Source organism: Gluconobacter sp. P1C6_b, from assembly GCF_018811945.1.
GTDB lineage: Bacteria > Pseudomonadota > Alphaproteobacteria > Acetobacterales > Acetobacteraceae > Gluconobacter.
In genome coordinates this window covers 1-44156 of record NZ_JACRVU010000022.1, presented here as the reverse complement: position 1 = coordinate 44156, position 44156 = coordinate 1, and the positions used below count along the sequence as shown (strand labels likewise).

Below are 44156 nucleotides of genomic sequence, written 5' to 3'. Positions count from 1 at the left end.
GCGCACCTGCACGACATGCTGCATTCCGAGTTGGACGAGAAACGCCAGGAGGCAGCCGAGGTGATCCGCTCGCTGATCGAGGCGATCATCCTCACGCCATCCGACAAGGGCCTCCAGATCGACGTTCGTGGCGATCTCGCCGGCATTCTGACGATGGCGTCGGGCAGTGGACAAACGAAAACCCCAGCCCGTTTCGGGGCTGGGGTTCGTGATGCGTTGGCATTGCAAGTTCAGATGGTTGCGGGGGCACACAACCAATGTAGCCTGCACCTTGTGAGCGGTTTCGTGAAGAAGCTCACTGCATGACATTGTCGATTGACAAACCGTTGTTTTTATCAAAATTTTGTTTTGACAGCGGCCTCTGTAGCCTATTCCGCAGCAATACCCGAATACGGAGGTTACATAATGTCCCATTATGCGCTCCCACGCCAATACGCTTACGTTCAGAAAGCGCCTGCCGCCATGTCGCAAAAGCTCACTCGCTTGGTGATCCAGGAAATTCGACTCCTCTATCTGGAGGCCCCACCCCAGGTTCTGATCACACATATCCTCCGATGATCCGTCTTCCGTCGAACCCATCAAGCAGGGGGCGCCTCATACATATTTAAATAAATAATAATTAAATTATTACAAAATACTTACAAAAATAATTTTGATAATTTATATTATTTTTAAGTGTTTCAAAGGATTTCATAGAAATATATTTTCTATAATTATTTTATATAGATGTAATAATTTAGGTATGCTCATTAAAACTTGTTTTCCTCTTAAAAAACCCAAAATTACGCATGATATTATGCGATATTTATTTCTCAGCACTCGAAATTTAACCGTCAGAAGGAATCGTTCCAACCATACTTTATTATTTTGACATCAGATCGTTCTGCAATATAGTCTCTACACACAATGTAACGATACTCTATCAGTGCCGGTGGAGAGTCGGGTTTGTCCGGTCAGGACGGAGACGCATAGGGTGGATCAATGGCGGTCCACTGGCCCTAAATGGGCGATGACGCATCCCTGTTTGATGTGTCGTCTGGAAATGTATTGTGGACAGGGGTTTCCTGAAAGCCGGGCACGCACCAACCCTGCTGGCCGCTTTTCTATATTTCGACGTCTCATTCATGATCTGGGTTTTGTTAGGTCCTCTCGGCATTGCGATTGCGCATGACCTTCACCTGAATGCTGGGCAGAAAGGACTGCTAGTCGCAACGCCTGTGCTGGCCGGGGCCGCCTTTCGTGTGTTGGCTGGGGGCCTGGTGGATATGTTCGGCCCGCGCCGCGTCGCGATTGCCGCACAGCTTACAGTCATTTTCGGCCTTGCCCTGGTCTGGTACCTTGCACCTCATACTTACGGTCAGATGTTCGGACTGGCGGGCATTCTTGGCGTTGCTGGGGCATCTTTCGCCATTGCCCTTCCCCTTGCCTCCGTCTGGTATCCTCCGCAGTATCAGGGAACCGCGCTCGGCATTGCAGGCGCAGGCAACTCAGGAACCGCGCTGGCCTCACTTTTTGCGCCCGGACTGGCGGTTCTGGTGGGATGGCGCAACGTCATCGGCCTTGCGACGCTTCCGCTCATCTGCGTTCTGCTACTTTTCCTTATTCTGGCCAGAGAGCCTGTCAATCGGCCAGCATCTCCGGGCCTGCGCTCATGGGGTCCAGTTCTGGGATCCGGCGATAGCTGGCTGCTGATGTTTTTCTATAGCGTGACCTTTGGTGGGTTTGTGGGTCTTGCGTCGTTCCTCACCATTTATTTCAATGACCAGTACAATCTCTCTCCCACCGTTGCTGGTGCGTGTACGGCATTTGTCGTTTTCATAGGCTCTTTTGTGCGGCCAGTTGGAGGAGCCTTCGCCGACCGTGTGGGCGGCACGAAAGCCCTGACCATCCTGTATGCGGTCGCGGCAGGCTGCTTTTGCGTCATTGCCCTTGGACTTCCGACGATCTATCTCGCATTCCCGGTATTCCTCTTGGGGATGGTAACGCTCGGGCTGGGCAATGGCGCCGTTTTTCAGCTTGTTCCAGCCCGCTTCCCGCGTCAGGTCGGCATTCTGACAGGGCTGGTCGGTATGGCCGGCGGGGTCGGCGGCTTCTACCTGGCGCTCTCACTGGGGGAAGCCCGACAGATCGTCAATTCTTACGGGCCGGGATTTCTCGCTTTCGCCGGGATCTGCCTGATTGCCTGCATCGCCGTTGTACTGTGTCACCATCGCTGGCGGGAGATCGGCTGATGACTGGTCTTTCCGTCTTCTCTCCCCTTCCCTATGCGCCCATGCTGGCAGGTCTTGCTTTGGGGGGGCTGGCATTCTCCAGCCCCGTGAAAGCTGACGATACTCCCAACCCCCATGTCGGGGTTCATCTGTCCGAACGCTCCAGAACAAAAGCCGTCACTCAGCCGGTTCACACCCAGCAAAACCGCTCCGCGCACTCCCCGGACTGGGATGTTTTCAATGCGGGGAACGGAGCCGCATCCGGTTTCGGGTCAATGGCGGGCTTTGGTCAGGTTCGTTGGGCGGAAGACTGGAGCGATATCGTTAATACCCCGCCGGAACAGCGCAGGAATGACTGGTTCAGCCGCCTGAAATATATTCGCCTGAATGAAAGCGGAAGTATCTGGCTTTCTCTGAACGCGGAAGAACGCCTCCGTTATGTCTATGAAAACCAGCCCATGATGGGAACGGCAGGCAAGACCAACGCCAACCGGGTTCTTCTGCGCAATCTTTATGGCGCCGATCTTCATCTGGGAGCGCATGTCCGCGCTTATGCCGAGTTCCTGTACGGCGTCGCAGGAGGCTCCAATACCTACGGATACCAGACAGGGGTGCAGCGGGAACGACTGGATCTCCAGCAGGGTATTCTGGAAGTGAAGGGCAATCTTCTGGGAGCCAAAGCCGGCATTATTGGTGGTCGACAGGTCTTCCTTGATACGCCTGTCTTCATGCAGTCCGCCCGGGACCTGACGAATGCACAGCAGACCTGGGATGGTATCCGTGGCTATGCCATCTGGAAACGTTTTCGGGTGGATCTGTTTGATTTCATGCAGACCAACAAACTGCCTGATGCTGTCTTTGGAGATGGCACGAACTACAGTGCCCGGATGTATGGCGCCATGACGTCCACGGCGCTTCCTGCATTCAGAGCCATGGGAAAGAAGAGTCAGCTTTTCGCAGACGTCTTTTACATCGGCTATCTCTACAGTGGCTCCACAGCATCTATCCCGACGACAACGGGTACAGAGGCAGGTTCCAGCCGTCGGGACAATGTCGGCATGCGACTATGGGGAAATATCGGCCCTTTCTCGACGAGCCTGAGCGGTGTGTTTCAGGGAGGCCAGTTTCGGCCAGCACAGGAAAGGCAGCCCACCCGTGCTGTACGGGCTTATGCTGTTAATGCATCCCTGCTGTATAACCGTCCTGATCTTGCGACCAAGCCGAGCGCTGGTCTGCAGGCCGATCTTTTTTCCGGCGGCTCCTATCATAGCAAGGATGGCGCAGTCGGGACGTTTGCATCCCCTTATTTTCCCTTGCCGTACTATAACGATGTGACGTTGTCCGTAACGTCCCAGAACCTGATCGGTGTGGGGCCTCTGGCGACATTTGCTCTGCGGAAAAACCTTCACATCAAGCTGCATGTGCCTTTCTTCTGGCGGGAAAGCACACAGGATGCGGTGTATGGCACAGGCAAGATCTATTCTTGGCGCAATGGGTTATCTGGCGGCTTTATTGGGGCCACTCCCCAGACGCAACTTGCCTGGAACTTTGCTCCACATTGGACCTGGACTCACGACATCGCAGGCTTCATCGCATCTCGCAGCATGCGCACGGCAGGCGCAAAAAGCGACGCGTTCTACATGCAGACTCTCGAATTCAAGTTTTGACCATGACTGCCTCAGAGAACGGACAGATGACCATGAAAGAGAACATCATCATCATCGGCAACGGAATGGTTGGACATTACTGTGCCGAGCAGCTCGTCATGCACGGTCTGCATGAAACGCATCAGATCCATGTCTTTGGCTCCGAGCGCCACCATGCCTATGACCGCGTTCATCTTACGGAATACATGACGAGTCAGGATGCGCTGGCCCTGCGTTTGCATGAGGAAGATTTTCACTCGGCTCACGGCATCATCATGCATCTGGGTGTTCCTGTCATGCGGATCGACCGTGACGCCAGGGCCGTGGAAAGCGAAGAAGGTATTCTTCCCTACAGCACACTGATTTTAGCGACAGGCTCCGTCCCGTTCGTGCCGTCAATACCAGGCAATACCGGAAGTGCAGGTCTTGTCTACCGCACGCTTGAGGACCTGGACATCATCCGCGCTGCCGCTAAAGGAGCCAGCCATGGAACCGTCATTGGTGGCGGCCTGCTGGGACTGGAAGCCGCTCATGCCCTGAAACTTCTGGGGCTGGACGTCAGTGTCGTACAGCTTGGAACGCATCTGATGTCGGCCCAGCTTGATGAAGAGGGCGGTCGCGCGCTTCGCAGGCGCATTGAGACGCTTGGGATTGATGTGAGAACCTCCCACGCGACCAAAGAGATTGTCGCCGGCGAACAAAAACGTCATCGCTTGGTGTTTGCGAACAGTCCTTCTTTTGAAACCGATATGGTTGTTTTCTCTGCCGGTATCCGCCCGACCGATCAGCTTGGCAGGGCTTGCGGGCTGGCTGTGGGCGCACGGGGCGGCCTCGTGATCGACAATCAGTGCCGGACGTCCGATCCGGACATTTTCGCCATCGGTGAATGTGCGCTCTGGCAGGATCAGGTCTTTGGTCTGGTCGGACCGGGATACACCATGGCGCGGACCGTTGCTTCCCTTTTGGCCGGAGAAGACGCCGCCTTTACGGGCGCGGACATGTCCACCAAGCTCAAGCTTCAGGGTGTGGATGTAGGTTCGATCGGCGATGCGCACGGACGGGAGCCCGGCGCCACGAGCTATCGCTTCATCGGCGAGGCCGATGGCTCCTATCGGCGTCTCGTTCTGTCCGCGGACGGCCAGCGTGTGACAGGGGCGATCCTTGTTGGGGACAATTCCTATTACGACACGATCTTCCAGTATGTTCAGAACGGCATCAAACCGCCGGCTGACCCCGCCGCACTGATCCTGCCGCGTGGTGAAGGGGCAGAGCTTCTGGGCGCGGACGCCCTGCCTGATACGGCCATGATCTGCTCCTGCCACAACGTTACGAAAGGCTCGATCTGTAGCGCCATTGATGCGGGTTGCGCCGATCTGGCCACGCTCAAGCAGAGCACAAAGGCCAGTACAGGCTGCGGCGGCTGCGCGGCTCTGCTCAAGAGCGTGTTCGAAACGGAACTTTCCGCCCGGGGCATCGAGGTCGATCACAGCCTTTGCGAGCATTTTTCCCATACACGTCAGGAGTTGTACTCCCTCGTTCGTGTCCATGGCATCCGCAGCTTTGAAGAGCTGATGACACGCCATGGTAATGGCGGTTTAGGCTGCGATATCTGCAAACCAACCATTGGCTCGATCCTTGCCTCGGCATGGAACAAGCCGATCACCGATCCGCTCTATATTCCTTTGCAGGACACGAACGACACGTTCATGGCCAATATGCAGAAGAACGGGACCTATTCCGTTGTTCCCCGCATTGCAGGTGGCGAAATTACCCCGGACAAGCTGATTGTCCTGGGGCAGGTTGCAAAGAAATATGGCCTCTACACCAAGATCACCGGTGGCCAGCGTGTCGATCTGTTTGGCGCTCAACTCCACCAGCTTCCCGAAATCTGGGGAGAGCTTCTGGAGGCAGGATTTGAGACGGGCCATGCTTATGGAAAGTCCACACGGACGGTAAAATCCTGTGTTGGCAGCACATGGTGCCGTTATGGCGTGCAGGATAGCGTCGGTAAGGCGCTGGATCTTGAGAACCGCTATAAGGGGCTGCGCTCTCCGCACAAGCTCAAATTCGCCGTATCCGGCTGTACGCGGGAATGCGCCGAGGCCCAGAGCAAGGATGTGGGCATTATCGCTACGGAAAACGGCTGGAACCTGTATGTCTGTGGCAATGGCGGGATGCGTCCGCGCCATGCAGAGCTTTTCGCGACCGATCTCGATTCAGAAACGCTCGTGAAATACATCGACCGCTTCCTGATGTTCTACATCCGTACCGCAGACAAGCTCCAGCGCACGTCTGTCTGGCGGGAAGGTCTGGAGGGCGGTCTCGATTATCTCAAAGACGTCATCATCAAGGACAGCCTTGGCATTGCCGAAGAGCTGGAACAGCAGATGCAGCATGTGGTCGAAACATACCACTGTGAATGGAAGGATGCCCTGACGGACGGCGAGAAGCTCAAGCGCTTCCGCACTTTTGTCAATGACAGCCGCCCCGATCCAAACGTTCAGCTTGTTCCCGAGCGCGATCAGGTCAAACCAGCCCCCAATCAGGCTACCCTTTTGGAAGGCGCGGGTCCGGTGGAATGGACGGCCCTGTGCGACAAGAACGATCTGGTCCCACGATCAGGCGTGGTTGCCTGGTATGAAGGTGCGCAGATCGCCCTGTTTTATCTGCCGGAAACGGAAAACACATCCGCCCGCGTTTTTGCCGTGGACAACCATGACCCATTCTCGAAGGCCAATATCATCGGACGCGGCATCATAGGGGATCTGCGGGGGCAGCTCGTTGTCGCCTCCCCGCTTTACAAACAGCATTTCAATCTGGAAAACGGGATCTGTCTTGAAGATTCCAGCAAATCCCTGCGAACGTGGGACACGCGTCTGACCCCCGAAGGCAAGGTTGAAATCCGCGCCAGGGTTATGGAGACCATCGCAGAACGCCTGTCTGCTTAACTGTTCATGACACGGGAAGACATCCGTTCTGTCTGCCCCTATTGCGGTGTCGGCTGCGGCATCGTGCTGGAGGTTGAGAACCATCAGATCGTCAAGGTGCGCGGAGATACCGAGCACCCGACGAATGGTGGTCGCCTATGCACCAAAGGAAGTTCCTGCGACAAACCGGTGTCATCGTCTACACGGCTGGATATGCCGCAGATCCGGCCGCACAGGACGTCTCTGCCCGTTCCCACCCGAATGGACGCAGCCATCAGAGAAACAGCCCGTCGCCTGAAGCAGATTCTGGAAGAATACGGCCCGGATGCGATCTCCCTTTACGTCTCCGGCCAGATGTCTCTGGAAGCGCAGTATCTGGCGAACAAACTCGTCAAAGGATACCTGAGAACCCAGCATATCGAGTCCAACTCCCGTCTGTGCATGGCGGCGGCGGGAGCTGGCTACAAACTCTCCCTGGGCGCAGATGCCCCTCCGGGAAGCTACGAGGATTTCGACTGCACGGACCTGTTCTTCGTGATCGGCGCCAATATGGCCGACTGCCATCCGATCCTGTTCCTGCGCCTGATGGACCGCAAACGTCAGGGAGCTAAACTCATCGTCGTTGATCCACGACGGACCGCTACGGCAGACAAGGCGGACCTGTTCCTTCAGATCCGCCCAGGCACCGATCTCGCCCTGCTGAACGGCATTCTTCACATTCTGGTTCGTGATGACGCGATAGATCCGGACTTTATCGCCAGTGCAACGAAGGACTGGAGCGATATGCCAGCTTTTCTGGCAGATTATTCTCCCGAACGCGTTGCCGGGATTACCGGCCTTCCACAAGATGATATCGAAACAGCCGCCAGATGGATTGCGGAAGCCGATGCGTGGCTGACGCTGTGGACCATGGGACTGAACCAGAGCACTTCAGGAGCCTGGAATACCAACGCGATCTGCAATCTTCATCTTGCCACTGGCGCCATTTGCCGCCCGGGCGCCGGACCGTTTTCCCTCACAGGACAGCCCAATGCCATGGGTGGTCGAGAAATGGGCTATATGGGCCCCGGCCTCCCCGGCCAGCGCTCGGCATTGGTCGATGATGACCGGGCCTTTGTCGAGCAACAATGGAAGCTGCCCGCAGGAACCATTCGCAAAGCAGGTGGCCATGGCGCGATAGCCATGTTCGAAGCCATGACCCGCGGTGAAATCCGTGCCTGCTGGATCATCTGCACAAACCCTGTCGCGACTGTGCCACGCCGTGCCAACGTTACCGCGGCTCTTGAAGCCGCTGATCTGGTCATTGTTCAGGATGCCTACGCCGACACGGAAACGGCGGCTTATGCGGATATTCTTCTGCCGGGTGCGTTATGGGCCGAAGGAGATGGCGTGCTGGTCAACTCTGACCGCACCATGACGCTGGCCCGGCAGGCTGTCTCTCCGCCCGGTGAAGCCATGGCAGACTGGGACATCATTGCACGTGTCGCCTGTGAGATGGGCTTTGAGGAGGCTTTCACTTTCTCATCTTCTACTGAAGTCTTTGACGAAGCCAGCCGTTTCGCCAATCCCAGGACAGGCTACGATATTTCCGGAGTCAGCCACGACCGTCTGAAATCCGGTCCCGTCCAGTGGCCTAGCCAGACGGGAGACGCCCTGCCCCGCCATCCGATCCGCTACCGGCCTGACCCGAATAAACCGCCTGTTTTCGCCACTGACGACGGAAAAGCGGCTTTTCATGCCCGACCTTATCTCCCCTTGGAAGAACAGCCGGACGACGAATTCCCTTTCCTGCTCAACACCGGGCGCCTCCAGCATCAATGGCACACGCTCACCAAAACTGGTCGGGTCGATGGACTTAACAAGCTCAATTCCGGCCCTTTCGTGGAAATCGCTCTTGCTGATGCCGAACGGCTGGGCCTGTGCAAGGACGATCCCGTCGAACTCCGTTCCCGCCGGGGCACCGCAATCCTTCCCGCCCGTCCAACTGACCGCGTTGCGCCGGGAACATGCTTTGCACCCTTTCACTGGAACGACCGCTTCGGCGAAAATCTGACAATCAATGCTGTCACGGCCGATTTCACGGACCCCGTCTCCCTTCAGCCCGGGATCAAACACTGCGCAGTGTCCCTCTCGCGCATCGAAACTGTTTCTGTTCCCGCAGAGGAGAACGCTCCTGCCATGCCGCTTGATTATCTGACACAGCATCTTGGCCTCGCTCGAGCGGAACCCCTGGTCCTGTCCGTTGAAAGTCGCCAGTGGTTGACGGGATTCATGGGCGGCCTGAAACTTGCCCCACCGGCAAACGAGCTTCCCTTTGTTCCCCCGAGTGCTCCTTTGCCGACAGAGCAGAAAGCCAGAATTAATGGCCTTCTGGCTGGTCTGTATGCCCGCAGCCCTGTGTCGAAGGATCCTGCTGTTTCGGAAAGTCCGACCGGTACCCAACCAAGGCTTCTTCTTCGGTGGGCGTCCCAGACAGGTCGGGCAGAAGGTCTGGCTGAAGAACTCGCTGTCTGGCTGAAAGAAAGCGGCTACGGTGTCGATGCCATGAGTCTGGATACCAGCAAACCCGCCGATCTTTGCGGAACGGTCCTCTTCGTCGTTTCCACCTTCGGCGACGGAGATGCCCCTGATAGCGCCAGTGCTTTCTGGGATGAGCTTCGCAATACCCAGGAACTGCGCGAAGATATCCGTTACGCCATGATAGCGCTTGGGGATTCTTCATACGCCAGTTTCTGCGGGTTTGGTCGGGCTCTTGATGACCGCCTGATCGCGCTCGGCGCAACCCCGCTTATGCCACGACAGGATTGTGAGCCCGATTACGAAGAAACCGTTGAGGCTTGGCAGCACAGATTTCTGGCTGCCCTGGGTGCCAAAACGGTCCCAGTCCCAGCCGTTCCGTTACCGGACGCACCAGCCATCACCCGAGCCAACCCTGCGATTGCACGCATCAGCCTTAATCACTGCCTGACGGGAAGGAACAGCGACAAGGAAACACGACAGATCGTTCTGGATCTCTCCGGGACAGGATTGCACTATGAACCTGGGGATGCTCTGGGGGTCTGGCCCTGCAATGCTGACTCAACTGTTGAGAGCGTTCTAAGCTCTCTGGGACTACCTTCCGGCACAACAGTCTCAGTGCGAGGTCATGGAACTGTGTCGCTCGCAGACGCCCTGACCAGACATTTCGATCTGTCCCGACCGTCTCCGGCGTTGCTGGAAAAATTGGGGGCGCCGTCTTCCAGCTACCTGCCGGAGCTGCTGGCAACAGCCAAAATCGGCGTGCAGGCTCAGGATATCCCGAACCTTTTCCGCCGGATGCAGCCTCGCCTCTATTCAATCGCATCATCGCTGAAAGCATACCCTGACAGCGTACACATCACGGTGGGTGTCAATAATGAGCCCTACCCTGGTCTGTGCTCAAACTGGCTGGGAAGTTTACACGAAGATTCCGAGGTCCCGGTTTTCCTACAGACCACATCCCAGTTCCGTTTACCTGACGATCATACCAAATCTGTCATCATGGTGGGGCCAGGCACAGGAATTGCCCCCTTCCGTGCTTTCCTCCAGGAGCGGGCGGCCTGTAACAGCCCGGGCCGAAACTGGCTTTTCTTCGGAGAGCGTCATGCAGAAAACGGGTTTTACTATCGCGAGGAGCTGGAAGGCTTCATGGAACAGGGATGCCTGACACATCTGCATACGGCATTTTCCCGTGATCAGGACCAGCGGATCTATGTCCAGGACCGCATGGAAGAAAACGGCGAAGAACTCTGGAGATGGCTGCATGGAGGCGCATATTTCTACGTGTGCGGAGATGCTGCGCGAATGGCCAGGGACGTCGATAGCGCCCTGCGCCGTATCGTAGCCCGCTATGGCGGTATGTCCACGGAACAGGCCGATGAGTATGTCAGTAACCTTGTAAGAAATGGGCGATACGTCCGTGATGTGTACTGATATAGCTCCATGACAATGAAAATTCTTCTCGCAGACGAGAACTCCCAGCGGGCTGGCGCCCTGTCAGAGATTTTGAAAGCTGATTCTTCATTGGAGGTCATTCGACTTGAAGGGTACGAAAGTCTGATTTCAGCGGTCAAAGCTCACGTTCCTGACATTGTGCTCGTGGACATCTGCCGCGCCGACCGCGACGGACTGGACAGTGTGCGGGCGCTATCCTCCTCCGGGTTGGAGCGCCCCGTCGCCCTGTTTGTCGACGAAGATGACGAAGCGCTCATGGAAGATGCTTTTGCGGCTGGCGTCTGTTCCTACAACGTGATGGATACGCCGCCTCGGGACGTCAAACCCCTGCTTCGGTCGGCGATTGCACTATACCGTCGCTTTCAGGAAACAGCAGCCGAGCTGAAAGCGGCCCGACAGGTCCTTTCGGATCGGGAAACTGTCGATACAGCAAAGAAAATCTTCATGCGTAACGAACGCTGCAGCGAGGCAGAAGCCTATCGCTGGTTCAGACGCCGAGCCATGCAGCAGGCCCGTAAGCTGGTGGATGTTGCCACTGACTACCTCCGGGTTCACACCAAGGATAATGCATCATGAGTTCTGCCATCAGAATAGGCCTGCTGAGGCTGGCAGATAGCGCCCCTCTGATTATCGCCCGCAATCTCGGAATATTTGAAAAACATGGTCTGGATGCGGAACTGATAGTCTCGCCATCGTGGGCCAATATCGCAGATGGTCTTGTCTGGAATGGACTGGACGCTGCGCTGGTTTTCCCTCCTTTGGCGATCATGACGGCGCTGGGTCATCGCGGTCGGGAAATCGGCCTGCACCGGGGTATCCCTATCAGCCGTGGCGGCAACACGGTTGTTCTTCGTGGACAGCACCTCCCACCGTTCCTGGGAACGGATGACGTGACAAAGCACCGAAATTTTGAAAGCTGGCGTACGGGTTTAAGCCGGCGCCCCAAGCTGGCAGTAGTACATCTGTATTCGACCCATTTCCTCATTCTGATGGACTTCCTCAAAAGTTTGCATGCCCATCCAGAACAGGATGTGGAAATCGTCATCATGCCCCCCGACCGCATGATAGATGCTCTGGCCGCTGCGGAAATTGACGGCTTTTGTGCGGGCCCACCTTGGGGAACGGAAGCCGATCTGCATGGTCTCGGATCCATCGTAGCTGGATCCGCCAATATCCATACCGGTCATCTGGAGAAAACTCTCGTGACGACACAACGCTGGGGTCAGAGTGCGCCGGCGCTGACGCAAGCTTTGCAGGCCGCCATTGGCGAAGCAACACGCTTCTGTATGAACCCCAGCAATTCTGCGGAGATCGTTCGTCAACTTTCCAGCCCCCTGGCGAACGGCGGCCTGGCCCTTCCACGCGAAGCGACAGAAAAGATCATGCCTGATCAGCACAACCTCAACGCCATGCAATTCGATTTTTCGGCTTCAGACGTCGATCTTTCAATCAGTTGGATGATCCGGGCCATGCAGGCACAGGGTTGGTTAACCCCTGCGAATATGAAGCGGCTTTACGAACTTGGCTGGCTCACACCGGCCCCTATTTCCTAAGCTACACAGATCTTCCGGAGACAGAACCATGAGCACAGATTTACAGATATTTGAATTCGAACGTGATTTCGCCGATACGCTTCGCTGCATTCCAATGAGCGTGCGCATGAAACTCGATGAATGTGGAATAAAACTCAGTCTCCGCCAATGGAGCCATTTCAGTTACAACGATCGTTACGAACTCTGCTACCGTCCGACAGAATCAGATCCTGATAGGCTGACCTATCGTCGTTTCCTGAAAGACTTGATTCGCACACGCACCAATGAAGAACCTGTTTTTCTTGATCAGCCACAGTCTACTGAATGGCAGGATAGCCAGTCGGTGCCCCTGTGCCTCCAAAAGCAGATTATGGAGAAAGAACTTTCCTCTATACCACTGCAAAAATGGGCAACCTTAACGCCCTTGCAACGCTTTTCGCTTGTAAAGCTTTGCCGATCTGGCCACGAAAATCATAATCTTCCTGTCGCTTTGAAAGAATTTATTTTTCAGGGCCGCGAATAGTATATATTCAAAAAAAATTTTGTGAATGACGGACCAAAATCGATATATTTTACAGTCGATAGATATCCCATTTGTCCTTATACACGGAGAAATTTGGCTGCATATTTGTTAATATTCTTGTTTTTTTGAAAAATAAGTGAATGTTAAAATATTCCTTTTTTGTTTCCACTAACCTTACTTTGGATAATTCTTCGGAAATTCTCTATTGCCGCTACAGAGACGATGAATTGCCTTTCCCGCGATCTGGAGAAAACCAGAGCATTAAATGCAATCCACGGCTCACGCCTCAGGGAAGAACCAGAACATAACTCGTGCTTCTGCCACCCGCCGCCTCCTTATCCAAGACACCGCGCTCTACGAGATCATTGATATCCCGCAGGGCTGTATCTGGTGACGTCTTTGCGAGCTTTGCCCATTTGGATGACGTCAGCTTACCCTCGAACCCGTCCAGCAGACGGTTCAGCATGAGACATTGCCGGTCATTGATTGATTGACCTACCAGAGTGTCCCAGAAGCGGGCCTTCTGAATGACCTTTCCCAGGACCAGTTCAGCACGGTCAAAAGCACGATCCAGAGCCCCCAGAAACCAGCGCAGCCAGGGCGTGATGTCCATGTCTCCTTTCTGGGTGGCCTCAAGAATGGCGTAATACTCTTTCCGCTCCTGACGGATCTGGGCTGACAGGCTGTAGAAACGCTGGTCTGTCTGCTCCGAACGCGCCAATATGAGGTCGCCAATGGCCCGCGCCATGCGCCCGTTCCCGTCCTCGAATGGATGAAGGGTAACAAACCACAGATGTGCAATGGCCGCCTTGAGCACAGGGTCCAACGCCTGCCCAGCATTGCACCAGTCGAGAAAAACCTGCATCTCCGCGGGCACGCTGCTGGCGGACGGGGCTTCATAGTGGACTTTCTCGCGTCCGACAGGCCCTGATACGACCTGCATCGGACCGGTTCTGTCATCACGCCATTCTCCGACCAGAATGCGCGACATGCCGTTTCGGCCAGTCGGGAACAAGGCCGCATGCCATGCGAACAACCTCTCTGCGGTCAATGGATCGGCATAATGCCGGGTCGCGTCCAGCATCATCTCCACGACACCTTCAACGTCCCGATCCACTGGTGCCAGCGCGCCAATATCCATGCCCAGCCGTCGCGCGATGGACGAGCGCACCTGCTCACGATCGAGATTTTCGCCCTCGATCTCGCTCGATTTGAGGACATCTTCCGTCAGGGTCTGGAGCAGGGCTTCCGATCTGAAATCGAACCCCAGACTTTCCATGCGTCCCAGAAGCCGACCCTGTCGGTGACGCACGGCGGCCAGTTCATGGGAAATGATCTCTTTGTCCCATTGAAAATTCGGCCATTCCGCGCGCTGATAGATATATCGCACCATTTTCCCTGCATCCTTTGCGGAGAATATGCCATCTAATCGCCGCAGGGTGCAACGTCAATCACCGCAACAGATGCGGCTATTCCCTCAGGCCAGCGATCCCGAGTTCGTCCCACATGCCCCTTTATGCGTGAATGTCTTTCGCGCATATTTATCATTGACAGATCTACGTTCATGCTCCTTATATAATCGCATGAAACACCTTCACGCATATAAAGCGGTCCTTTCAGACATCGCGGCAGTCGTAGCGGGACACCCGTTCCGAGGGAAAATCGACCCGACCGATGGGGCGGAAACGGCTGTCGTGCAGATGCGGAACACGTCCACGTCGGGCGTGGACTGGACGTCCTGCGTGCGCACCGAAGTGGCCGGACGTCGTGAGCCGGACTGGCTGCGTCCGGGGGATATTCTCTTCCCCGCGCGGGGCAATGTGTCACTGGCGGTTCTGATCGATGAGCGCATTGGCAGCCTTCAGGCCGTCGCCGCTCCACACTTCTTTCTGCTGCGCGTGTCGCGTCCAGACGTGCTGCCCGCCTGGCTGGCCTGGTGGCTCAATCAGGAACCGGCGCAGCGGCATCTGGAGCAGAACGGCCAGAGTTCCACCCTCGTCCGCAACATCGCCCGACCGGTGCTGGAGGCCACGCCTGTTATGCTGCCTCCCCTGCCCCGACAGGAACAGATTGTGGGTCTGGCCAACGCCATGCAGCGCGAGGAAGAGCTTCTGCACCGCCTGCGCCAGACCAACCAGCAGATCATGACCGGGCTTGCCAGAGACCTTCTGGCGGACTGACACTCCCTTGACGTTTTGAAACAGGATTTGACCTCGTGACCGAGCAGATTTCACAGGATACGATTAACAAGGCACTATGGAGCGCCTGCGATACCTTCCGTGGCACCGTCAGCCCCGATACCTACCGCGATTACCTGCTGACCATGCTGTTCCTGAAATACATCTCCGATGTGTGGCAGGACCATTATGACGGCTATAAGAAAGACTATGGCGACAACCCCGCCCTGATCGAAGCCATGATGGCGCAGGAACGCTTTGTTCTGCCCAAAGGTGCGGACTTCTACACCCTCTATAAAGAGCGCAATGTCCCCGGCAATGGTGAGCGAATTGATAAAGCCCTGCACGCCATTGAAGAGGCCAACGGCACCAAGCTGAAGGACGCAGGCAAGAGCGTCTTCCAGGACATCAGCTTCAACTCCGACAAGCTGGGCGACGAGAAGCAGAAGAACACCATTTTGCGCCATCTGTTGGAAGATTTCCACAAGCCGGACCTGAACCTGCGCCCTTCCCGCGTCGGCAATCTGGACGTGATTGGCAACGGCTATGAGTTCCTGATCAAGAACTTCGCTGCCAGTGGCGGGCAGAAGGCCGGGGAGTTCTACACCCCGCCGGAAGTCAGTGAACTGCTGGCCCGTATTCTGAGCCCGAAGCCGGGCGAGACGATCTGTGATCCGGCCTGCGGCTCGGCGTCCCTGCTGATGAAATGCGGACGGCAGGTGACGCAGAACCACAAGGGCAGCCGGGACTACGCCCTGTATGGGCAGGAAGCCATTGGCTCCACATGGTCCTTTGCCAAGATGAACATGTTCCTGCACGGCGAGGACAATCACCGCATTGAATGGGGCGACACGATCCGCAACCCCAAGCTGCTGGATGACAGAAACCACCTGATGCGCTTTGACGTGGTGACGGCCAACCCGCCTTTCAGTCTCGATAAATGGGGACATGACGAGGCGGAAGGCGACGTGCATCACCGCTTTGCCCGTGGCGTGCCGCCGAAAACCAAGGGCGATTACGCCTTTATTCTGCACATGATCAGCACCCTGAAAGACCGCACGGGCCGCATGGGCGTGGTCGTGCCGCATGGGGTGCTGTTCCGTGGCAGTTCGGAAGGCAAGATCCGCCAGAAACTGATTGAGGAAAACCTGCTGGATGCCGTGATCGGCCTGCCGGAAAAGCTGTTCTTCGGCACGGGGATTCCAGCCGCCATCCTGATCTTCCGCAAGGACCGCAAGACGAAGGACGTGCTGTTCATTGATGCGAGCCGCGAGTTCAGGGCGGGCAAGAACCAGAATGTGCTGACCGAAGAGAACATCACCAAGATTGTAGACACCTACCGCGCCCGCAAGGACGTGGACAAATACGCCCACCTCGCCACGCCGGACGAGATCAGGGAGAACGACTACAACCTGAACATTCCGCGTTATGTCGATACATTTGAGGAAGAAGAGGAAATCGACCTGAACGCCGTTCGGGCCGAACGGGCGGAGATTAAGGTGGAACTGGCAACGCTAGAAACACAGATGGACGTTTATCTGAAGGAGCTGGGTTATGCTTCCTGAGGGGTGGAGAAAAGCGTCACTAGAAGATGTTGCCGATATCCGTAGCGGCATTGCCAAAAGTCAGAAGACCATCGTAAATCCGATCAGTCTTCCGTATTTACGCGTTGCAAACGTGCAAGATGGTTATCTTGATCTTAGAGACGTCAAAACTATCGAAATAGATAAAGAGAAAATAAATCGTTTTTCCCTTCACTCCGGCGACGTTCTGATGAACGAAGGCGGTGATTTCGATAAATTGGGCCGTGGAGATGTATGGCGAGGCCAAATAATGCCTTGCCTACATCAAAATCACGTCTTTGCCGTAAGGCCAGACCAGAATAAACTTGATTCTTACTTTCTAGCCAATCTCTCGGCCAGCCCCTACGGCAAAGGATATTTTTTGTCCTGTGCGAAACGCAGCACAAATTTGGCAAGCATCAATTCCACACAATTAAAACAGTTTCCCGTAATCCTCCCCCCACTCCCCGAACAGAAGAAGATCGCAGCGATCCTCTCGACGTGGGATCGTGCGATTGAAGGGACTGAGAAGCTTCTGGCCAACAGTCAGCAGCAGAAAAAAGCCCTCATGCAGCAACTCCTCACAGGCAAAAAACGCCTGCCGGGGTTCACGGGGGAGTGGAAAATTTGCTCTCTTTCAGATGTTGCCACGGTACAAACAGCAACATCTAAAACTCAATATATCTGTGAAAATGGAGAACGATTTATTGTCGATATGGGTTCTGTAAACCGGTTAGGAAATCTCGTTTGCACGAAATCCACTCAGCATAATGCCGACCTTTTGCCAAAAGGTACGTTGGTCATGCCAAAAGATGATATCGGAGGCGGAAATATTATAGGTAGAACTTCTTATATTGATCGAGACGATCTGTATGTGCTGGGAGACCATGTTTATGCCCTCCATATTGGCGATTGTGACAGTAAATTTCTTCACTTTCTAATAAATTCACACCCAATAAATAAGAATTTACGTCGCAGGGCTAACGGCACGGCTCAGTTGGGCTTGGGAAAAAAGGATGTCCTTAGACAAAAAATAAAGATCCCGTCCGAATTTTCTGAACAGAAAGCCATCGCCGCCGTCCTGACCACAGCGGACGAAGAAATCACGGCCCTTGAATCCGACCTTGCGCGCCTGCGTCAGCAAAAGAAAGCCCTGATGCAGCAGCTTCTCACGGGCAAGCGCCGCGTGAAGGTCGATTAAGGTATTTCAGCTTACAGGACATTTGAACATTATGGCTCCCGCCCCAAAATTTCAGGAAGAATACAGCGCCAAGCTTCCGGCGCTGGCCCTCCTCAGCACCCTTGGCTGGCGGTTTCTGTCGCCATCCGAGGCGCTGGCGTTGCGGGGAGGCAAACAGAGCACCGTGGTGCTGGTTCCTCTCCTGCGAGCGGAGCTGAAAAAGCGGCGCTTTACGTTTGAAGGCCAGGAACACAGCCTGTCCGATCAGGCTATTGATGCGCTGGTGTCGCACGTCACGCATCCGGACTTTGTCTCCGGCCTCCGCGATGCCAATGACAAGATGACGACGCATCTGCTGTTCGGAATTGTTGCACACGAGTTCATCGGTGGGCGCAAGGCCAACCCGACCATCGCGCTGATCGACTGGCAGAACCCACAGAACAACAGCTTTACCTTCACGGAAGAATTCAGCGTCCTGCGCACGGATCTGACACAGACCCGCAGGCCGGACATTGTCTGCTTCGTCAACGGCATTCCGCTGGCGGTGATCGAGGCCAAGCGCCCCGATGGTCAGCCGGGCAAAGGCCCGACCGTGGAGGTCGGGATTTCCCAGAGTATTCGCAATCAGAACAAGGATGAAATCCCCCAGCTTTTCGCCTACAGCCAACTTCTGCTCTCCATCACCGGGCATGACGGGCGCTATGGCACCTGCGGCACGCCCAAGAAATTCTGGGCAAGCTGGAAGGAAGAGGACATTCCCGAAAGCCGGATGGAGGCGCTCAAGAACACGCCGCTTTCTGGGGCCCAGAAAGACGCGCTATTTGCCATACGCGAACCGTCTGACCGGACGTGGTTCGATGACTGGGCCTCCCGCCCGCTTGCCATCACGGATCAGGACCGGCTTCTGATCGGCCTGCTCTCCCCTGAGCGTCTGCTGGAGATGGCGCGGTTCTTCACGCTGGTCGACCGCAAGGCCGGCAAGATCGTGGCCCGCTATCAGCAGGTCTTTGGCATCAAACGCCTGCTGGAACGCATCAAGTCCCGCCGCAGCGATGGCGGGCGTGAAGGCGGCGTGGTCTGGCACACCACAGGGTCGGGAAAGTCCTTCACCATGGTGTTCCTCAGCCGCGCCCTCATTCTGGATGACGATCTCAAGCAGTGCCGTATTCTGGTGGTGACAGACCGCAAGGATCTGGAACGCCAGTTGAGCACCACCTTCTCCACCGGCGGCGAACTGGCGGACAAGAAGGACAAGGACGAAGCTCTCGCCACCTCTGGCCGCCGTCTGGCGCAGCAGATCGGGCGTGGGCAGGAGCGCATCATCTTCTCGCTCATCAACAAGTTTCACACAGCGACCACGCTGCCCGAGTGTCATAACGACAGCGCGGACATCATCGTGCTGGTGGATGAAGGCCATCGCAGTCAGGGCGGCGAGAACCATGCCCGCATGAAGCACGCTTTGCCCAATGCCGCCTTTATCGCCTTTACCGGCACACCGCTGCTCAAAGGCAGTGAAACCACCAGTCGGTTCGGCAAGATCATCCATTCCTACACCATGCAGCAGGCCGTGGCGGATGGAACGGTCACACCCCTGCTCTATGAAGAACGCAAGCCTGATCTGGATGTGAACGACCGCGCCATTGATGCCTGGTTCGAGCGCATCACGCAGGGACTGACCGAGGAGCAGGTTACGGACCTCAAGAAGCGTTTTGCCCGCGCCAATCAGGTTTACAAGGCGGATGACCGCATCCGGCTGATTGCCATGGATCTGGCCACGCATTTTGACAACAATATCGACAGCGACCTCAAGGGCATGCTGGCCTGTGACAGCAAGCTCTCCGCCATCCGCTACAAGCAGTATCTGGATGAGGTCGGGCGGTTTGAAAGCGCCATCGTCATGAGCCCGCCCGATACGCGCGAAGGCCATACGGAAGTCGATGAGCGCAAACAGCCCGAGATTCAGGACTGGTGGAAGGATAATGTCGGCAGCCAGAGCGAGGATGACTACACACGCGGCGTCATTGAACGCTTTGAGAAAGACCCGGACCTCAAGCTGATCATCGTGGTCGACAAGCTACTGACCGGCTTTGATGAACCGAAAAATGCTGTGCTCTATATCGACAAGCCGCTGAAGCAACACAATCTGCTTCAGGCCATTGCCCGCGTGAACCGGCTGCATGACCAGAAAAAGCACGGGTTGCTGATTGATTATCGCGGCATTCTGGCGGAACTGGACACCACGCTGGCCCGGTATGACGAACTGGCTGCCGAAAATGTCGGCGGGTATGACCCGAAGGATATTGCCGGGCTGTATAGCCAGATGAGCACGGAATACCGCGAGCTCCCGGCCCTGCATAAAGCACTCTGGGCTATTTTTGACGGTGTGAAGAACAGGAGTGACCTCCAGCAGCTACGTGCCGTGCTTATGCCCCGCATGGTGGAGGAACACGGCCAGATGGTGGACGTGAACCTCAAGCGCCGGGATGACTTCTATGAGGCGCTGACAAAGTTTGCGGCCTGTCTGAAGGTGGCGCTGCAATCCGTGGCGTTCTTTGAAGACACCAGCTTCACGGAAAAAGACCGCGCCACCTACAAGGAGACGCTGAAGCAGATGACCAGCCTCCGCCAAATAGTCATGCAGGATACAGGCGAAACTGTGGACTTCGATCAGTATGCCGAACAGGTGAAGAAGCTGCTGGACCGACACGTCGCCGGGGTGAAGGTTCATGAGTCCGAAGGGCTCTATGCGGTCGGCAAGATGGGGCAGAAGTCGAAAGACAACCAGCCAGAGACCTGGAGCGAGGAGAAAACCCGCAACGAGACGGATCTGATCCGCACCCGTGTGACGAAAATGATCGACCACGAGATGCAGGATGATCCGTATGCGAAGGAGGCCTTCTCGGCCCTGCTGCGCAAGGTGATTGAGGAAGCGGAAAGCCTGTTCGATCATCCGCTCAAGCAGTTCATGCTGTTTCAGGAGTTCGAGGAACAGGTGGCCAACCGAAAGCTGGAAAACATTCCGTCCGTATTTGACGGGCACCGCCACGCGCAGGCCTATTATGGCGTGTTCCTGAAAACACTGGCGGCCATCTTCAACCATAAGCAGACGGATGAGGAGAACCAGCGCTGGATTGATCTGGCGTTTGAGATCGACACCATCGTGGACAAGGCAGTGCGGGAGAACTCACTCAGCCGACCGGATATGGAAAAAGCAGTCAGGAAAGAACTGCTGCCGCTGCTGTTCAGCACGGGCCAGAAAGCAGGCTTTGGTGTCGACAAGGCGCAGGAGATCATCGAGCAGGTTATCCAGATCATGCGGGCCGGGCCTGCTGATACCCTACGCGGCTGAGCATGGAAGAAACTCCCACTCGCATCCTGACCTATGGGGGTGAGCAGATCCGCGTGACCCTGATCCCCCGTGCGCGCCCCGGCACGACGCTGCGCATCAAGGTGCATCCTGACCTGACTGTGCAGGTGATTGTTCCCGAAGGCACAACAGAGGCTGATCTGGACAAGGCGCTGCACCAGAAAACCCGCTGGATCTGGCAGAAACTGCGGGACTTTCGGGCGGTGCAGGAACATGCCACGCCGCGCGCCTATGTCAGCGGGGAAAGCCATTTCTATCTGGGACGGCGGCATCTGCTGAAAGTGCATCATCAGCCCGATGCGCCGGAAACCGTGCGCATGTTGCGCGGACGACTGGAGGTGTCCGTGCAGGACCGCAACGTCTTGCGGATTCAGAAGCTGCTGGAACTCTGGTATTTTACGCGGGCGCAAGAGGTGTTCCGTCACCGCCTGTCAGCCCTTCTCCCCACAACATTGTGGGTCAAAACATCTCCCGCTCTGAAGCTTCAGGTCATGCAGACGCAGTGGGGCAACTGCTCACCGGGGGGCACCATCACACTGAACCCACATCTAGCCAAAGCGCCGCGTGACTGCATTGACTACGTCATCCTGCATGAGCTGTGCCACCTGAAGGAGCACAATCATGGCCCAGCCTTCTGGTCACTTCTAGAACGCGTGATGCCGGACTGGGAACAGCATAAGGCAAGGCTGGACGGGATGGCGGAAATGATGCTGCAAAAATAGCTCTATGTGACTGCAATGGGGGGGAGAACGGAATGTCGGTTATCGGGGAGGCCTGACCGGAAGCTGCCATTCGCAGCCTTCAAGTTGATGACGGCTTCCGATAATACCAAGTCGCTCTCATTTCCTAGCTGAGCATGCGGCACCGCCGGAAGCTGGCGCCTACTCATTGAGTCGACTGATCTACGAGTGGCCACGTGGCGGCGGCTTTAATTCGAGGTTTTTCCGCGAGGCAACGGGTAAAGGGTCTCTGAATGATTTCTGCACCTCGTGTGTCATTGACGATCTCTCCTCTGCCAAGGGATCATGGTTGCCTTAGTCGCACGGCGTCCCGTGACGGCGCTAAGCCGAACTGACGGGTATACTCCCGGCTGAATTGCGTTGGGCTTTCATAGCCGACGCGGAACGCTATGGCCGTAACGTTTCCATCGCCTGCGATTAGCATGGATCGGGCGTGTAGAAGGCGGACGTGCTTCTGGTACTGCAGGGGGCTGAGCGCCGTTACCGCCTTGAAGTGGCGATGAAAGGCGGTGACACTGAGCGCCGCCATTTCGGCCAACATCTCGACGCGCACCGGGCGCGCGAAATTCACGCGTATCCATTGAATCACCACCGCGATCCTCGACAACGCGGTGTCAGGCATGGCGATGTCTCGTAACATCCAGCCCATTGGTCCCTGCAGGACGCGGAACAGAATCTCGCGTTCGTAAGCGGGCGCTAGCGCGGCAATCTCGTTCGGGTGGTCTATGAGACGAAGCATCCGGACCCAGGCGTCGAGCAGGTCCGCCGTTACTGGAGCAACCGAAAAGCCGGAACGGTAAAGCTCACCGCCGCCAATTTTGGGCATATCTGTCAGCAATGTGGCGACCACGGAGGGCTGAATCGTGAGGCTGACCGCAAGATACGGTGCGCCGCCATCCGACGGATGGATGGCGCCAACTGCGGGCAGGTCGACCGACATGACGAAGTAGGTCGCCGCATCGTAACGGAGCATGCGGTCACCCACCGTCATCGTCTTCGACCCCGTCAGGATCAGATTGACCATCGGCTCATAGACGGCTGCGAGTTGATGCTCGGGAACCATCCCCTGCACCATCGCGACGCGGGGGATACCGCTTTCGGTACGGCGGTTCTCGGCGCGTGCCGCCAGCGCACGCAGTTCGACGAGTTGTGTCTCCATCTCCGCTCGCTCCCACGAATTCTCTTCCCGGACAATCGATAAGTAGGAATAGGCAAGAAGTGGGCAGGATCAGATGAGCGCCCAGACGAACATGCAGCTACCTGTTTCCATGAAAATGCGGCGACTATCGATTGCCTGATCGCCCGGAATATCGAGGTTGGTGGCGGCGACATGATTTGAGGAATGCAAGATGCTCGATCATATTTTCCTGACAGTAAGTGACACTGATCGCTCGATTGTCTTCTACGAACGGGTACTGCCCGTTCTCGGCATCACCTCACGGCTCGATTACGACGGCAAGAATGGGCCGCCGGGGCATCCTGACCTCAAGGGCTTCGGCGCGAACGGACGCATGTTCTTCTGGCTGCGACAGGGAGATGCCGCGCCCGGTGCAGTCCATGTGGGTTTAATCGCAACCTCGCCGACGATGGTGGAGGCGGCGCACGCCGCCGCAATGGCGGCTGGCGCGAGCGAGATCCACCCGCCTGGGCCGCAGCTTCATTACGACCCGCGCTACTACGCCGCGCAGGTTCGTGACCCGGACGGTTATTCCCTCGAATTCGTTTACAAGAGCTGGCAGCACGAAGGGCAGCAGCTATGATCCATGATTCCGTGCGCAACATCGCCGACGCGCTGATTGCATCCCTCAATGCGGGCGATGTCGATGCCTTTGTCGCGTTGTTCACGCCAGACACGGTGATCGATGATCCGTCCATCGGTCACCGCTTTGAAGGCCACGCCGGTATCCGTAACTATATCGAGCGATACTTCGTCGGCTATCTCACCGTCACCCAGTTTCTCTCGATCAATCGCTTGCCTGAGGGCCGTGCTCGCGTGCGTGTCGATTTTACCGGCGACTTCGGTCACGAGATCGGCCTGCTCGACCTCACTATCGACACCGATCGGCTCATCACGCGTATCGAGGCGAATCTGGAGTAGACGATCATGCAGAAACTGATGATCTACGGTGCTACCGGCTATACCGGCCGCATGGTCACCGAGCGTGCGCATGCCGCTGGGTTGTCCCTTGTTCTTGGTGGCCGCACTCTTACCTCCCTCAACAAACTTGGCGAGCAGCTAGGCATTGCCTGCAATACATTCACGCTATCAGAGTCCAGCGCGATCGACACTGCCCTGGCGGGTGTATCGGCAGTGCTGAACTGCGCTGGTCCCTACATGGATACGGCCTCACCGTTGATGCGCGCCGCGATCCGGTCGGGCGTGCACTATCTCGATATCGCCGCCGAGCTGGATAGCTACCGTCTGGCGATAGAGCTGGACGAGAACGCGAAGGCAGCAGGCGTGATGCTCCTGCCCGGAAGCGGTGGCAGCGTGGCGATGTTGGGCTGCCTCGCCGGCCATGCTGCCGCACGCGTAGAGAACCCGAGCAAAGTGGCGGTTGCGTTGCGTGTCGCCGGGTCGATGTCGCGCGGTTCGGCAATCAGCGCGAGCCGCAACCTCGTGACCGAAACCCTGACACTGCATGGTGGGCGATTGACGCCGCGGCCGGCTGGCGAAACGGCATTGTTTGACTTCGGCCAGGGTGAGCTCTCCTGTTTCGCCGTCACCTTGCCCGACATCATCACGATTGGCCGGTCGACGGGTATCCCCGACGTGGAGACCTATGTGTATGTGTCCGGCAACGCCTTCCCCGAAGGCGATTTGGCGGCACTTCTGGACGGCCCGGATGCGGCGGAGCGCGAGGCCAATCGCTACCAGGCCGCAGTCGCGGTAACTGCCGCAGGTGGCCGCATCGCGCGCTCAGTGCTCGACACGGTCAACGGCTACAGCTTCACGTCCATGGCCGCGGCTGAGGCCGCAAAGCGCGTGTTGGCTGGCGAGGTTCGCGCCGGATTCCAGACGCCGGCAGGATTGTTTGGCAGCGGCTTTGCCGAAACGATCGCGGATACGCACATCATCGACTTGCCACTCGCGTATAAAGAACGATGACCATTCCGCGTCAGCGTAAACATCTTTGCGGCCCATTAAAAAGGATTACGAAATGGACGTCATCAATCACATCGAGATCGGCGTCGCTGACGTCGATGCATCGCGGCGCTTTTATGAGGCGGTTCTGGCACCACTGGGGCTATCGTTGGTCATCAGTGTCGATCCCGCGCTTACCATTCTTGGCACAGCGCGTTATGGCTTTGGTCGCGACGGCTATCCTAGCTTCTGGATTCATGGCGAGACAGGTGCCGGTCGCTCCATCCACATATCCTTCACCGCCATAAGCTATGACCGGGTCGATTCGTTTCACGCTGTAGCCCTTGCCAATGGAGGCAGCGACAATGGTTCGCCAGGTATTCGCACACGCTATCACCCCCGCTATTACGCCGCGTTCGTTCTTGATCCCGACGGTAATAACATCGAGGCGGTCTGCCAGAGTGAGTGATCCAGTGCGGCAGCGTCAGGCTCAGTCGAACTCCTGCTCCAGCGTCTTGACCGCTATCCGGGCGCAGCCAGCCAGTTTCTCCCGCTTCCGTTCGAGGCAGGCGAAAGATGACAGGTAGCGTGCCGTCAAAAGGATGTAGTCGAAGGCAGAGACGTGGCGCATTTCCTCTTTGATGACGGGGCAGCGGCCAGCAAGGCTCTGGGCATGCAGGAATAACGGTTGGGCGCGTCCGGGAGGTTGTTCTTCTACGTCTCAAACAGACTGTTCCCGGTCAGTTCGGAACTCTGACCGGGCCAATGGCTGATGCAGGCGTCAATATCGAAACGCTTTATAACGATTACGACCTCAACCTCGTTCTGGTCACGGGTAGGCCTGAAGAAGCCCAGAGGGTGGCCGATCTCTGGGCATGTTCCGGAGGAAGGCTTTCATCGGCCTGCACGAAAATTTCGACCTAACGGAGCTGACGCTTCGCTCCACACTAAAATAGAGAACAAGCCGTCAACTATCGGGCAACGACACTTATGTCCGCTTTTCCGAAGAAAATTTGATCCGTTGAACGACTGACATGTAGGCGAAAGCGGCTGGTCCGCTTACGCCTACAATCGAGACACTTAAGATCGGTTTGATGTATCCCGAAAGCAGACGATCGCAACGCCGATCTTGGAGATGATCAATATTGCCGCATTGAAGCCCTCGGAGTGAGAGGCTGATTTAAAATTATTTGTCATGATTTCATGATCTTGAGATGCGGCGGGGGAAGAACTGGATCGAGGCGATGAAGAGCCATGCGGTCAAGCTAACCTGCGGATACCATTCAACTTAGTTTCCACCGAGCACTGAGACATGCAATTTATGAACGTATTTTCTCTCCCACATCAGTTATGTCACCAATGGAACCATTATTTGATGTGTAGTTTATTATATTGATAGGATCTGTGGTCGCCTCTGCGAACATCTCCATCATTAACGTGTAGAACGTGAGTAATTTGTTTTCAGTTTTGATATTACACATTTTATCTCCTGGCATGGGGATCGGTCGAACACCGTCTGCACCACGATGCATTATCAGTCCACGATTAAGAATAATTATGCCATCGATTCTTTTGGCGATATGCTCATTGTCCTGTATGGAATTAAGATATTCAGATAATCCCTCCAGCGTATCACCTTCGTAGGCAAATATATAGAACTGAGGCGGCCAGAAATCTGACATAAGATTGTATTGCTTAAACCTCTTTCCAGACTTTTGTTTGTATGATTTCTTTGATAGATTTTTGAAAGATTTCATGTTTTGAAACGAATTATCCAATTCGTTTTTATTCAAATACGTTTTTACTTCGAAAATACCGTACACAGTTTCTATGGGTATAATAGATATGTCTCTTGATGAAAAAACTCTAGGGGTTTTTTCTTTATCAAATAAAATAACATCAGACTGTTTTGATCTATTCCCGTCACTATCGATTACCTCACCAGTACATACATCTAAATGCCCAGGCATGTGCTGAGCCAACCACTCGGACAGAGTATTTTCATTGACGGTGCCTTTCAGGCCCCTGTGCTCAACAGCAGCTCGAGCTCTCTCGAGCTCTAACTGTAATTGCTTTTCTGAAGCGCTAAAAAGAGAAACCCAATCCATGATTATTTTATCCTTCAATCAGATAATTTCTTAGATTATGCGTCAAATTTTCATATGATGAAATTACTAAACGCACCCTGCAAAGATTATTGCTTTCGACATGACGTCAACGAATGAAATATTCGCTTTTTGATATTGGGAATGATTAAGAAAATATCTCATGGAAAATAAATTATTTTTTTCGCATCTATCTGACGTATTTCAATTTATTGAATTTTGATCCGGATATCATAATAATGGCCGAAATATTGGCCGCTTATTCCGAACCGGACATTCCGCTCTCCCCCCAAAGCTGACAAGCTTCTCCTCACCAGCACCAGTCAAAACCTTGAGAGCAGGATATTCCCTCGGCTGCGGGAGCGGCGCTCATACCCACAGCGCCGCAGCACCGGAAAGACGTCCTGGGCCCACCGGCCATGCTCGGTGTCTTCCATGATGAGATGATCGGGCCACAACGTCGCCGGCGCCTCGCGGAAAAACGGCAGCAGCGCCCGGTCTTCATAGCCTTCGATATCGATCTTCAGCACATGCACGGCCGTCACATCACAGGCCTTCAGAATGTCCAGAAGCGGACGGATCCGCACTGCGGCACCGTGCCCCGCACCAATCCGACCGCCGCCAAAATCCCCGTTCACCTGCACGAGCTGACCAGAGCCTTCCTGATCCCCAACGGCGACACGGAAGAGATCCGCGCGCATCCCGTTCAGCCTCATATTGGTGGCCAGCCGCTCGAACAGCACCGGGTTCGGCTCAACGGCGATGACGCGGGCGTCTCTCTGGGCGACATAGAGCGAGAAGAACCCCATATTCGCGCCCACATCCACAAACGTGCCGCCTTTCGGCAGATGACGCCGCAGCCATTTCAGCTCACGATGATTGTAGCACGCGCCACACACCGCTGATTTTGCGTCTGTCTGATTGTCCTGCGGGTAAAACCGCACCTTCAGCCCGAACAGGGTCGCATCGACAAGACCTGAGGAGCAGTCTCGTTTGAACCGTTCCATGAACGGCCGACGCAGACGGCTGTACCCCAAGGGCGTGTTGAAGAAGACTTTCCGGATTTGCTTCTGCACGTCCGTCAATGGATAGGCACCAAAAGGAAGCGCACGCGTAAGGCTGTGCCCGTCCAGCACAACGTGCTCAGAAGACGGGTCTGAGTGTTCTGGCATAAAAGATGATGACCGTATGGAAGAGAGCAACGGGGCTTCGATGAAGCAAACGGCAGGGTCAGGACGTGCTGTGTCCGATGGACCACTTCGTCACAGCTTCCCGACCTCGCGGCAGAGCTGGAGCAGACCGCCCATCCGCTGCTGCAGCACGGCGCCGAGCACCATCACGCCCTCCAGCAGGCGCGCGCCTTCCGTATCCGCGCGTAGGCTCTCCAGTCGCCCTTTGAGCAGCGCATGCTCGATCTCGATCAGACGCAGCACGTCATGCAGACCAGCATGCAGGTCCTCGAGACCGGCTGGACGGGGTGGTGGTGGCAGTGGATCTTCAGGCATGACAATCCCTTGGACAAAAATGTCGGTTTCATGCGAGGATCTGACCATGACGAGTCACGGGCCACGCAACATTTCGATGCCAAGAGATACGGTTTTCCGACTTCCATATCAAGCGGAATATCGTATTCACGCCTCATTTCCGAATGAGGACCCTTTGCGTGCCCCGACATTCCAGGCGAAAGCGTAAACTCATGGACGACCAGATCCGCCTGATGCGTGAGCGCGGCGAGCGCCTCCGCGAAGCGGCCCAGAGTATTGGCATCACCCATGCTGCCAAGGCGGCGGGCGTGCCGTATACGACCCTGAGGGATTACATGAATGGCGGGGAGATGAAATTCTCCGCCCTTGCATCCCTGGCCCGGGTCTGCGGCGTGTCCCTGGACTGGATCGCCTTTGGCGCGTCCGGCGGTTCACCTTCCGGGGCGACAGCGGTCCAGACCACCTCGACCCGCCAGATCGTCGTGCCCTGGTATGATCATCATGAAGATGGCCTGCGGATTGGCCGCGACTGGTTGCAGAGCGTCATTCCCCGGGACCTCGCAGCCCTCTGCCTCATCAGCAATGCAGGCAATGCGATGGAGCCGACCCTGTCCTCAGGCGATCTGGTCATCGTGGACCGGAGCGTCACGGCTGTGACGGGCAGCGCGCTCTATGCGCTGGAGAGCGCTGGCGCTGTGCTGATCCGTCGTCTTGATCCCAAACTCGGTGGTGGGGTCCGGGTGATTGCTGACAATCATCGCTACCCGCCCCAGGACGTCGAAGCCGATCGTCTGGACTGCTTCAAACTGCTCGGCGAAGTGGTCTGGATCGGCGGCGTGCCTCATCCCTGAGGCGTTCTTGATATACGGGAACCTGTTTCTCGAAATAGGCGCATATCCGTATTGACGATGCGCGGGAAATCGTAGATCATCTGGCTTATTGAGTTCGTCGGGTGGCAGGGTCGTCCTGCCGCACAGGACCTGCAAGGAGCTGGCGATGATGTCTTTGTCCCGTTGTGTCTTCCGGTCTGGCCCCTGTTCCTGCCTTTCAGGGGGCGCCTGACATGGTCGTCTCCATCCTCCTTGTCCTGATCGTTCTTCTCCTGCTGGTGCTGGCGCTCGGATCGTCGGTCAGGCTGTTCGCCTGGCTCAAGGCCCGCGACATTCTGCCGCCTGCGGCTCTGATGCTGGGCACGGCATTGGTGATCCGGGTCGTCTTCCACGCCCACTGGGGGAGATAAGCGCTCATGACGTCTTCAACAGACGGTCTGTACAGCGAGGCGACCGAAGCAAAACGCGCGGCCCGTCTGGCTGCCTATCTCGAAGAATATGGTGCTGAGGAAGACGAGACACGGCTTCTGCTGAGATATGTCTCGTGGTTCGGAGCGGGTGCCTGTCTTTTGTGCGGCATCGCCCTGGCTCTGCCCTGGCATCCGCTCTTTGCGTTCGTTCTGGGCATGAGCTGTTGGACGGCTCCGCGTGAACCGTTTCTGCGAAAACTGAAAGCCGCTAAAGACCGCCGCCACCTTCGCGGGCTGGACTGAGACAGTCCGTTCGTTTTTCGGCAGGTCGCCCGCTTTTTTCCAATTGTCCCGTCATCGACTGTTTTTGCAAAAACAGCAAAGGATCCCGCATGTCTGCACGTCTTCTCAGAACCCTGGCCGTCACTCTGTCTCTTACGGGGCTAATCGCCCTGACAGGCTGTGCCTCGGAAGGAAACGAAACACTCAAAAACGAGACCAGTGCCTCCATTGACCAGAAGATCCATGATGGCGTGACCACCAAGGACCAGATCCGGGCCCTGTTCGGAGATCCGCGCGAGAGCACGTTCACCGACAGCGGCCATGAACAGTGGCGCTATGCGTTCACCAATGCCTCGTCTGACGCCGCAAACTTCATTCCGCTTTATGGCGATCTGCATCAGGGCACCCATGGCACGGAAAAGACTCTGACCGTGATCTTCAATGGCGATGTCGTCTGGCACCACACCATGAATGCCTCCGCCGTCAAAACCGGCAGCGGGTTGTTCTGAGGCTACATAAGAGAGAGCCCCCCTCTGCTGTTGAAAGCAGAGGGGGTAGCCCAGGCCGCTGAAGAACTGGATGCATCGTCCGGGTCTGAGGACATTTTCAAACCTTCCCAAGTCATCGTCGACGCCTCCGCTGGTCACTCAGTCTTCCAGCATGGCAGGACCTTGAGGCAGACAACTCCACTCTGCGGCCTGACCGAAGGGTTCCTCCTCGCCAGGCGGTGGAGAGACGACATTGCCTGACAGCACCAGCAGCCGGTTCAGCGGCTCCCACTCAAGAAGTGTTTCAAGCAGAGCAGTTGCGCAGTTCAAACGCAGAAAAGGGCTGTCCTGCGTCAGTTCTGTCATCAGGTCTGTCCGTAGTTCGAGGACGGATTCCTGCAACCCGCACGGCCGTAACCAGGACGCCCGCTGTCGTGCGAGCCGGTACAGGCAGAGATCATACGGTGGTCGATCCTGCGGTCCACCCAGTATGCGGCGCAGGAAGGACATATGAAATCCCGCCAGAACAAAGGGTCGCGGGGCATCCACCGGCATCAGGGCCCGGAACAGGGGATCGCTGATGGTCAGGGCAGGCTGACCATGCTCGTCGGGACTTTCTTCCAGATGACCCGAGGAACGCCGGGGGGCGCCAAGCCAGAGCAGGCTGCGTCCTTCGACGAAGCCATCCCTTTGCAGCAGCGTGACGGGAGCGCCCGCATAGGGCGCTCCTTTCTGATCCGGCGTGATATCGAGCAGTTTCAGGCGCGTGATGGGCCAGCGCGGCAGCCGGATCGGACTAGGGGTCATGACCCGCCTCCCGCGCGCAGCTGCGCCACAAGGGCGAGGAAACGCTTCTGTAACTGCGCTGGCTCAAGCAGATCGTTGAGATACCAGATCTCGGGCGTAAGACGCTGCTGCCGGTAGACCTCCAGTCTTCGGTCGAACTGCGCTAGCAGATGGGATTCCCAATTGTTTCGGGTCACGCGGTCCGCACCGCAGGCGCCCACGATCTCAACGTACCGAACCCGATCCTGAAACCGGATCCCCAGATCCGAAAAGAAGCGTGCCGGTGCCGCGATCTGGATGGGGGGCTCGACGTCCAGTGTAATGTCGGAAGGGGTAACCGGACACAGGGCTTCCCACGCGATCCGCTCGGGCGTGGAGTTGAGCTGCGTCCCATCTTCGGCAATTTTCCCTCCTGTCGGCAGATCGTTCCAGCACGCCATGGCCGCTTTGATGACTGCCGCCCAGGCCCAGGTTCCGCAGTCGCCAAGCCGGGTCAGGTGTTGCCCGGCCGGTGTTGGGATATAACGAAACAAGGAGCTGGGCGGCTGAGCGCGCAGACGCAGGCTCAGTTCGCGGTAGAGACGGAGGTCGTCCGGTGTGGGCTCGAAGAAAGAGCGCGCGACAGAGCACCCAGCACCCGTCCGGGTGCTGGAGGAAGGAAAGAGCAACATGATCGATTGTCCTGAATAAGAAGAGCACAGCGGCAACGCGCAGGGATGCTGCCGCGGGATAGAAGCGGAAACGAAGCTGACGTCAGCGGGCGACGGCGAGCACTTCGGAAAGCGGAAGCTCACTCAGCACGCCAGAGAGAATGCGGCCGGCGACGAACACGTCGTGAATCAAAGAGGCCGGATGATATGGAGCGCTTGTTTGCGGATCGTAGAGCTTCCAGATGCGACGATAATCGTCGTGACCGACAATCAGGTTTGAAAACAGGCCTCTCATCAGCCTGTCAAAACGCAGAACTCGCAGATCATCCCCGTGAGGCAAAGGCGCGAGCCAGCACTGGACACGACCGTCCAGTGGAACGATCAGTGTCGGTGCGCCATGCTCCTTTCCCACGCCCTGGCCGTTCTCGATCGCCTCAAGAAAAGGTCGATGAACAAGATCGTTCCGCAGTTCCGGATCAAGACTCAGGAAGACCGACGTATTGATCGTATCATGCGGAATGTGCGTCACGGTGAACTGTTCGGTCGGAGACCACAGACACATGCGTTCAGCAGAGTGGCTGGCACCGCCGGAATTGCCGACCAGCAGATCGAGCAGACAGGCTTCAATCAAAGTGGAGGCACCACCCTTTGGACGACCAGGAGAGCCTGTGGGGGCAAGCCCGATAATACGAGCTGGAATGTCAGAGGGAGAGAAAGACATAGGAGATCCAGTAAAAGACTGTGATCACCCGCAGGGTCTTGCCATCTGGCAGAGAGAACCTCTGGGGCGAGAGCCGCAGCGCAGCTCCCCTCCCCTTGTCTGCAAAAGAAAAAGACCTCCTCCGCTCCGACGGAATGCAACTCCCAGCCCCTGTATGTTGCAACTCCACCGGTTTCATAAGCCGCGCCAGCAGGCGATGACCAGCTGGTTCAGCAATTCAGACGGGTCCTGCTATTTTTCTCAAAAATCCACTGCCACGCACCAAGGGTGCCTTGGTCTGTAACAGATTTTCCGCACTCTCTTTGTCCGGCGGATGTCCGCCTGATATCCGCTCGGTGCCCCGTCAAGAGCGCAATCATGTCAGAAATCATTTGAGATCTTTCCGGTCCCGATCGTTTGGCATCCAGAAAAAAAATTGAATCCTTTTCCTCAGGATGAGCGATTTTTCTGGTGGCTTATTTTCAGTCTATTAAATCTGAAGGGGTCTGAGCGTGCGTCCTCTATGATGGGCGCTTTCAGTCTCGTGCCACTGCAGCAGTCAGGGTTTTTATGAAAATATTGTCCGAGAAGGAGATCATACTTCTCTTTCGCGAGGCCCGGATCAAGACACGCGGTCAAGAGCTACCTACGTTTCTTGAACTCCAATATGAGGCATTGCAGCCCAGTTTGAACGGCTCGCCTGACTGGCGTTCGGTCACGGCCGGCTTCTCTAGACTTGGCATTCGCAATGCCCGTAATGGCCCTTTGACGCCGGACACGGTCCGTAAGGCATGGCGACGCGTTGAACTCAAGGCTAATGCAAAAACCCAATTGGAACTACCAGCCTCTCCGTCGGTCCATCTTCTTCAAGACACCGCTGCGCCACCGACATCCAACACTGCCCGGCCAGCTCCAAAGGTGGATGGGCGTACAGGCTTCGACGGCCAAAGACCGAACGAGGAGTCACCATCGAGAAATTGGAGCGTAGAGGAAAAGCTGAAGGGGGCTATGCAACAGTTACGGCGTTCGGAGACTCCCATGCCGAAGCCAATTTCTGCGAATCAGAGATCGAAGGACAACAGGAACTAGCTCATCACGAAATAGTGATATTGCATTCCGCCGTCAGGACACCAGACGCCGTGAACCGTCAGGGCCGTCCAGTGACACGCCCAATAATATTATGAACGATCCAGACAATTAATTATGAAATAACTTCTATGTAATTATGGAGATGTTTTTTGATAAATCGAGGAAAGACTACATAAATAGGTTGATTGTTCTCCGGTTTTTCAAATTAAATACCTCATCCTCAAGAGACAAAATTTCTATCTGATGAGCGTCTCAAGGATGAGGTTATCTAATTTATGCCATTCCTAATGAAATGACTTTCATTCTGGTGGCGAACACTGGAGTTAATCATGGTTAGTCCATCGTCTGACGAAATAGCCCGTAAGACGCAAAAAGACGCGCCGCAGAACCTCTTGGACTGCGATAAAGCGAGCAAGCCGATCTGCCTGATTGGCGGGGGCCGCGGCGGGCGAGGAAAAACATCCACCCAGCGCTGGTTATATGAACGAGCACACAACGCCGGGAGATCAGTACTTCTCGCGGACGGCGATCATACAAATCAGTCCCTGCGAGGATTTTTCCCGGAGGCATCATCGCCACCTTCTGCAGAGCCAGCGGCAGTGGGTGCCTGGTTTGAAGCAGAGATCGAACGAGCCTCCACCACAGCCCAGTCCCTCATCGTCGATTTCGGTGGAGGAGATCAAACGATCAAGAAGATGAGCCGCGAATTATCTCTTGTCGAGAGCATCAACGAAGCAGGACTGACCCCGGTCGCTTTGTACTGCATTGGCGGGGATCCGGACGATCTGGGAGCGCTTTATTCATTGTATGATGCTTTTGCACCACCAGCTACACTCATCGTGTTCTCACGTTTCTCTCTTCCAAGCCACATCGATGCAGTTTCGTGGCTTGAGACCGCGGTCCGACAACATCAACCTCTTCAAGCCATCCTCAACGCCGGCGCTGAGCTCGTTCCAGTGCCGACCCTGAGCTGTGCGCATCGACTATCCGAGCGACGATTGAAATTTTTCGATGCCCTCTCGGGGGCCGGAAGTAACCCCCTTGGCGTTTTCGATCGCCAGCGGGTTCAGACTTGGATGCGCGAAATGGAAACAAGCTTCGCCAGAGTTACTCATTATCTTCCGTAATTCACGTCTGGGAACAGAATCATGACAGATACATCGAAATGCACATTCGATCGGCCGCTTGGCATGGTCGACGTCGCAAAGAAATACGGAATTCTTGAAGAGGATCCGTTGTGGCCGCTGATGGTCGCATGGGATGCCGCATGTCAGGCACTTGATGAGCAAAAGTGCGAATTGAGAAAATTCACGCAAGTTATTGATACTGAAATTACGGGCGCTCTCAGAGCTCGGACCGAGACCCTCACGGCAGAAACACGCAAACTCGATGCAGAAGCGGAAAGGTACGCGACACTTGCGCGGCAGATTCATGCGAAAACGATCCACGAGACGAGTGAGCATGTCGCGAAAATTGCCGAAAAAGCCTTTACCCAGCGCGTGCGATCTATCAATCGCAATACACTGGTCGCTTCCGCACTTGCAGCAGTCGTTCTCGCAACGTGCCTCTACGGGGTTGGCCATTTACGCGGCTACGATGATGGGTTCGCCATTGCGAAAGCAGAAGGCGATGCCTTTTATAAAGTCAACGACGCTGCGCGCATTGCGGAAATTACCACGATCAACAGCAATAGCGGTGAGGCTGCCCAACTATTTCAGGAGCATCCGGAAGAGCTGAAAGCGTGGGCCCCCCTTATCAAACTGAACCGGCTCGCGGTGACCAGTATCTGGGACATTTGTCGCCACAAAACATCGTTTGTTTTTGATAATGACCGCAATCAACTGGGTTGCTGGCTTCCTTTGAAAATCCCGACCGACCCAAATCGCCCAAGTACTATGCTTATACCCGGTCGACTTCCAGATCCTGTTACTGCGACTCTCGATGCGAGTGGATCAGATGACGGCAATCAATGAGACTTCAACTGAACAAGTCGTGCTCGTTACGTTACTTGGCACAATTGTGGAGACCCAGGCGGCGCACGGTAAATTGCTCTGTCTCTTGACTGAAGCAATTACCGCCCCCGCCCCCGGAGAAAGCGACCTGATATCCCTCGTGGGTAAGATCGCTTCTGCACTTCAAACGCAGGAGGCCAGAATTGCCGACCTGCATACGACTATTTATCGGCTTCCCGACAGTGTTGCTCAAACGCTGTCCACGGAATTACAGACGCTCCTCAGCGAAAATACCTGATGCTGACTTATCGAACGGGTGCGGGGGGCGTGCCCTCAGCCGCGCGCTTCATGGCTGACCACCTCCTTGAAGCAACCATTCCCAGCGTACAGAACGCACTGCTTCAATATTACAATGGGAGCAGCGCTCCGCTCGGGCCGGATATCTGCTCAGCCGAGCTTGGCGATTCCATTGATCCACGACCGCTAGCCGCGCTCGGCCTGTCGACGACAGAAAAAGGGCTTTCGCGCGAGATGATCATGAACCTGTTATGCGGGCTTCGGGCGGACGGCCGTCCGATATCCGGAAAACAGTATCAGTCCGGCACCACAGATATTGCTTCCACTCTCGATGTTTCGCTTGCGTCTTTATCTGATCCCCAGGCGTGGCAACGACTTGGCGGGATGGCAGCCGGATGTACACAGGACAACACGCGCCGCGCAGCATTTAAACGTCTGCTTCATCTTTACGGTGTTCCCCAGGATCATGCCGTTGACGAAAAGCTCAGCCTGCAGCTTGCCGCAGGCCTCAACTTCGCTGGGCAAAAGATATCCCGACAGACAATTGGAGACGCAATCACGTCCCGTCGCTCACCGATTGGTTATATCGATCTTACCTGGTCCGCAGACAAATCCGTTTCGATCGCCTTCGCACTGGCGAAAACTGATGCCGAACGCGCCATGATCCTGCAGGCGCATCAAGACGCCGTGACGGCTGCCATGGCCTTCATGGAAACACTCATCGGTCGTGCGAGAAAAGGCAAAGCAGGCTCAGGCGGCTTTGACCAGGGGCACATCGCATGGATGCAGTTTATCCACTTCACCGCAAGGCCTACCGTCGACCTGGAAGACACGGACCCGTCAAGTGGGGAAACCTTTACGCGCCCTGTCTCGGTCATGATCCCAGGCGATCCTCAGCTTCACACGCATGTGGTGGTGCCAAATGCGGTTGTCACACGGTCCGGTCGCGTCGGCGCCCTTGACCTCGATCGTCTTGGTGGACGGATCAAGGAACTCGGAGCTCTCTATCAAGCGTATCTTGCCCAGAATTTACGCAAACTTGGCGTCAAAATCGCGTTCGATCCAAAGACAGGAGCCGCGCGCCTTCCGGATGTGCCGGACGCCGTGCGCGATGCTTTCTCGAAGCGAACTCAGGGAGGCCGCGATGCGGCGCGACAATTTGCGACATCCCAGGGTCTGGAATGGGACAACCTGACATCTTCACAGCGTATCAGTCTGCTCAAATCTGGTACTCAGGGAGACAAAAGACAGCCCAAATCGGATGATATGGCCGATTTTGCATTCTGGAGGCAGACTGCGGCAGATCTTGGGTGGACTATTCCCGATTTTGTGGGCGATCACCCGATAACGCCATTGACCCACCCTGACCAACAGCTTGACCGCGCGCATCATCTGGCTGCCGAGCTGGTTGCGGAACGATTTAAAGAGAGCGCTGTCCTGGATGAAGCCACAGCGCGACATTGCGCCGCGCAGGCTCTGATCGCCGTCGGCGTCCATGCCCCTGAAGACATCGATATCATCATCAATACAATGCACACCCGGCCCCTGTTGTTGGACGGCGAGGAAACAAGGCTCATTTGCGTTGAGCATTACAACCGACGTGGCGACCGCAGTCTCAAATTTACTACAGGACTGCATGTGACGCGTGAGCAGACGGTGATTGAACTGGCACGAAACGCCGCCAACGATCGCGATGGTGCAATAACTGAGCCAGAAATTGACGAAGCCATTCTCGCGACCGGTCTGGACTTCTCCTCTTCCCACGGGCAGGCCCAACGTCGCGCCATGACGGCCCTGGCCACATGCGGACGTCTTTCTGTTCTCGTGGGTGTGGCTGGATCGGGGAAAACCACTCTTCTGGCACCGCTGGTGCAGGCCTGGAAAAAAGCTGGACGGACAGTCTGGGGCACTGCAATAGCCTGGCGCCAGGCGACTGATCTTGCAGATGCCGGCATTCCTGAAAATCAGATCAAAGCCTGCCATCCGCTCCTGCACGGCATCAAAACCGGCAAGATCTCCCTCGACGCGAACAGTGTGGTCATCCTTGATGAACTCAGCCTTCTGAGCACCATCCAGCTCCTCGAACTTGTTCAGGCGCAGGCGAATAGCAGGTGCCAGCTCGTTTTGATCGGCGATCCCCAGCAGTGCCAGGCGGTGGAAGCCGGACCCGTCGTAGACCTTTTACGCAGAGCGCTCGGACCAGACACCATCCCGGAACTGGTCTCCAGTGTCAGACAGACTTCTGAACGCGAACGCGCCACGGCTCTCATGCTGCGGGATGGTAAAAGTCGTGAGGCGCTTGACCGCAAACGTGAAGATGGCACGCTTGTTCTGGCATCCGGCGACTACTCCGACGTTGTTACGCGTATTGCCGATTTCTGGCTCGAGCGTCATCACGCAGGATACACCGCGCCAGATTTTTCTCTGACAGTATCCGCTCCGACCAATGCAGATGCCCGTGAGATTGCCCGTGAAATCCGCATCAGACGCCGACAGATCGGTCTTCTTGGAGAAGATCTGGTCCAGATTGATGCCATCGACCAGCATGGCACCACTTATCCCATGACAGTCGCACGTGGCGATCACGTCAGACTTTATGCGCGCACAAACGCCAGATACCCAACCGCCACTCGGGGAATCATCGGAAACAACGGATCCGTGCTCGAAGTCCTTGATGCTGACCAGACAGGACTGACCCTCCGCAACCGGACTGGCCGTGAAGGTTTCGTTGCCTGGACAACGCTCCAGCATCCTCAACGCAGCCAGATCCGGCTTGGTTACGGGGATGTGCTTTCGATTGATGCCACACAGGGCGTGACCTCGACAGAACATATCGAGGCCATGCCGCGTGGTTCGCAGGCCATCAATGCCCACCGAGCCTACACCCAGGGCTCTCGGCATCGGGAACACACATGGCTTGTAACATCCGAGGCAGCGGAACGTCGTCAGGTCGCAGGACGCCGCGCATTGGGAGATATCCGTCCCATTCGTTCCCGGGATATTCTCGACAATATGGCGCGGAACATGGCGCGTCCGGATCAACGCGAGGGCGCTCTGGCACTTTTGGACAAAGCCCGGGCAGGACGACACAGCGCGCATGCAACACTTCAGCAGGCCTGCCTGACGATTGAACGGACCCGACAACGGACAGGTTCCTCACCCAGTCTTGCTCCTGCCCTTGCTCGCCATCGTCACCAGAAAATCCATGACCTTCTGGCTGAAACTGTCTCTTCCTCCCTGTCTGCACAAACCGGGCATGCAACGAGCCTTTCAACAGGCGTGACCGATCTGACCGCCCATCTCAAAAAAACGATTTCTGACGCTCTGGCTCCGCTCGCGGACACTCTGCCCGCCTTCAGACGCCGCCGCGCACGCCGTCTGGCGCGCAAGAGAGCGGAAGAGCGTCTTCGTCGTCAGGAAACGCGGAGCTGGCGACGGATCGAACGGCCTCTGACGGATGAGGAGATGCCGGACTGGGGAACCCCGGATTATTTCGCCCTGATCGGTCTTTCCGATGCGAACGGTCGGCGCTCGATAGACATGAGCGATGCCTTCGACTTCTACAAACACGCGCTCTGGCGCAAAGGGGACGCCCGACGCGGCAAACCCGTGGGATTAAAGACTGCGACGCGCGAAGTCACACGTCTCTTTCAGCTCACTCTGCCAGAGGCGTATTCCAGCAACGGGCCTACAGATCGTTATCAGGATCTTGTCCTCACGCCTCAGGGCCAGCCGTCTTCTTTAACCGATCACCTGATAGACGACCTGAACGATATGGAAATTGCGTTTCACGCCTCCGCCAGACAACCAGACAGCAGAGTTTCCATATCCCACCACGCCCTCGTTTCCGCGCTGTCGGCATTTGATCTTGAAACGGTTCTGGCTGTCTGCGATCGTTTTCTGCTCCTGGCCCGCCCTGATGAGCGGCAGTCACCGGGCATTTCGTCCGACAGGACTCTGACCGTCACATCTGAACGGCATCATTCTGGAAAAGCGAAAGCGTCCCGCCATGACCGCCAAAGACACTCAGGATACGATCTCTAAGTCCGCGAACAAGAGCCGGCCCTCCCTGGGGAACCCCTGGCAGAACTGGCACATCAACCTTCGTAGCGGCATGACTGCCCGTGATCTCAATCTCCGTCTTCAGGCAGTGCTGTTCACGGCAGAACATTATCGTCATTGCAGACCCTACTGGATTAGGACTTTTGGGGCAGAGAAACCCCTTGGCTATGAACCGGATGCACAAGAGCAGACGATGCTTATCCGAGCGGACCGTGCAAGGCGGTATCGCCAGACAACAGTCACAACCTATCTTCGCCTGCAATATCTACATGCACAACTGGCGCAGGCCGTCGGATCAGGACGATCCCAATCGGCGTCACAGCAGGCACGGTTGAATTTCCTGAATGAGCGCATGTCCCGGCTTCAGGATATGACAGGTCGCATTGGAGCATCAGATCCTTTTGATTTCGCTGCCCTTCACCGGGGATTGAAGCCCCGTCGCCTGCGACTAACACGCCTGACGTCGCGGGAGATGACCTTTATCGACTATGAAGAGCGGCGCCGAACCCTGCTTCTTGCCGGAGTTTATATCATCGGCCAGGCCATCCATGTTGCAGCTCGCCTGATTGTCCACCACGGTGATACGATCAATGTGTCCTGGAACCTTCTGGCGCATCTCTTTTCTGAAGCTGTCGAACCCGGAAGCAGACGCAGTCTTTCCCACTACCTGATGGACCAAACGTCGGTTCAAATTCGTAATGATTTGGAGCAATTCATCACCGTAACATATCCCCTGAGCGGAGCACGCACCAAAAATCGACAGGCCAAGACGGACTCCAAGTATCTGGGTCTGACGAGAAGCGTGTTTTTGGATCTGAAAAAATATTATGAACCAGTGGCTGCCCAGTTGGGTGCCATGCACCTTCTCGCCTGCCACCGTACCGAGCCGGCACGCCCGAATACCGGGCAATGGCCTTCTGTCATCCCACCTGAGAGCGGGGCCCCTTCTCTGATGCGGGGTGGTTATACCCTTCTTGAGGATCCGGAAGACGAGGACATGACCTATGCGACGATCGGGCATACCCTGGCCCTGGAACAGATCTTGACCCGTCAGTTACCCGCGGCCCGTTCAAAAAAAAGGAAATCCCTTCTCACGAGGGGAGATTTCATTCCGCTGAACGGCGATTTTCAGTCCTCCGCGCTGTCCAACGATACCGGGATGCGCTTCAGAGATAATTCGATCTCTGTTTTTCACGATCCCTTCTCTAATAAGAACTATCATGTGAAAGATCCGAGTTCTCCGTACAAGTCTGAAATTGACAGCTACGAGTATGACGAGAACCAGCCTTTCCATATTCCAGAGTATATTCCACAGCCTTCAGAGCCGGACGATCTCGAGACTCTGCCAGGCCGTGAGTGCTCTGCGGATAACCAGGGGCCGCCACCCCAGACAGACGGCGCCGCTTCTGTGTCCGACGATCATGACAGACGCTTTCTGAGTGCCAGGATTCCACTTCGGCTGCCTCCGTTACCGGAAAATGTTTTAGCGGCTGCGCTGGCGTATCAGGATCCCAACAAAAAACCTAAAAAATAGTGTCCCGGAAAATCCGGACTCCAGCAGACGGATCCCACTTGCTTCTCTTCAGGCCGAACATAAGTCGCCTGGAGAAAAACAATGACGTCTCAGTATTCTTCCGCTCAATCTTTCCCTGACCTGATCCTGGCGTCTGAGTGTAGCAGCGTCATCGGAATATCGAGCCGACGCATCCTCCCTTTGATCCAACCTGGCGAAGTCGTGCACCGTAAGGAGGGACGGCGGGCACGGGTATTGATACCAGCGAGCGCATGCCGACGATATCTCCAAAAGAAGATGGCAGCTGACAAGACGCGCGGTACGCTTGCCGGGGATATGGAAACAGTCCTGCAAAATTATTATTGCATCCCTGCCCTGATAAAGATCGAATACGCGGCAAGCTTTTTTGAAACGTCGCGATCGACGCTGAGACGCTGCGTCTCGGACAATCTGATCACAAGCCTGCATATCGGTCGGAGTCATTACGTTCTGTCGGAATCTGCCGCTCATCTTTTCCGGCAGAGAGCTCCTGATCATGCATGAAAAAAAATCTCGGGATATAAATCGATCCTATCGGGAGCCTGCCGGGATTTCTGACCATCCGCTTCGTACGCTTGCTAAAATTCTCGCACGCCAAGCGGCCCGAGAATGGTATGAGGGTCAGATCAGCCCTGATTTGGACGTTTTCCCACCGCCACCTGACAGAAAGCTGCCGCCATGAAAGTTGTCCTTTATGCGCGTTACTCCTCAGACAATCAGCGGGATGCGTCCATTGAGGATCAACTGCGGGCGTGCCGGGGTTATGCTGACACACAGGGCTGGACGATCGTTGACAGTTACAGCGACAGGGCGATTTCGGGGGCATCCCTGATCCGACCTGGGATCCAGGAGCTCATCACGGATGCCAATGCTGGTCGCTTCCAGATCCTCCTGACAGAAGCCATGGACCGCCTGTCCCGCGATCAGGAAGATATTGCCGGTCTGTTCAAACGCATGAGCTTTGCAGGGGTAAAGATCGTCACCCTTTCAGAGGGTGAGATCAATCATCTCCATATTGGCCTGACCGGCACGATGAATGCGCTCTATCTCAAGGAACTGGCCAACAAGACCCGGCGGGGTCTACGTGGCCGCGTCGAACTGGGCAAATCCGGTGGCGGCCTGTGCTACGGCTACGATGTTGTCAAACAGCGCGACAGTCATGGCGAGGCGATCTGTGGCGAACGCGCCATCAATGACGAGCAGGCGCAGATCGTCCGTCGGATCTTTCGGGACTATGCCGACGGCAAATCTCCCAAAGCCATTGCTCTTTCACTCAATGCTGAAGGCCATCGCGGCCCCCTGTCCGGAGCCTGGAGCCCATCAACGATCAATGGCAACCGCGAACGCGGCACCGGCATCCTCAACAACGAACTCTATATCGGCCGACTGGTCTGGAACCGCCTGCGCTACATCAAGGACCCCAGCACAGGGAAACGCGTCTCCCGCCTCAACCCTGAATCCGAATGGGTTCTTCAGGACGTGCCTGACCTCCGGATTATCGAGCAGGATCTCTGGGATGCGGTCAAAGCCCGTCAGAGCAAAACAACCTGGTCCCAGAAATCCCGCGGCACCGGCACACACCCCCTCAACGCCCTGCAACGTCCGACCCATCTTCTGACAGGCCTCATCAAATGCGGCTGTTGCGGCGGTGGCTTTTCGATGATCTCCAAACATCACCTCGGCTGCTCAACCGCCCGCAACAAGGGCACCTGCGAGAACCGCCTGACGATCCGACGGGATGTTCTGGAAAAATCCGTGCTCAACGGACTGCGGACCCAGATGATGGACCCTGCCCTTTTCAAAGAATTCTGCGACGAGTTCACGCTCGAGATAAACCGTCTGCGGATGGAAAAAGGGGCCGATCTGGTCGCTCTGAAATCTGAACTGCCCAAAATCGAGCGCGAACTCGACAAGGCCGTGCAGGCGATCCTCGACGGTTTTGCCAGCCCTGCTCTCAAGACACGCATGGAGGAACTCGAAGCCCGCAAGGCAGAAATCGAAACACAACTGGCCGATGCGCCTGCTCCACCTCCCCTGCTGCACCCCAACATGGCCGAGCTGTATCGCCAGAAGATCGCGTCTCTCCACAACAGCCTCCAGAACAAGGCCGATGCCACGCAGACGATGGAGGCAATCCGGTCCCTGATTACGCGGATCCGCCTCATTCCGGAGAATGGGGAGCTTGGGATTTTTCTTGAGGGTGATCTGGCTGCGATGCTGGGATTTGCGACGAACAGAAAGAGCGCCGAGCGTCACCCTGATGCTGGCGTTTTCGAGAAGTTTTTAGTGCAGGATACATTGGTTGCGGGGGCAGGATTTGAACCTGCGGCCTTCAGGTTATGAGCCTGACGAGCTACCGGGCTGCTCCACCCCGCGGTGGTGTTTGTTGATGTTGGGGGATTGGTGTGGTGAGTTGGGTAGGCTGGGGGACCTGGCGGCGACCGACTTTTCCGCACCTTAAGGTGCAGTATCATAGGCGCTGAGGGATTTCACGGCCGAGTTCGGGATGGGATCGGGTGTAGGGCCCTCGCAATGGCCACCAGGTCTT

At 56.1% G+C, this 44156-nt stretch carries 35 protein-coding genes, 1 tRNA gene, 1 rRNA gene and 1 pseudogene; 27 read left to right on the top strand and 11 right to left on the bottom strand.

The genetic code is table 11. The features are described from left to right. From KP701_RS13020 to KP701_RS12985, 8 genes and pseudogenes are all read left to right on the top strand, one after another. Positions 1-306: pseudogene (locus KP701_RS13020) on the top strand (recombinase family protein); the annotation flags it as partial. Between the two features lie 743 nt (positions 307-1049). Then, complete coding sequence (locus tag KP701_RS13015; protein ID WP_211556018.1) at positions 1050-2231, top strand: NarK/NasA family nitrate transporter; 1182 nt, start codon at positions 1050-1052, stop codon at positions 2229-2231. Then, complete coding sequence (locus tag KP701_RS13010) at positions 2231-3877, top strand: alginate export family protein (RefSeq protein ID WP_211556020.1); 1647 nt, start codon at positions 2231-2233, stop codon at positions 3875-3877. Before KP701_RS13015 ends, KP701_RS13010 begins: the two co-directional genes overlap by 1 nt. A gap of 26 nt (positions 3878-3903) precedes the next feature. Then, on the top strand, positions 3904-6804 hold the full coding sequence (gene nirB / locus KP701_RS13005; RefSeq protein WP_153431051.1) for a nitrite reductase large subunit NirB: 2901 nt from the start codon (positions 3904-3906) through the stop codon (positions 6802-6804). A 6-nt stretch (positions 6805-6810) separates the two neighbouring features. Further along, positions 6811-10734, top strand: a complete 3924-nt coding sequence (locus tag KP701_RS13000; RefSeq protein ID WP_215747455.1) for a bifunctional nitrate reductase/sulfite reductase flavoprotein subunit alpha — start codon at positions 6811-6813, stop codon at positions 10732-10734. A gap of 15 nt (positions 10735-10749) precedes the next feature. Further along, a complete protein-coding gene (locus KP701_RS12995) occupies positions 10750-11331 on the top strand; it encodes an ANTAR domain-containing response regulator (protein WP_211557462.1) in 582 nt (193 codons plus the stop codon). Further along, the gene (locus KP701_RS12990; RefSeq protein ID WP_153431053.1) at positions 11328-12308 is read left to right on the top strand and encodes a CmpA/NrtA family ABC transporter substrate-binding protein; all 981 of its coding nucleotides are present in this window, start codon (positions 11328-11330) and stop codon (positions 12306-12308) included. The genes KP701_RS12995 and KP701_RS12990 overlap by 4 nt, the downstream gene beginning before the upstream one ends. 28 nt (positions 12309-12336) lie before the next feature. Next, the gene (locus KP701_RS12985) at positions 12337-12810 is read left to right on the top strand and encodes a nitrate reductase associated protein (protein ID WP_153431054.1); all 474 of its coding nucleotides are present in this window, start codon (positions 12337-12339) and stop codon (positions 12808-12810) included. Positions 12811-13096: 286 nt separating this feature from the next. Here KP701_RS12985 and KP701_RS12980 read toward each other — a convergent pair whose 3' ends face one another. Beyond that, on the bottom strand, positions 13097-14203 hold the full coding sequence (locus tag KP701_RS12980) for a Fic family protein (protein ID WP_153431055.1): 1107 nt from the start codon (positions 14201-14203) through the stop codon (positions 13097-13099). A gap of 190 nt (positions 14204-14393) precedes the next feature. Here KP701_RS12980 and KP701_RS12975 point away from each other — a divergent pair, with 190 nt between their 5' ends. From KP701_RS12975 to KP701_RS12955, 5 genes are read left to right on the top strand one after another with little or no spacing between them, the layout of a single operon-like run. Beyond that, the gene (locus KP701_RS12975; RefSeq protein WP_211557372.1) at positions 14394-14990 is read left to right on the top strand and encodes a restriction endonuclease subunit S; all 597 of its coding nucleotides are present in this window, start codon (positions 14394-14396) and stop codon (positions 14988-14990) included. 35 nt (positions 14991-15025) lie between these two features. After that, complete coding sequence (locus KP701_RS12970) at positions 15026-16552, top strand: type I restriction-modification system subunit M (protein ID WP_211556024.1); 1527 nt, start codon at positions 15026-15028, stop codon at positions 16550-16552. Next, complete coding sequence (locus KP701_RS12965; RefSeq protein ID WP_153431057.1) at positions 16542-17750, top strand: restriction endonuclease subunit S; 1209 nt, start codon at positions 16542-16544, stop codon at positions 17748-17750. Before KP701_RS12970 ends, KP701_RS12965 begins: the two co-directional genes overlap by 11 nt. A 31-nt stretch (positions 17751-17781) precedes the next feature. After that, positions 17782-21078, top strand: a complete 3297-nt coding sequence (locus KP701_RS12960; protein ID WP_211557374.1) for a type I restriction endonuclease subunit R — start codon at positions 17782-17784, stop codon at positions 21076-21078. A gap of 2 nt (positions 21079-21080) precedes the next feature. Further along, positions 21081-21818, top strand: coding sequence for a M48 family metallopeptidase (locus tag KP701_RS12955; RefSeq protein WP_211557376.1), 738 nt, complete (start codon positions 21081-21083; stop codon positions 21816-21818). A gap of 301 nt (positions 21819-22119) precedes the next feature. On the opposite strand, the gene KP701_RS12950 is transcribed toward KP701_RS12955, so the two are convergent. Further along, positions 22120-22995 (bottom strand): AraC family transcriptional regulator, encoded by an 876-nt coding sequence (locus KP701_RS12950; protein WP_211501674.1) that lies wholly within the window; start codon positions 22993-22995, stop codon positions 22120-22122. A 190-nt stretch (positions 22996-23185) separates the two neighbouring features. On the opposite strand from KP701_RS12950, the gene KP701_RS12945 reads away from it, so the two are divergent. From KP701_RS12945 to KP701_RS12930, 4 genes are read left to right on the top strand one after another with little or no spacing between them, the layout of a single operon-like run. Further along, on the top strand, positions 23186-23596 hold the full coding sequence (locus KP701_RS12945) for a VOC family protein (RefSeq protein ID WP_211501675.1): 411 nt from the start codon (positions 23186-23188) through the stop codon (positions 23594-23596). Further along, the gene (locus tag KP701_RS12940) at positions 23593-23934 is read left to right on the top strand and encodes a nuclear transport factor 2 family protein (RefSeq protein WP_211501676.1); all 342 of its coding nucleotides are present in this window, start codon (positions 23593-23595) and stop codon (positions 23932-23934) included. Before KP701_RS12945 ends, KP701_RS12940 begins: the two co-directional genes overlap by 4 nt. Before the next feature lie 6 nt (positions 23935-23940). Then, the gene (locus KP701_RS12935; RefSeq protein ID WP_244974630.1) at positions 23941-24945 is read left to right on the top strand and encodes a trans-acting enoyl reductase family protein; all 1005 of its coding nucleotides are present in this window, start codon (positions 23941-23943) and stop codon (positions 24943-24945) included. 52 nt (positions 24946-24997) lie between these two features. Continuing rightward, entirely contained in the window at positions 24998-25390 is a 393-nt protein-coding gene (locus KP701_RS12930; RefSeq protein WP_211501692.1) for a VOC family protein, read from the top strand. A gap of 21 nt (positions 25391-25411) precedes the next feature. On the opposite strand, the gene KP701_RS12925 is transcribed toward KP701_RS12930, so the two are convergent. From KP701_RS12925 to KP701_RS12910, 4 genes are all read right to left on the bottom strand, one after another. Further along, positions 25412-25552, bottom strand: a complete 141-nt coding sequence (locus KP701_RS12925; RefSeq protein ID WP_211501677.1) for a hypothetical protein — start codon at positions 25550-25552, stop codon at positions 25412-25414. A 688-nt stretch (positions 25553-26240) separates the two neighbouring features. After that, entirely contained in the window at positions 26241-27029 is a 789-nt protein-coding gene (locus KP701_RS12920; RefSeq protein ID WP_211556030.1) for a DUF6602 domain-containing protein, read from the bottom strand. A gap of 320 nt (positions 27030-27349) precedes the next feature. Further along, entirely contained in the window at positions 27350-28198 is an 849-nt protein-coding gene (locus tag KP701_RS12915) for an FkbM family methyltransferase (protein ID WP_211562343.1), read from the bottom strand. A 90-nt stretch (positions 28199-28288) separates the two neighbouring features. Continuing rightward, complete coding sequence (locus tag KP701_RS12910; protein ID WP_211562341.1) at positions 28289-28531, bottom strand: hypothetical protein; 243 nt, start codon at positions 28529-28531, stop codon at positions 28289-28291. Between the two features lie 191 nt (positions 28532-28722). On the opposite strand from KP701_RS12910, the gene KP701_RS12905 reads away from it, so the two are divergent. From KP701_RS12905 to KP701_RS12890, 4 genes are all read left to right on the top strand, one after another. Continuing rightward, positions 28723-29361: a LexA family transcriptional regulator gene (locus tag KP701_RS12905; RefSeq protein WP_211562339.1), complete on the top strand. Its 639-nt coding sequence runs from the start codon at positions 28723-28725 to the stop codon at positions 29359-29361. Positions 29362-29573: 212 nt separating this feature from the next. Continuing rightward, the gene (locus tag KP701_RS12900; protein WP_194285332.1) at positions 29574-29750 is read left to right on the top strand and encodes a hypothetical protein; all 177 of its coding nucleotides are present in this window, start codon (positions 29574-29576) and stop codon (positions 29748-29750) included. A 6-nt stretch (positions 29751-29756) separates the two neighbouring features. Further along, positions 29757-30053 carry a hypothetical protein gene (locus KP701_RS12895; protein ID WP_153431066.1) on the top strand — a complete coding sequence of 99 codons (297 nt, stop codon included), beginning with the start codon at positions 29757-29759 and terminating at the stop codon, positions 30051-30053. Between the two features lie 89 nt (positions 30054-30142). Next, positions 30143-30541 carry an outer membrane protein assembly factor BamE gene (locus KP701_RS12890; RefSeq protein ID WP_153431067.1) on the top strand — a complete coding sequence of 133 codons (399 nt, stop codon included), beginning with the start codon at positions 30143-30145 and terminating at the stop codon, positions 30539-30541. Positions 30542-30679: 138 nt separating this feature from the next. Here the strand turns inward: KP701_RS12890 and KP701_RS12885 are convergent, their stop codons facing one another. From KP701_RS12885 to KP701_RS12875, 3 genes are all read right to left on the bottom strand, one after another. Continuing rightward, entirely contained in the window at positions 30680-31327 is a 648-nt protein-coding gene (locus KP701_RS12885; protein WP_211562335.1) for a hypothetical protein, read from the bottom strand. After that, complete coding sequence (locus KP701_RS12880; RefSeq protein WP_211556142.1) at positions 31324-31977, bottom strand: hypothetical protein; 654 nt, start codon at positions 31975-31977, stop codon at positions 31324-31326. Before KP701_RS12880 ends, KP701_RS12885 begins: the two co-directional genes overlap by 4 nt. 82 nt (positions 31978-32059) lie before the next feature. After that, positions 32060-32677, bottom strand: coding sequence for a hypothetical protein (locus KP701_RS12875; RefSeq protein WP_211556140.1), 618 nt, complete (start codon positions 32675-32677; stop codon positions 32060-32062). A gap of 1397 nt (positions 32678-34074) precedes the next feature. On the opposite strand from KP701_RS12875, the gene KP701_RS12870 reads away from it, so the two are divergent. The 6 genes from KP701_RS12870 to KP701_RS12845 all read left to right on the top strand — a co-directional run bounded on the left by KP701_RS12870 (position 34075) and on the right by KP701_RS12845 (position 43951). Beyond that, positions 34075-34872 (top strand): hypothetical protein, encoded by a 798-nt coding sequence (locus tag KP701_RS12870; protein ID WP_211556138.1) that lies wholly within the window; start codon positions 34075-34077, stop codon positions 34870-34872. Positions 34873-34893: 21 nt separating this feature from the next. Then, entirely contained in the window at positions 34894-35718 is an 825-nt protein-coding gene (locus tag KP701_RS12865; protein WP_211556136.1) for a hypothetical protein, read from the top strand. Beyond that, on the top strand, positions 35702-35995 hold the full coding sequence (locus tag KP701_RS12860) for a hypothetical protein (RefSeq protein ID WP_211556134.1): 294 nt from the start codon (positions 35702-35704) through the stop codon (positions 35993-35995). The genes KP701_RS12865 and KP701_RS12860 overlap by 17 nt, the downstream gene beginning before the upstream one ends. After that, entirely contained in the window at positions 35995-40038 is a 4044-nt protein-coding gene (gene mobF, locus KP701_RS12855; RefSeq protein WP_211562334.1) for a MobF family relaxase, read from the top strand. Before KP701_RS12860 ends, mobF begins: the two co-directional genes overlap by 1 nt. Continuing rightward, entirely contained in the window at positions 40004-41590 is a 1587-nt protein-coding gene (locus KP701_RS12850) for a hypothetical protein (RefSeq protein WP_211556130.1), read from the top strand. Before mobF ends, KP701_RS12850 begins: the two co-directional genes overlap by 35 nt. A 696-nt stretch (positions 41591-42286) precedes the next feature. Then, the gene (locus KP701_RS12845) at positions 42287-43951 is read left to right on the top strand and encodes a recombinase family protein (protein ID WP_211562348.1); all 1665 of its coding nucleotides are present in this window, start codon (positions 42287-42289) and stop codon (positions 43949-43951) included. Here KP701_RS12845 and KP701_RS12840 read toward each other — a convergent pair. Beyond that, a tRNA-Met gene (locus tag KP701_RS12840) sits at positions 43908-43984 on the bottom strand. The two genes, KP701_RS12845 and KP701_RS12840, sit on opposite strands and share 44 nt — an antisense overlap. 53 nt (positions 43985-44037) lie before the next feature. Next, positions 44038-44152 (bottom strand): 5S ribosomal RNA (gene rrf, locus KP701_RS12835). Between the last annotated feature and the right edge of the window lie 4 nt (positions 44153-44156).

What these genes read in the sequence shown, in the direction of transcription:
- KP701_RS13010 (WP_211556020.1), top strand. Translation starts at nt 2,231, where the DNA reads ATGACTGGTCTTTCCGTCTTCTCTCCCCTTCCCTATGCGCCCATGCTG.
- nirB (WP_153431051.1), top strand. Translation starts at nt 3,904, where the DNA reads ATGACCATGAAAGAGAACATCATCATCATCGGCAACGGAATGGTTGGA.
- KP701_RS13000 (WP_215747455.1), top strand. Translation starts at nt 6,811, where the DNA reads ATGACACGGGAAGACATCCGTTCTGTCTGCCCCTATTGCGGTGTCGGC.
- KP701_RS12995 (WP_211557462.1), top strand. Translation starts at nt 10,750, where the DNA reads ATGAAAATTCTTCTCGCAGACGAGAACTCCCAGCGGGCTGGCGCCCTG.
- KP701_RS12990 (WP_153431053.1), top strand. Translation starts at nt 11,328, where the DNA reads ATGAGTTCTGCCATCAGAATAGGCCTGCTGAGGCTGGCAGATAGCGCC.
- KP701_RS12985 (WP_153431054.1), top strand. Translation starts at nt 12,337, where the DNA reads ATGAGCACAGATTTACAGATATTTGAATTCGAACGTGATTTCGCCGAT.
- KP701_RS12980 (WP_153431055.1), bottom strand. Translation starts at nt 14,203, where the DNA reads ATGGTGCGATATATCTATCAGCGCGCGGAATGGCCGAATTTTCAATGG.
- KP701_RS12975 (WP_211557372.1), top strand. Translation starts at nt 14,394, where the DNA reads ATGAAACACCTTCACGCATATAAAGCGGTCCTTTCAGACATCGCGGCA.
- KP701_RS12965 (WP_153431057.1), top strand. Translation starts at nt 16,542, where the DNA reads ATGCTTCCTGAGGGGTGGAGAAAAGCGTCACTAGAAGATGTTGCCGAT.
- KP701_RS12960 (WP_211557374.1), top strand. Translation starts at nt 17,782, where the DNA reads ATGGCTCCCGCCCCAAAATTTCAGGAAGAATACAGCGCCAAGCTTCCG.
- KP701_RS12955 (WP_211557376.1), top strand. Translation starts at nt 21,081, where the DNA reads ATGGAAGAAACTCCCACTCGCATCCTGACCTATGGGGGTGAGCAGATC.
- KP701_RS12950 (WP_211501674.1), bottom strand. Translation starts at nt 22,995, where the DNA reads ATGGAGACACAACTCGTCGAACTGCGTGCGCTGGCGGCACGCGCCGAG.
- KP701_RS12945 (WP_211501675.1), top strand. Translation starts at nt 23,186, where the DNA reads ATGCTCGATCATATTTTCCTGACAGTAAGTGACACTGATCGCTCGATT.
- KP701_RS12940 (WP_211501676.1), top strand. Translation starts at nt 23,593, where the DNA reads ATGATCCATGATTCCGTGCGCAACATCGCCGACGCGCTGATTGCATCC.
- KP701_RS12935 (WP_244974630.1), top strand. Translation starts at nt 23,941, where the DNA reads ATGCAGAAACTGATGATCTACGGTGCTACCGGCTATACCGGCCGCATG.
- KP701_RS12930 (WP_211501692.1), top strand. Translation starts at nt 24,998, where the DNA reads ATGGACGTCATCAATCACATCGAGATCGGCGTCGCTGACGTCGATGCA.
- KP701_RS12925 (WP_211501677.1), bottom strand. Translation starts at nt 25,552, where the DNA reads ATGCGCCACGTCTCTGCCTTCGACTACATCCTTTTGACGGCACGCTAC.
- KP701_RS12920 (WP_211556030.1), bottom strand. Translation starts at nt 27,029, where the DNA reads ATGGATTGGGTTTCTCTTTTTAGCGCTTCAGAAAAGCAATTACAGTTA.
- KP701_RS12915 (WP_211562343.1), bottom strand. Translation starts at nt 28,198, where the DNA reads ATGCCAGAACACTCAGACCCGTCTTCTGAGCACGTTGTGCTGGACGGG.
- KP701_RS12910 (WP_211562341.1), bottom strand. Translation starts at nt 28,531, where the DNA reads ATGCCTGAAGATCCACTGCCACCACCACCCCGTCCAGCCGGTCTCGAG.
- KP701_RS12905 (WP_211562339.1), top strand. Translation starts at nt 28,723, where the DNA reads ATGGACGACCAGATCCGCCTGATGCGTGAGCGCGGCGAGCGCCTCCGC.
- KP701_RS12900 (WP_194285332.1), top strand. Translation starts at nt 29,574, where the DNA reads ATGGTCGTCTCCATCCTCCTTGTCCTGATCGTTCTTCTCCTGCTGGTG.
- KP701_RS12895 (WP_153431066.1), top strand. Translation starts at nt 29,757, where the DNA reads ATGACGTCTTCAACAGACGGTCTGTACAGCGAGGCGACCGAAGCAAAA.
- KP701_RS12890 (WP_153431067.1), top strand. Translation starts at nt 30,143, where the DNA reads ATGTCTGCACGTCTTCTCAGAACCCTGGCCGTCACTCTGTCTCTTACG.
- KP701_RS12885 (WP_211562335.1), bottom strand. Translation starts at nt 31,327, where the DNA reads ATGACCCCTAGTCCGATCCGGCTGCCGCGCTGGCCCATCACGCGCCTG.
- KP701_RS12880 (WP_211556142.1), bottom strand. Translation starts at nt 31,977, where the DNA reads ATGTTGCTCTTTCCTTCCTCCAGCACCCGGACGGGTGCTGGGTGCTCT.
- KP701_RS12875 (WP_211556140.1), bottom strand. Translation starts at nt 32,677, where the DNA reads ATGTCTTTCTCTCCCTCTGACATTCCAGCTCGTATTATCGGGCTTGCC.
- KP701_RS12870 (WP_211556138.1), top strand. Translation starts at nt 34,075, where the DNA reads ATGGTTAGTCCATCGTCTGACGAAATAGCCCGTAAGACGCAAAAAGAC.
- KP701_RS12865 (WP_211556136.1), top strand. Translation starts at nt 34,894, where the DNA reads ATGACAGATACATCGAAATGCACATTCGATCGGCCGCTTGGCATGGTC.
- KP701_RS12860 (WP_211556134.1), top strand. Translation starts at nt 35,702, where the DNA reads ATGACGGCAATCAATGAGACTTCAACTGAACAAGTCGTGCTCGTTACG.
- mobF (WP_211562334.1), top strand. Translation starts at nt 35,995, where the DNA reads ATGCTGACTTATCGAACGGGTGCGGGGGGCGTGCCCTCAGCCGCGCGC.
- KP701_RS12850 (WP_211556130.1), top strand. Translation starts at nt 40,004, where the DNA reads ATGACCGCCAAAGACACTCAGGATACGATCTCTAAGTCCGCGAACAAG.
- KP701_RS12845 (WP_211562348.1), top strand. Translation starts at nt 42,287, where the DNA reads ATGAAAGTTGTCCTTTATGCGCGTTACTCCTCAGACAATCAGCGGGAT.